Here is a 57,671-nt window from a genome sequence, read left to right on the forward strand (position 1 = left end):
GGACCCATACTGAAAGGAATTACATACATTGTTCTTCCTTTCATACAGCCGTCGAATAGTCCGGTTAAAGTTTTTTTCATTGTAACCGGGTCTTCCCAGTTGTTTGTTGGTCCGGCATCTTTTTTATTTTTTGTACAGATGAAGGTTCTGTCCTCAACTCTTGCAACATCTGAAGGATCGGACTGAGCGCAGTAACTGTCAGGTCTTATTTTTTCATTTAACTTTTTGAACGTACCACTTTCGACTAATAAACCGGCAAGATTATCATATTCTTCCTGTGAACCATCACACCAGTGGACGGCATCAGGTTTACACATTGCAGCCATTTCGTTAACCCAGTTTATAAGTTTTTTGTTTGTGGTCATAAATATTCCTTTCAGATAGAACAATATTTAGAAATAAAATAGCTACTGCGCAGTTATGAACTGCGTAATAGTTAAACTCCCTTAGTTATGTTATTAGCAGAAGATTATTTGTGATATGATTTCTTAATACGCGGGCAAAAATAAAAAATTTAGACAAGCCAGACAATGATGATCTGTACTGAATTTATTTGTCAGGCGCAACATTATGGTGCGGATTATTACTTATTAAGAGATGAGATCTTTTGCGATTAATTCTCGTTTCGAAGATGTCTTCTTTTTACTCGAATTAAATATGTCATCTCTTAGTACATTTTTTTGTAAGTTTGTCCAACATTTTTTATTAAGATGATTACTTCAGTATTACAGAAAACAGGCGAGAAGACATTAAGATTCCTTGAGGAATTCGGGCAGATATCAAATCTGTTTTTCGGAATCATAAAAAGTTTCAGGATGATTCCCCGCAGCCGTTCAATTATTTTTTACCAGATGGAACACATTGGTGTAAACTCACTTCCCCTCGTACTTATCATTGCAGTGTTTACCGGTGCTGTTGCCGCATGGCAGGCTGCTTACCAGCTTGAAGGAATTGCGCCGCTTTCTTTTCTCGGAGGTGCAACAAGCCGCGCAATAATAACTGAACTTGGTCCAGTGCTGACAGGAATTGTAATTGCAGGAAGGGTCGGCGCATCAATAGCTGCGGAGCTCGGAACAATGAAAGTAACAGAACAGATTGACGCGCTTGAAACAATGGCAATAAGTCCGGTGCGTTACCTGGCAATGCCAAGATTTTTAGCATCGATTTTAATGATGCCTGTGCTGGTAATCTTTGCAAATACTATTGCGGTTATGGGTGCGTATGTTGTATCGAATATGTCACTCGGTGTTTCGTTTGATGTATTCTTTCAATCAGTAAAAAAGTTTTTCGTTTTCTCTGATCTGATAGCCGGACTTGTAAAAACAATTTTCTTTGGAGGTGTTACATCTTTGTTAGGCTGTCATATAGGTTTTAAAACACAGGGCGGCGCGGAAGGCGTTGGACTTTCTACAATTCGTTCGTTTGTTATGTCTGCTGCACTGATTTTAATTCTTGATTATCTGTTGTGGACTTTGTTGTTTTGATTTGACTATTGAGTTGCATATCCAGGTAAATCGAATCATGTCATGCTGAACCTGCCCAACCGGCAGGCGGGCTTGTTTCAGCATCTGAGTGTGAAAAAATTTCTGAATAGAGACTCTGAAACAAGTTCAGAGTGACAATTGATTGAGTAGGCTACATTCCCAAAACATGCGACTACCATTGTTTTCCTTTTATTCATCCTTACCCTTGATTATCAAAACAGAAATTTCCTTTTCAATATTTTCAAGTAGTTCATCATCAAGTGCCTGCCAGCAGTACAGACTTGAAATAAGCAGATCGTAGTTCTTAAGATTAAAAGATCTCATTTCGTTTACATTGTGAATGTTTACGTGCTTATCTTTTTCAAAAAATATTTCTGATTTGAAATCAGCATAACTGTTAGACAAAACAGTGATCTTTGAACTATCAACAAAACTATTAAGATATTTTTTTATGAACAGGTCGCGCTTTCCATTCAGGATTATCAAAACATTTTCTGCTTTGGAAAAATTGTTATCTATAAAAACACCAACATCACATTCAGTATTCTCAAGCAACATCCTGATCTTTCCGCCGAGTTTATCTTCTGTGAAAGGAGATTTTGCACTGCCGAGTAAAAGGAAATCGAAATTTTCTTTATTTGCTGTTCGTATAATTTCGCGCTGCACTTCGTCGGTAGCTTTGTAGCGGGTTTGAATTTTAAGACCCATTTCCTCGGCGGATTTTTTTATCGGTGCAAAACTCTGACTCTGGAAAATTGCCGCTTCATTCGGCTGTATACCCGAATCAGGAGTAAGATGCATAGCAGTAATTTCAGCATCTGTAAAGGAATCATCTTTTATTTGCCGAGCAACTTTTAAAAGTGTGCTTCCCATCTTAGGCAATCCAAATGAGAGCAGAAGCCGGAACACAGCAGTTGCCGGTTTCGCTTCCGGTGCCACACGTTTTTTGAAAATAAATTCAATCAGATCAAGTGTAGGACCTGTCATAAATGTTGTAAACAAAGCTACGATCACCAGCATCACAAAAATTTCAGATGAAAAAACTCCGAGATCATAACCAATATTTAAAACGATCAGTTGGATCAATCCTCTCGTATTTAATAATGTCCCGAGTGTAAGTGATTCTTTCCATGTAAGCCCCACGAATCGTCCTGCTGCGGTTGATCCGCCGATTTTTCCGACAATGGCAATGATGATTAACACTGCTGTTAACATCCAGACGTGTGGATTATCAAGTAACCCAATTTGTGTTCTTAATCCTGTAAACACAAAAAACAGCGGAAGTAAAACAACAAGACTTATATCTTCAATTTTTTCAGTGATCAGTCTTTTAAAGTTTGTATTTGACGGCATAATACTCCCCGCCATAAATGCGCCGAACAGAGCATGTATACCAAGCACTTCAGTAATAAATGATGAGATGAAAATTATCAGCATAATAAATGCAACAACTGTTTTATTTAATACTTCTTCAGAAATATATATTGAACCGAGCCGGGCAAAAAACGGACGCACGACAAATAGCATAAAGCTGATAAAACCAATTGAAAGTATAATTGTGAAAATCGCACCACCCACAGTGCCGGCTTGAACAATAGCTACGGCAGCAGCCAGCAAACACCATGCTGTCAGATCATCAATAGCGGCGGTGGTGAGTATCATCGATCCGAATGAAGATTTTAACATATCACGCTCCTGTGCTATTCTTGCAAGAACAGGAAATGCGGCAATGCTCATTGATACTCCCATAAACAATCCGAAATGAATAAATGGAACTGACTTTAGGGAGAATTCATCATAGAGCAGGTAAGCCATAATCAAACCTAACGAAAATGATGTGAGGATACTTGTATGGCTGATTATAAGTGCTTTGTGTGCACGTTTTTTAATTACATCCATATCAAGCTCCATCCCTATTATGAACATAAAAAATATCAGTCCAAGCTGACTGAGTATATGAAGATTAGGTAGTGAACTTATCGGAAAAATAAATTTTGAAACTTCGGGCAGGTAAAGACCAAGTACAGATGAACCCAAAACTATTCCTGCTAATATTTCACCAATGACAGTCGGGATATTCAGTTTGCTGAAAATACTGCCGAATAACCTTGCTGCAAAAATGATAACAATAACCTGTAGAATTAAAATTGCCAGCGGGTGATGAAGATTTTTAAGGAAAACTTGCAGGTAGTTTTCAATAAAGTTTTGTGAAGTTTGATTGTCGGTTACTTCAGTTGAGATATTATCAACAGCGGTTGAACCTGATTCACTGATGGTGTGCGAGTAATAACCCAGCTCAAACAATCCCCAGATGATTATTCCGAAGACGATTACAACAAGCAGATAAAATAGTGTATTCCGGTTCATTGATGTCAAAGATGTTATAAAATTTTAAGCTGGATTAAGATCTATATTTTTTATTAACCGGGCATTGAATTCGCTCAGAACAAATTAAAGTGAGTTCAATTAAGGTACAATAGAATCAAACACAATCCTGAAAAGAATTTAGTATTTCAAAAAATAAATTGACAGGGTTTGGTATATTTTCTTTAGGCACTTAACGATAATTTCTTTTCCTTTTAACTCTCGAATAATTTCCGTAAAATGGGTCGTAACTTTTAATAAAAAAGTGGGTAAAAAGGATGGAAAAAATCAAATATTTGAACCAGGAAAGAAGGGGAAAAGTAGAACTGGCAGAAAACTTGGGCTTTGGAGTTTTTTTTACTGACAACATATTTGAGATGGATTATACCCCTGATAAAGGCTGGCATAACGCAGTAATAAAACCACTTCATAATCTTTCCATGAATCCCGCAACGATGTTTATACATTATGGTCAGGCTGTTTTTGAAGGATTAAAAGCATTCAGACAGGATAACGGTGATGTAGTAATATTCAGACCCGATAAACACATTGAACGATTAAATAATTCTTCAAAAAGAGTTTGTATCCCTCCGGTTGACCAGGCATTTATTCTTGAAGCAATGACTGAACTTGTATCAATTGAAAGAGATTGGATACCAGCAAAGTTCGGTGAAGCACTATACATACGTCCGTTTGTATTCGGAACTGATCCGGTGCTTGGTGTTAAACCATCAACAGCGTACAAACTGATAATAATGTTATCACCTGTTGGTGCTTATTACCCTGAAGGATTTAAACCTGTTAAGATATTAGCACAGGATGATTATGTAAGAGCAGTACGCAAAGGATTAGGTGATTGCAAAACTCCCGCTAACTATGCCGCAAGTATGTTGGCCGCAGATGAAGCACGTAAAAAAGGATTCACTCAGGTATTGTGGCTTGACGGTGTTGAGCAAAAATATGTTGAAGAAGTTGGTACAATGAATATCTTCATAAGATTTAAGAATGAAGTTGTAACACCTAAACTAACCGGAAGTATTCTGCCGGGAGTTACCAGAAGATCAGTTATTCAAATCCTGCAGGATTGGAAAATGAATGTAACCGAACGACTTGTTTCAATTGATGAAGTTGTTGAAAGTTATAAGAACGGAAACTTACTTGAAGTATTCGGAACAGGTACAGCCGCAATAATCACATCGGTTGGACGGCTGACATATAAGAACACAGAAATGGTTATGAACAATGGTGAAGCAGGTGAGTTAGCAAAAAAACTTTTTGATGAGTTAACTTCACTTCATTATGGAAAGAAAGAAGACAGGTTTAACTGGTTAGTACACGTTGAAAAAAAGGTAGTCGAAGCTTAGAATGTTCAGGATTCGTTCTGTACTGATTTTTATTTTACTGCTAATCACATTAGCATTCGGAACTGAAAATAAACGCCCCATAAACATTATCTTACTTATAGGTGATGGAATGGGGCTTAATTATGTTGCCGCTTCATATAACACACTTCTTAATGATCCTTACAAAAGATTTGAGGTTGTTGGTTTATCAAATACCTGTGCTGCTGATAAACTGATCACTGATTCCGCAGCGGGGGCAACAGCAATTGCAACCGGATATAAAACAAAAAATAAATTCATTAGTCTTGACGATCATAAAAAACAGATTGAGACTATTTTACACGCCGCCAAAGATAAAAACTACAAAACCGGAATCGTTGTTACCAGCAGTGTTACAAATGCCACTCCGGCAGCATTTTATGCTCACGTTGATGACAGGTACTTAGAAAATGAAATTGCAAAACAGTTAACTGAATTTGATATTGATGTTGTAATCGGCGGAGGCGAAAGATTTTTTCTTCCAAGAATTGACGGTGGAAAACGCGATGATCATCTTAATCTTATAAATAAGATCAAAGAAAACGGGTATAAATATTTTAATGATATTGAATTATTCAAGAATACCAATCCCGGAAATAAATATTATGCTTTGTTAGGTGATGAAAGCTTGTCAAAAGCAAGTGAGCGAAATTATTCTCTCGGTGATCTTACTAAGATTGCAATCAATTCTTTAAAGAATGATGACAGCGGATTCTTTCTGATGATCGAAGGTTCGCAGATAGATTGGGAAGGTCACGATAACAAGCCGGAAGGTGTGATTGATGAGCTAAAAGATTTTAACGCTGCAATACACGCCGCACTTGATTTTGCTGAAGAAGACGGCAACACATTAGTAATAGTAACAGCAGATCATGAAACCGGTGGACTTACAATAACGGGCGGTTCTAAAGAAGAACATAAGGTACAACTTGATTTTATATCTAAGGACCACACAGGCGGATTTGTTCCTGTTTTTGCATTCGGTCCTTCAGCCACACTCTTTAGCGGGGTTTATGAGAATAATGAAATTGGTAGGAAGATAATCAGGCTGGTTAACCCTTCGCATCAGTTTTAAAAAAAAATTATCCAATCTCTTGACAAGTGCTCAAGTGTTCACTATATTTGAAGTGAACAAATGAGCACTAAAATGAAAACAGACTTAACAGAAAAACAACAACAGATCCTTGATTTTATAGAACAGTTCAGGGATTTGAACGGTTACCCGCCAACCTTACGTGAAATCGGTAAACACTTTCAGATCGCTTCAACCTTCGGTGTTAAGCGCCACCTTGATGCTCTTGCAAAAAAAGGTGCACTTACAGTCGAGAGTAACGCCAGCCGGGGAATAGCACTTGTAAGGAATTCGAACAAAACAGAGACCAACTATTCGGAGAATGAAAACTTTCACCGCATTCCTATTGTTGGTCGTGTTGCCGCAGGTTATCCCGTACTTGCAATCGAAAACATTGAGGGAAGTGTAAACATCGATACTTCATTTCTAAAGCGCGCTGAAAATTGTTTCGCGCTTCGAGTAAAAGGTGATAGTATGATTAACGCCGGGATTCATGAAGGTGATATAATTATAATTTCCCCGCAGAACAATGCTAACAATGGTGAAATAGTTGTTGCTCTTGTTGATGATGATGCAACAGTCAAACGATATGAAAAAACTAAAGACAACCGTATAATCCTTATTCCTGAAAACGAAAATTATTCAAACATAATAGTTACAGAAGAGAACAATTTCACTTTGCTCGGTAAAGTTGTTGGTGTTCTTCGCTGGTTAAATTAAAGGAGATTTTATGAAGACAGAAATTTTTTCACACGCAATTCACAACAGAAATCAGATAAGATTTTTATATGGACTAAACGAAGTGTTAATGGAACCATACTATATATCAAGAGAAAAATCCGGTAAAAAATTTATTTACGGAAGGATCAGTGGCTCCAATGAAGTTAAAAGATTTAATTACGAAAGTATTGTTAACATTAAAGTATTAAGCAGAGTTAAGTTTTCTCCTATTATTCCGATTATAAGTTAAAATACGAGGTGAATTATGATAGACACGATGAAAAGAAAAAGTATTGATTTGCTCGTTGAACAATTCTGGAAACAGGGTTATCTAACCTTAAGCCGTAAGTTTGGGACATATCTTCCTGAGCCTACCAAAATAGGCAATTTTGATATTGACATAGTTGCAAAACAAAAAAAGAATTATGCGATTGGAATAACACTTTCGCCGGAAGATTTTGCCGGAACTGGTCTAATAGATAAAATTAATTTTTTGGCTACCAGGCACACCAGGTTTTCAAATAAAAAAGTTACACTTTTTGTAGGCGTACCTGCAGAGTTTATTAGGAATGCTAAAGCTGTTCTTGAATTATTAAATCCGGAAATACGAAAAAACATTAAATTGATTGAAATTATCGATCGGGATTCAATGAATAATCAGGATACTTCCCGAAGTAAAGTTTTATTCTCGTGATTTTGCAGAAGTTATTCCATAGCGGGATATGGAATAACTTCAGTCTCCTTCATTTTTACCTTTTCTATTCTCACCTAAAACTCTAAGTTTAGTCAGTAAATATAGAGGTCTGGTTTCCTTGACATTCAAAACACTTAGGGTTAATTTTGCACGCTATTTCATATATTAGGACAAACTTTGGGTAAAAAAAATACTCAATCCGATGAGAAGTTGCAGGAAGCCCTAAAAAACTCAGGGGAAATTCCAACTCATATTGCAATTATCATGGATGGCAACGGAAGATGGGCCCGGAAAAGAGGATTACCCAGAACTGCCGGACACAAGCGAGGTGTTGATACAGTTAGAGATATTGTTGAAGCTTGCGCACAGGTAGGAGTAAAATATCTGACTCTCTATACTTTCTCAACTGAGAACTGGAAAAGACCACTTGATGAAGTCTCTGTACTGATGCGGTTATTGTTAAGAAGTTTGAAAAAAAGAGCTAATGAACTAAATAAAAATGATATAAAACTTACCACAATAGGTGATATAGAATCACTTCCACTCGATGTACAAAAACAATTGAACGAAGATATCGAACGTACCAGTAATAACAAGCGAATGGTGCTTAACCTTGCTTTAAGTTACAGCGGCAGGTGGGAACTTGTTAAAGCAGTAAAACAATTGGCTGAAGATATTGAGTCAGGGAAGAAGAGTCCCGGTGAAATAAATGAAAATTGTATTTCATCATATCTGACCACAGCATCAATGCCGGATCCCGATCTTGTTATTAGAACAAGCGGCGAGTTTAGAGTCAGCAATTTTTTGCTCTGGCAAATTGCTTACTCTGAATTTTATATTTCTGATGCATACTGGCCTGAGTTCGAGAGGAAACATTTATATGAAGCCATAAAGAATTTTCAGAACAGGGAAAGAAGATTCGGAAGAGTTAGTGAACAATTAATAAAGAATGAAAAAGGCGTAAAGAATGCTCTTAATGCTCCAAAAGAAATCGCTTAAATATTTAATCGTTTTAATGATAGTGTCTGCTTTGCCTGTGATCGCACAGGTTTCAAAAGCAAGTTATAAAGTTTTAGGTGTTTCAGTTGAAGGAAATAAATCTGCTGATGCTAATATCATTATTGCAAACAGCGGACTGAAAGTTGGCGACGAAGTTCAGATCCCCGGCGATCAGACGCTCAATGCAATCCGACAGTTATGGGCACTTAATATTTTTTCGGATGTGCAGATCATAATTGACAGACAAATAGCAGATGGTGTATTCCTTTTAATAAAAGTAAAGGAATATCCGCGCATTGAAAAAGTTGTTGTTGAAGGTAATGATGAAATTGATACGGAGGATATCGAAGCAAAGAGCACATTCATCAGGGGACAGATACTTAAACCGCAGGAAGTATCAAAGCTTGTCCAGAATGTTCAGTTACTTTATGAAGAAGACGGATACCTGAATACAAAAATCACTTCAAAATACTTCGTCTATTTTACAGCGGACACAGTTGATGAAGATATACACGTAACATGGCGTAATGAAAAAGATCTTGCTGAAGAATACACTGTTGAGTATGAACCCGGAGATCAGACTTATTCAAACCTGATCGACAGGATAAAAGACAGAATCCTCTTGAAACTTGATATTGAAGAAAATGAAAAAGTTGTCGTGCGTGAAATAGTTTTTGAAGGCAACGAAGCTTTTGATGATGGTGATCTCAGCGGTGAGATGAGCGAAACAGAAGAAGCCAAATGGTGGAAGTTCTGGTCCAGCGCAAAGTTTGATAAAAAGAAATTTGAAGAAGATAAAGAACTGATAATTAAGTATTACAAAAAGAACGGTTACCGGGATGCTGAGATACTTTCTGATTCTTTAATCTATTATAATAATAATGAAGACCTTAAAATTGTAATGGATGTTCATGAAGGTCCGCAGTACAAAGTGAGGAACATAGAGTGGGAAGGCAACACAATTTATTCTGATGAAGTTTTAACTGAGAGACTTGATTTTGCTAAAGGTGATGTTTTCAATTACGAAAAATTTGAACAGAATCTCCGCGGCAATGAAAAACAAAATGATATTTACGCTCTTTATCTTGACAACGGATATCTCACATTCAATTTACAGCCGACTGAAAAGAAAGTCGGACCGGATTCAATCGATATTTCAATACGGCTTGAGGAAAAAAATCAGTTTAAGATAGGAAGAGTTGATGTCGCCGGTAACGATAAAACAAAAGGAAAAGTTATCCGCAGAGAATTATACACAGTACCTGGTGACTACTTTAATCGCGGACTGTTATTCCGTAGTGTTCAACAGCTTGCCAACCTGCAGTTCTTTAACGTCGAAAAACTTTATGGACCACAGGGTATTGATACAAAACTTTCAAGCGACAGTACTGTTGATATTACATTCCGTGTTGAAGAAAAATCAAGTGACTATCTGAATGCTTCTGTTGGTTACAGCGGAAGTTTTGGTTTCAGCGGCGCAGTTGGAGTTACGCTAACTAACTTTTCAATTGCAGAACCTTTTTCTCTCGGCGGTGGACAAATATTAAGTTTCAACTGGCAATTTGGAGTTGGAAACTATTACAGAACATTTACTCTTGGGTTTACTGAGCCATGGTTATTTGATACTCCGACATTGGTCGGTGCTGAAGTTTTCGATACAAGGCAAAGATATATTTACGATTTGCGTCAATCCGGTGGAACTGTTCGTGTCGGTCGAAGGTTAAAATGGCCGGATGATTTCTTTTATGTGCAGGGTTTTTTCAGGTACCAGTATAACAATGTTATTGAAGGACAGAATTTTTATGCGGAGGGACAAACTCAGCAATTTACTTTAGGCGCGACCATCAGCAGAAAAAATATTGACAACCCTATTTTCCCGTCAATCGGTTCATCTTTTTCACTTGATGCAGAAATTTCCGGCGGACCATTTTTACCCGGGGATGTTGACTACTATAAACTCGGATTTAAAACAGAGTGGTATAAGAGATTATTCAACTCAAACAAACTGGTTTTATATGCAGGTGCTGACATAGGGTACCTGAATGAAATTGTTTCAGGCACACAAATACAGCCATTCGAGTTCTACTATATGGGTGGTAACGGCTTAGTGATTGCAACAACACCATTGCGTGGTTATGATGATAGAGAGGTTGGACCAAAAAACATTAATGATGATGTAATCGGCGGAAGGTTGATGACAAAATACACCGCCGAACTCAGATTTGCAGTTGCATTGGATCCGATTCCATTATACCTGCTTGCTTTTGCTGAAGCAGGAAACGTGTTCAGAACTCTTGATGAAGCTGATCTTTTTGAATTAAGAAGATCGGTAGGATTTGGAGCAAGAATATTAATTAATCCAATAGGTCTGATAGGCTTTGACCTTGGTTATGGATTTGATAGAAAACTTACAAATGGAAAAGATCCGGCCTGGTTATTCCATTTTCAGTTCGGAAGAGGATTTTAATTATTTAACATAAACAATCAGTAAAGGAAAATTATTGTGAAAAAGTTCTTATTCATAATTATTACAATCTTGATTACAACTTTAGCAGGTTTTGCACAGACACCGCAAAAAATAGGTTATGTTGATTCACAGGTAATACTCACACAGCTTCCCGAAGCAATTAAAGCACAAGGTGATCTTGATGCATTAACTAACATGTGGTCCGCACAGGTTGATAGTATGACTCTGCTGTATCAGCAGTCTTTAGCTGACTATCAGAAGCAGGCAAATACAATGACTGAAGAAAAGAAAGTCGCCGCACAGCAGTCACTGATAAAAATGGAACAGGATATACTTGAATTCAGGAGACAAAAATTTGGACAGGGTACCGGTGAAATTTATCAGAAACAGGAACAGATTTTTACTCCGGTAAAAAATAAAATTTACGCTGCTATTCAGCAGGTTGCAAAAGATGAAGGCATGCAATTCGTATTTGATAAAAGCGGTGATATAATTTTATTATACGCAGACGCTGCTTTTGATGTGACTTATAAAGTCCTTGATAAACTGAAAAGAGGGAATTAATTTTTTAATAGATCGGTATTATTTTATTTGATAATACCGGTCTCTTTTGTGTCATTGAATTAATTTAGAATGCGGAGTTTATTATGTTGAGAGAAACAGGATCACTCAATAAATGGAAAATGATCGGCTTAATTTCAGGGATACTGCTTTTAGTTTTATCTGTCGAAATTAATGCCCAGCTTAAGATTGGTTATGTGGATTCAGATACGATCATGGATAACCTTCCCGACGCGCAGGATGCAAGACAAAAGCTCGATCAATTGATACAGGAATGGCAGGCAGAACTTGGTAAACTGGAATCAGATTGGAAAACCAAGTATGATGATTATGAAAAAAGAAAACTCATCCTTACTGATCAAACCCGTGCCGACCTTGAATCAGAATTAATTAAGCTTGAGCAGCAGATCGCCGACTATCGTGAAAAAAAATTCGGTACAAACGGTGAATTATTTCAGAAGCAGGATGAATTGATGAAACCTGTTCAGAATAAAGTTTTCACCGCAATAAAAGAAGTTGCAGAAGAAGAAGGACTTGATTTTGTTTTTGACAGAAGCGGTGATATAATGATCCTGTATGCAAAAACAGATTATGATATTTCAGCAAAAGTACTTGAAAAGCTTAAATGATTAATCTTAAGCTTGAAGATGCCGCAGCCTTTGTCGGTGGAAAAATCAGCGGCAACAAAAATTTAAATATCACAAATGTTGCCCGGATAGATGAAGCAAATTCCGGCGATCTTACTTTTCTTTACCTTCCCGCTTACGAAAAATATTTTCAAACGACAAAAGCTTCAGCAATTCTTGTTAAACCTGGATTCAAACTAAAACGTGATGACATAAGTTTGATCGAGGTTGAAGATCCAAACAAAGCATTCTATAAGATCATCATTAGGTATTTTACTCCTGAATTCCGGATTGATGGGATTGATCCGACTGCATTTGTTCACCCAACTGCCAGGCTTGGAAAAAGTACCGGTCTTGGCAAAAACGTTATCATATCTGAAGGATGCGAGATTGGTGATAACGTTAATATCTTCCATAACACAGTCATACTGCCAAATGTTAAAATTGGTGATGATAGCCTGTTGTTCCAGAATATCAGTATTCGTGAAAATTGTATTCTCGGTAAGAGAGTAATCATTCATGCCGGCACCGTCATTGGTTCAGATGGATTCGGATTCTATCCGGACGAAAAAGGTGTGTACCATAAAATTCCACAGATTGGAAATGTTGTAATTGAAGATGATGTTGAACTCGGGTCGAATGTTTCAGTTGACAGAGCAGCATTGGGTTCAACCATAATTCGTAAAGGAGTTAAGATTGATAACCTTGTTCAGGTTGCGCACAATGTTGAGATTGGTGAAAATACAGTTATATCATCTCAGTCAGGAATTTCCGGAAGTACAAAAGTAGGGAATGATTGTCAGATCGGCGGACAGGTTGGTATAGTAGGTCATGTTGAGATTGCGGATCACGTACTGTTAGCAGCACAATCAGGAGTTTCCAAAGGTATATCAAAACCTGGCGCTTACTTTGGTGCGCCCGCAAAAGAAATAAAACTGGCTATGAAACTTGAAGCTCATATCAGGAATCTTCCTAACTACTCACAAACAATTACTGAACTGCAGAAAGAAATCAAATCTCTTAAGGATGAAATAAATCAACTGAAAAAAGGTTGAAGCATTTTAGTTGCTGTCATCAAAGTTTCACTTTATTGTATTTCAAAACCCATCTTGCTATTTTGACACACATTTTTTAAATGAATTCGATACATTTTTTAAGGATGCCTAATGCTTGAACTGCAAAGAACGATTGCTAAACCCGTTTCAATGTCCGGTATAGGACTTCATACCGGGACCTCCTGCACGATGACCTTTAAACCGGCTCCCGATAATTATGGAATTAAGTTTGTCCGTGTTGATCTTGGTGGTTCACCGGAAATCCCTGCTACCGCTGATAATGTTGTTGATGTATCGAGAGGAACAACATTAGGTATTGGTGATGCAAAAGTTCATACAGTTGAACATGTGCTTGCATCAATCGTCGGATTACAAATAGATAATATTGTAATTGAACTGGATGGAATTGAACCGCCGATAGGTGACGGCAGCGCGCTGCCTTATGTTAAAGTTTTGAATGAAGCAGGATTTGTTCAGCAGGAAGCGCCGAAAGATTATCTTATAATAGACGAAACGGTAATGTATCACGATGAAGCCAAACAAATTGACATTGTTGCATTACCGCTTGACAGTTACCGCGTAACTGTAATGGTTGATTATCAGAATCCTGCATTAGGCAGCCAGCATACAGGTATGTTCGATCTTGAAAAAGAATTTGTAAATGAATTTGCACCCGCTCGTACATTCTGTTTTTTAAGTGAAGTTGAACAACTTGCTGACAGTGGTTTAATAAAAGGCGGCGATCTTGATAATGCAGTAGTGATAGTCGATAGAAATTCGACTGATGATGAACTTGAAAAACTCAGAGGCAAACTGGGTGTTAAAGAAAAAATAACCATAGGATCTAACGGGATATTAAACAGTAAAGAATTAAGGTTCAGGAATGAGCCTGTTCGACATAAGCTGCTTGATCTACTCGGTGATCTTGCATTGATCGGGGCACCAATTAAAGCACAGGTGCTTGCTGCGCGTCCAGGTCACAGGGCAAATGTTGAATTTGCCAAACAGATTAGAAAACTCTATCAACAGAAAAAGTTAGTTAAGAAATATCAGTTCGTTAAAAAAGAAGGAATAGTTTTCGATACCAGTGCAATACAGAGAATACTTCCTCACAGGTATCCTTTTCTTCTAGTTGATAAGATCATTCACCTTGAACTTGATAAAAAAGTGATAGGTATTAAATCAGTAACAATGAATGAACCATTTTTCCAGGGGCATTTTCCTAATCAGCCAATCATGCCGGGTGTATTAATAATTGAAGCAATGGCGCAAACAGGCGGTATACTTCTTTTGAACGCTTTCCCTAATCCGGAAGAAAAACTCGTTATGTTTATGCAGATCAACAACGCAAAATTCCGTAAACCGGTAGTGCCGGGAGATCAGCTTTATATCGAAATAGAGATGACCAGTAAGAAAAGTAAAGTAGTAATGATGAGCGGAAAAGTATTTGTTGATGATGTGCTTGTAACCGAAGCAGATTTTATGGCTGGAGTGACTGACAGGGAACCCAAAGCAGTAAAGTAAAATGAATAACATCCATCCAACTGCTATCGTAAGCAGTAAAGCGAGGCTTGCCGATAATATTACTATCTCTCCTTACGCAATTATAGAAGATGATGTAGAAATCGGGAATGATACATTTATAGGTCCTTATGCAGTTTTATATAACGGCGCCAGGATCGGAAACCATGTGACAATAAAACAGTCCGCATCAATTTCACATCAACCCCAGGATTTCGGATATAAAGGCGAACCAACTCTTTTTTATGTTGGCGACAATACTTTAATCCATGAATTTGTAACACTTCACAGAGGTACTAAGTTAACAGGATTTTCACGTGTCGGAAAAAACTGTATGCTGATGGCATACTCTCACATCGGGCACGATTGCCTTGTTGGTGATAACGTTGTACTTGCAAATGCTGTGCAGGTTGGCGGAGCTTGTGTGCTTGAAGACTATGTAACAATCGGCGGCTTAACGCCGGTGCATCAAAAATGCAGAGTTGGCGCACATTCAATGACTGGTGGAGGTTTCAGAATTACTCAGGATGTTCCGCCGTTTATATTAGCCGGAACTCACCCGTTAAAATTTTCAGGACTAAATGTTATTGGTCTCAGGCGCAGAGGATTTTCTAATGATGATATTTCTGTATTGAAGAAAGCGTACTCATATCTTTACGACAACTCGTTGAACGTATCACAGGCGCGTGAAAAAATACAAAGTGAATTAAGCGCGAATAAATATGTTAAGCAGATGCTTGAGTTTCTATCAGGTGTAAAAAGAGGAATCATCGGTAAATGAGATGGCAGTTTCAATTCACCGGTGTTAACACCGGAAAATATAATATGGATTATGATCTTCAATCCGCAAGAAAAATTATTGAAGATGAAACCATCGTCAGGTTTTACAGATGGGAACCTTATTGTATTTCACTCGGCGCAAACCAGGATGAATCATCTGTGGATTATTCAGCAGCGGGTAAAGATAATATTGATATAGTGAAAAGACCCACCGGAGGCAGGGCGATTCTGCATGCAGATGAGATAACTTATTCTGTTTCTACATTTATTAATTCTGAAACTTCTGCGCGTGAAATTTATCACTCTATAAATCAGGCATTGATTGAAGGGCTTAAAATATTTGACAGCAGACTATCATCAGTTGAAATGGAAACTGCACAGCCTGACTTTCAACAATTTTATAAACAGGATGTAAGTACATTATGCTTTGCTGTTCCGGCAAAGAGCGAACTTAAGTTTAAAGGGAAAAAACTTGCGGGCAGTGCACAAAGAAAACTTGGCAAAAGTTTGCTTCAGCATGGTTCTCTGCTGTGCGGACCTGAACATAAAAAGATAGTCAGGTATCTGCATTTGGAAAATGAAAGTTTAAAAAAAATGGAAGAAGAACTTGATCATCATACTACTGATCTGAAAGAAATTTTAGGTGAAGTAATTGATTATGATGAACTTGTTAACTGCCTCGTGGAGGGATTTGTCAGGCATTATCAGATAGAAGATTTTCAGACTGATGAAGCAATACAGAAACTTCAAAGGCTTAACATTACCTGAGTAACTGATTTTTATAAAAACACACAGGCTTGAAAATGAGTACTGAAAAAGAAATTCGTCGCATTACAACAAAATCACTTTCGCTTATGAAAAAGAAAGGGATAAAAATAACTGCGTTGACTGCATACGACTTTATCACTGCAAACCTTCTTGACCAGGCTGGAATTGATTTGATACTTGTAGGTGATTCACTTGGCAACGTATTCCAGGGAAATGATACAACCCTTCCCGTTACTATGGATGAAATGATTTATCACACAAAAGCTGTAACTAAAGGTGTAACGCGTGCTATGATTGTTGTTGACATGCCGTTTATGTCCTACCAGTTGAGTGTGGATGAAGGATTCAGGAATGCAGGAAGGATCATGAAAGAAACTTCAGCGGGTGCGGTAAAACTTGAAGGTGGTGAACGGGTTGCTGAAACAATAAAAAAAATTACGGCTGCAGGGATACCTGTAATGGGGCATCTTGGATTGACGCCTCAAAGCATACATCAGTTTGGAAGTTATAGAGAACGTGGAAAAGATAAAACTGAAGCTGATGAAATTTTGATGGATGCTAAATTAATAGAAGAAGCCGGAGCTTATGCAATTGTGCTTGAGAAAATTCCTGCCGAACTTGCAAAAAAAGTTACAGCATCAGTTTCTATTCCTACAATAGGTATCGGCGCCGGAAAGTTTTGTGACGGACAAATACTTGTTACACCCGATATGCTTGGATTAAACATCGACTTTCATCCAAGATTTGTACGACATTATGCAAAACTCGCGGATGAAATAAATACCGGGGTTAAAAAATATATTGATGATGTTCGAAAACTGAATTTCCCGACAGAGGAGGAGAGTTACTGATAATCTCATTGTATTTTTCCACTCAAATTAAAAACTTGTTGTTATGAAAAAATATTTATTAGTAATAACAATAATTCTGTTATCCCTGATTCCAATCGATTTATTATCACAGGTAAATTCCGAACTTCTTCTCGAAGGTACTACCGTATTTGCGATTGAAGCTGAGCCAGATTTTCTTTGGGTTGCCACATATGGTCATGGCATTTTCAAATATTCAAAGAAAGATCAGAAGTGGAGTAATTTTTCAACATCAAGTAATAACCTGGAAAATGATTTATTCTACTCACTCGCGGTAGGAAAAGATTTTGTGTGGGCTGGTTCTGTTGAAGGACTTTTTATCTATGATAAAAAGCGGAACAAATGGACTAAAAGAAAATTTGCACAGGGCGGAGAAATGGGAAACTGGATCCGTTCACTCTATTATGATGCATCGCAAAATGTTTTATGGATTGGAAGGTTCAGTAATCTTACAAGACTTGAAGTTTCAAAAAATAAATACACAGACTACAATCTTACACAAGGCTCAGATCTTAAATCAAATAATTTCAAAAGCATTAAAGCAGATGGCGATAGTATTATCTGGTTTGGCACCGAATCAGGTGTACATAAGTTTTATAAGAAAAAAAATATTGATGATAAAAATAACTGGCAGTACATAAGCAATAAGAAGAATGGTTTTAATGGAGAAGGTGATGCTGTCTCTGTTTCCGATTTTTTGTTTGAAGGTGAAAACGTATGGTTTGCAACTGATGAATTCGTTACAGCACAGCAGCCTCAATTTAATATGGGAGGGGCGTACCGCTTTAATCGTAAACTTCGGTGGGATAGGATTTCCAAACAAAACGGACTTGCGGCAAACGGTATTTATTGCATTGAACGAACTGGCAATACTATCTGGCTTGGATTGTACTACTTTGACAAAAAAGAAAAGAAAGAATACGGTAAAGGTTTAGCAGCTATTAACAGGGTTACGGGAAGGTTAACACAAATTGATCTTAACAGTCTTGAAATAACTTCTTCAACATTTTATAACCTGCTGTTTGACGGAACTTTTATGTGGGCCGGGACTGACAAGGGTTTGCTTAAAATTGAAATTGATAATCCGCTTGCAAAGTGGGATTTGAAAAAAAATAAAAAAGATAAAGTTCAGACACATATAAAATAATTATTGATTTTAATACCTCAGCAGCCTGCCGGACACTCACTTCGCCCGCTTTATATGGATTTTATTTATCACTATCTTTCAGCAGTTAATTTTTTCAAACAGGATAAAAATGATCAGAATTTCATCTGCGAGATTGAATACTCTAAAAAATAATTTTAAAGGGAAAAAAATTGCCGTAATCGGCGATATGATGCTTGATTGTTATTTCTGGGGAGATGTAAAAAGAATTTCACCCGAAGCACCTGTTCCGGTAGTTGAAGTAGAGAATGAGTTTTTCAGATTTGGCGGCGCAGCTAATGTTGCGCTTAATCTCGTTAAGCTGAACTGCAGACCCATACCGGTTGGGGTAATCGGGTATGACACTTATGGTACAATCTTTACAGCTCTGATGAAAGAGAATAAACTTTCTTCGAACGGAATTATTATTGATGACACAAGACCAACCACAGCTAAAACCAGAGTGATTGCAGATAAGCAGCATGTCGTAAGGATTGATAAAGAGAATAAAACATATCTGGATGAAAAAATTCAAAACCGCGTGATGGATTTTATCAGAAAAAATATTAAAAAGTTCGATGGTATTATACTTCAGGATTATAATAAAGGTGTTCTTACCCCTGAAATAATTAACAATGTAATTGAACTCGCTAATAAAAATAATGTGCTTATAACAGTTGATCCTAAGTTCAATAATTTTTTCAATTATAAAAATGTTACAGTGTTCAAACCAAACAGGAAAGAAGCAGAAGATGTTCTTGGAATGAAAATTAGAACTGATAAAGATATTGCTAAAGCGGGGAAAGAACTCCGCGAGAAGTTAAATGCAAAATACATTCTGCTTACATTAGGTGCGGATGGTATCGCTGTTTTTGAAAAAGGAACTGAAGTAAAACGCATGCCGACAAAAGCCAGGAAAGTCGCCGATGTGTCCGGTGCAGGAGATACTGTAATTTCAACTCTTACTGTTACACTTGCAGCAGGCGCAAATATTCTGGAAGCATCTTATCTGGCAAATTATGCAGGAGGGATTGTTTGTGAGGAAGTGGGTATCATTCCCATTGAATTAGATAAATTATTTACAACCGTTGCCCGGGAATCAAAATGAGTAATATACTTTCCCGTTCAGAAATTGTTGAAGAACGTAAAAAACTAAAAGCAGAAAATAAAAAACTTGTATTTACGAACGGCTGTTTCGACCTTATTCATGCGGGTCATGTTGACTATCTTAATAAATCGAGGGCTTTAGGCGATGCGCTGGTTGTCGCACTCAACTCTGACGCTTCAGTGAAAAGAATAAAAGGCAATAAACGTCCAATACTCAATCAGGAAGAGAGATCGTTCATTGTATCCAATTTAAAATGCGTTGATTACGTAACTTTTTTTGATGAAGATACACCAGCTCAGATAATTGCTGAACTTGTACCGGATATTCTTGTAAAAGGCGCGGACTGGGATCTGAATAAAATTGTTGGTAGAGAAATCGTTGAGTCAAATGGCGGCGAAGTTAAAACAATAAAGTTTGTTAATGATCAGTCGACATCAAAAATTATTGAATCCATCTTAAAAAAGTATAAAGCTTAAAGAAACAATTCTTTGCAAACTCAGGATAAAAAAGTAAAAAGAAAAAGAACGCTGCTACAGAAAAGCGTTAATGCATTCCTGTATTTCTGGCTGGGCGTGCTGATACTTCTGATTATTGCTTTTGGAATTTCACAAACTTCTACATTCAGGGAATATTTACGCGAACTTGTTATTGAAGAAGTAAATGCATCGCTGAACGGAAAATTAAACATTGAAAAAATTGACGGAACATTATTCACTTCCATAATTCTGCAGAATACTTCTTTAGTAATGGAAAGCGATACAATTTTTTTCGCCGGAAAAATTGAAGTAAGAACAAGCCCGCTAAGAATATTTTTAAAAACCATCTATGCCCGTAAGATTGAAATTGCTAACGCAAAAATAAATCTCATCTCAGATCAGAACGGGGTACTAAATATTTCAAAGCTTGTAAATCCATCTGAGGATGAAGAAAAATCCAAATCCGAATTTCCTTTTAATCTTGAAGCAGCCGATGTAAGCCTTAAAAATATTGACTTCAAAATGTGCAGCTTTAATAACAGAAACAGCACTGCTTATTACAGCGAACTTAATATGAATGATTTGAGAGTTAAAGATCTCGATCTTTCTTTAACTGCTTATGCAAATATGCGTGACGATGAGTATGAAATAGCTATTAACCATATTGAAATGAATCCGAACATAACCGGATTTAATCTCAGGAATTTCAGCGGCAGGTTCGCCATAATCAGGGATCATATTGAAATTCAAAATCTAACATTGAATACAAATTCATCCGATGTAATTATTTCTGCGGAATTAACAGGATTTAATCTATTTGATTCTACAGCAATTAAGAACCTCGGAAACTCCGATATAAAAATAAAACTCCAGGCAAATCCATTCAGTTTTGGTGACCTTTCTTCATTCGTTCCTGCGACAAATATTTTGAATGGTGATTTAAACTGTGTGGTTGATGTAACCGGTTCTGTTGATGAGCTTTCAATTAACTCACTGCAGACAGAGTTTAACAAAACCCGGATATCATTAAATGGCTCATTAAAAAATTTATCTGTCCCGGAAAGAATGTTTATCCTCGCAGATTTTAACAATACTGAAATTTATCAGCCGGACCTGAATATTCTTTTGCCGACATTAAATCTTCCAGTCTATGAGGACTACGGCGTAATAAAATTCGACACACTACACTTTGAAGGTGAGCCTTTAAATTTCAAATCCAACTTTGCGTTAAGAACCGACAAAGGATCATTTGCCGCAAGTACTTCGCTTAACCTGATTTCCAAACCGGAAATTTATGATCTGCAGTTCAGGAGCCGTGATTTTGATTTATCACCGATTGCGGGATTAAATACAATTCTCAATACAACAGGAAGTGTGAAAGGAAAAGGGTTCGATGTAAACCAGATTGCTGCTGAAGTTCTCATTGAAGGTAACGGTTCTTCAATTGAACAGAACCATTTGAACATCGTTTCAATAGAAGCCGCTGCATCAGAGAAAAAAATAAATTATAAACTTTTGCTTAACTCTGACTCAACCCAGGTAGATCTAACAGGCTTGTTCGATTTTACAATTAGTGATGATGCAAAGTATAATCTCGATGGAAACCTGAGGCATTTTAATCTTGCTGAAATATTGCAGGACAGTTCCAACCAGACAGATATAAATATTAATCTTGTTGCTGAAGGTCAGGGTTTTAATCCTGATAGTATGAACCTTTTCGTCATATCAACTTTATATCAATCTACAATTGATGATATCCCTATTGGCACCACCCAGGCGATAGTTGATATAATCCGGCAGGATGATGGTGGAGACCGAATAATTAATATTGTCTCTGATCTCGCAGATATAACAATAACTGGTGATTTTTCAGTAACTGAAACAGCCGAACTTTTAACTGATGAAATCGGGTTAATAACTTCAGTTGTGCGTGAAAAATATAACTCACTTATTCCCGCCGAACTACAGAAGGAAAATAAAAGTTCAGATGAAGACGCGGGTGAAACCATTCATTACTTTGAAGAGCACAGTGAATCATCCACAACACTCAAGTACGTTATTGAGTTTAAAGATTTTACTTTGCTGACATTATTTTTAAGAGACAAAGATCTTGAACTTGATGGTGACATCAGCGGTGAGTTTACAAAAACACCGGAAGATCTTTTCTTCAAACTGAATACAAAACTTGAATATATAAAATACTGGTCGGATGAAAGTGTTCTGTTTATATCGGGTGCTGATGTAAGTTTTACAATCGCAAATAATTTTACATCTACAACTTTCGATGATATCAACACAGGGCTTTCAGTTAGTATTGGAAGGGTCTATTCCGGGGAAGACTTTTCTGATATTCATCTTGATCTGAAAATAAAAAATGAAGTCGCGTCAATTGATTTTACTTCAAAGATGAATGACAATTTTATGGCAGGCATAGACGGAAAGATTGACCTTTCAACAAATGCTGTTAAACTGCGGGTTGATACACTTAATCTCGTCTACAACGACTACAAGATTAAAAATATCGGGGAGTTGTCAGTTGATTATTCAGGCAGCAGCATAAGGGTGAACAATTTTGTAATCGCACCGCAGCAGGGAAGCCTGGATGTTTCAGGATACATGAACTTTGAAGGGGCTCAGGATATTAATCTCAATATCCAGGAGCTTAGCGCTAATGAACTGTTTGTAGACTTACTTGAAATGAACCCGCTTGGTGCGCCGGAAGCATTCTTAAATTTATCCGCATCAGTTAAAGGAGATTATCTTAATCCTGTAATTGATATTGAATCTGCGATTGACAGTATTGAATTCAGAGATAAAAAATTTGGATCACTCATAAGTAATATTGATTATCAAAATAAATCTCTAAGACTTAACTCATACTTTATCGATGTGCTTAAGCAATTCGGAAATGCGAAGCTGGATATTACAGGAACAGTCCCGATCGATCTCAGTTTTAAAACTGAAAGCGAAAGAATATCGGAAACAGCCCCGATCACTTTTAAATTACTCGCTAAAGAATTTAACCTTGCAGCTGTAGGTGATTTACTTCCGGCGGTTGATAAACTAAACGGGTTGTTTGATGCTGAAGTCGACCTGAGCGGAACGATTAATAATCTAAAACCATCAGGGTTTATGACAATCTCAAACGCTTCATTTATTGCTGAAGCGAACAATCTTGCATATAACGCCGATACAAGAATTGTGATTGATCAGGATTCAATAAAAATAGAACACCTTATTGTTGAAAACCAGAGAGGTGTAAAAGACGGCGGCAGAATGAATGGTTCTGGTGTTATTAAGCTGGAAAATCTGAATATCGCTGGTACAGAACTTTATATGAAAGGTAAACTTAAAGTTCTCGGTAAGGAATCAAGATCAGTCAGTCCTTCTATTTATGGTGACCTGGCAATTTCAACAAAGGGATATATTGAACTTCGTTCGGATAAAAATGATACGTACCTTTATGCGCCGTTAAGAGTTGAAGTTGCAAATCTTATATTCCCGCCTACGCAGAGTGCATACACAAGCGGTGCAGAAAATTTTATATACAGAATAAAAGTTGACAGCAGTCTAATTGACAGTCAGAAAATAGATATTGAATCACTTATTGCCGAGGAAGAAAGAAAAGATTCCAGAAGGATAACTTCTGATTCATCAACCGGCAGGTTTGATTATTCAATAAATGTTGAAGTAGAAAAAGAAGCGAAGATTGTATTTGTGTTATCCAAAGAGTTGAATCAAAATCTTGAAGCACTTTTAGATGGTAACATAAATTACAATATGATAAATGGTAAGTCTGTTGTAACAGGAAGGTTAAAGCTTCTTGATGGTTCAACACTTCAATTCTTTAAATCATTTGATGCAACAGGAACAATTCGTTTTGACCAGGATATAGGAAATCCATACCTGGATATAAGTGCCGCTTACAGGGATTACTATTCATCATCAGATTCAACCGCTTCTGAAACTGAGGTAGCTGTAAAAATCAAACTCAGCGGTCCGCTGCGCGACCTTGATAAAAATTTCATCCAAGAAAAAAATAATGTAGCTGTTTATGTCGGAACTGATAATATTGAAGATGACATTCCGGACAGAACTAAATCACAGACAGATGCCATAATGTTCATTCTTTCAGGTAAATTTGCTGATGAGGCGACAGCACAGGATAAATCTTCAGCTGCAGGGCAGCTATCTGGTACAGCAACATCAATAGCAGGCTCTCTGCTTGGGGGAGTTCTCAATTCATATTTTGGAGATTATGTGCGGCGTGTGGAATTGCGTACTGTAGGCGCTCAAACCAAATTTAATTTATCAGGCAAGGTGGAGAATTTCAGGTATACAATAGGTGGAGCTACTGACGTGTTCCAGGATTTAAGCAGAGCAAATATCAAAATTGAATACCAGATACCATTCTTCAGAAACTTGCTGATGCGGCTCGAAAGGAAAGAAGCTTTAGCAGATACCTACATTTCAAATGAAATGATTAATGAACTTGGTCTTAAATACAGATTCGAGTTTTAATGAAAAAGAAATTAATATCGTTCTTCAAAAAATATCCCGGGCAGTCTTTCAGAAGTAAAGATGTTGCCAGGAAACTCGACATCACTTCCGAACATGAATACAGTTCATTAAAAGCCCTTCTCTTTAAACTATTTGAAGAAGATTTTTTATCCAAAAGCGGGAAGCGTTATAAGCTTAACACTACTCCTGTCAGCGGCAGAATAGTTGGGACTCTTGAGATGAACCAGGGCGGGTATGGTTTTGTAATACCCGAGAATAAAAAACTCGCCGATATTTTTATCGCCGCAAGAAATCTTGGAACGGCATTCAGTGGTGATGTTGTTAATGTGGCTTTATTTGCAAAGCAAAAAGGTAAAAATACTGAGGGTCAGATCATTGAAGTAATTAAGCGTGAGCGGGATCAATATGTAGGTATATTAAAAAAATCAAACTCATTTTATTTTATAAAACCTGATGACCCAAAAATTCATCGTGATATTTACATAGATGAAGAAAATTTAAATGGCGCTAAAGTCGGGGATAAAGTTATAGTAAGTGAACTGATTTGGAAAACATCAATGCTGAATCCGGAAGGTAGTGTCATTGAAGTACTCGGTAAGTCAGGAACCATTGATGCTGAGATAACTTCAATAGCGAAGGAGTTTAAGCTACCATATAAATTTTCCGATAAAGTATTGAATGATTCTGAAGTTATTAAATTCAGCATCGATGAGAACGAACTTAAAAACAGAATCGACTTTAGAGATAAAAATGTAATAACGATTGACCCGTATGATGCGAAGGACTTTGACGATGCCCTTTCGATTGAAACACTTGAATCAGGAAATTTTTCGGTTGGAATTCACATAGCTGATGTAAGCCACTATGTTCAAAAGAAAACCAAACTGGATGATGAGGCATTATATCGTGGAAACAGCGTTTACCTTGTCGGGCGTGTCATTCCTATGCTGCCGGAAAGACTTTCAAACATTATTTGTTCTTTAGTACCCGACGAAGAAAGATTAACTTATTCTGTTATAGCAGAATTAACTTCTCGCGGTAAACTTATTTCATATCAGATAAAAAAAACAATTATAAAAAGTAAACGAAGATTTACGTATGAGGAAGTTCAGCAGATAATTGATGATAAAGCAGGCGAGCTTTATGACGAAATTAACCAGCTGAATACTCTGGCACAAACTCTCCGCAAAAAAAGAATGCGTGAAGGAAGTATTGAATTTTCTACTGCGGAAATAAAATTTCAGCTTGATGAAAACGGATACCCGGTTGGAGTTACCAAAAAAGAAATCAAACAAAGCAACATGCTTGTTGAAGAATTCATGTTACTCGCAAACAAAATTGTTGCCGAAGAGATTGGAAAAAGAACAAGCGCAAAAGCACGTCCGTTTATTTATCGGATACATGATCTGCCGGATAAAGAGAAGCTTTTTGAGTTCTCCAAATTCGTAAAATCACTGGGTTATAGTTTTGATGCTAACAGTAAATCAAAATCCAACCAATTTCAGAAATTAATTCTTGAGGTTAAGGGCACTCCGGAGGAAAGTTTAATCAATGAACTGGCGATCAGATCAATGGCTAAAGCGATTTATTCGATAAATAATATTGGTCACTATGGATTGGGGTTCAGCTACTATACTCATTTTACATCTCCGATACGAAGATACTCAGATTTAATGGTACATAGATTACTGTATAATTATGTTGAAATAAATCAAAAGGCTTATTATTCTTTGGAGGAGCTAGATGAAATATCTGACCATATCTCCGATTGTGAACGAAGAGCTATTGAAGCAGAACGACTTTCGGTAAAACTTAAACAAATTGAATATTTACGCAATCATCTTGGTGAAGAGTTTGATGCGGTTATTTCAGGCATTACAAATTTTGGGATGTTCGTAAAAATAATCGATCTGCTTGCTGAAGGTCTTATCAGACTCCGCGACCTTGATGATTATTACGTGTATGATGAAAAAAAATATTCGCTCGTTGGAAAGGCTTCAAAAAAAGTATTCAGGCTTGGAGATAAATTAAAAGTGAAGCTTGTTCGGGTCGATACAGATAAATCAGAACTAGATTTTATAATTGCTGAATAATTAAGGTGCTGTTTATGAAAAAAATGTTTTTAATCCCTCTGATATTAGTGATTGTATTTCCGTTATCGATGCATGCGCAATTCGGAAAAAACAAAGTTCAGTACAAAGATTTTACATGGTACTACATCCAGACTGATCATTTTGATATTTACTTCTCGCAAGAAGGATCACACCTTGCTGAGTTTACTGCCAAAGAATCCGAAGATGCTCTCGAATCAATTCAAAATAGTTTTAAATATAAAATAAATAACCGTGTAGCAATCATTGTTTACAATTCACAAAATGATTTTCAGGAAACAAATGTAACTGATCAATACCTGAGCGAAGGTATACAGGGCTTTACTGAGCTTTTCAAGAACCGTGTAGTAATTCAATACACGGGTTCATATAAATTGTTCAGACATTTAATTCACCATGAACTTGTACACGCCGTTATCAATGATATGTTCTACGGTGGTTCATTGCAGAATCTGATTTCCAACAGAGGCGCTGTTGCTCTACCGCTATGGTTTAATGAAGGTATGGCAGAATACCAGGCTTTAGGATGGGATGTTGATACAGATATGTTTATCCGCGATGCTGCAATAAGTGAATACCTGCCTGATATACCTTATCTTGACGGGTACTTTGCTTACAGAGGCGGTCAATCTGTTTTCTATTATATCGCAAATAAGTATGGCAAAGAAAAGATTGGAGAGCTTATAAACAAAGTTAAGAATACAGGCAGCGTTGAAGAAGGTTTTAAGTCATCTATCGGTTTGAAGATTGAGGAATTAAATGAGAGATGGAAAAAAGATATTAAAAAAATATTCTGGCCTGATATTGCCAAAAGAAAAGACCCGGACGAATTTGCCAAGCGCTTAACAGATCCAAAAGAAGATGGCGGTTCATATAATATAAGTCCGGCCATTTCACCACAAGGCGATAAAATAGCTTTTATAACCAACCGCGACTACTATTTTAATGTGTACCTTATGAGCGCGATTGATGGAAAGATCATAAAAAAATTAATTGAAGGAAACCGCACACCTGATTTTGAGGAGTTGAACATTCTCACTCCAGCATTAAGCTGGTCACCGGACGGAACCAAAATTGCTTTGGGTGCAAAGCGAGGTGGTTATGATGTTGTATACATAATTGATGTTGAAACAGAGGAAAGAGATGAGTTGCCAATAAATCTTGACGGCATTAAAAGTGTTGCCTGGTCGCCTGATGGCAGCAAGCTTGCATTTATTGGTCAGAATGCAAAACAGTCCGATGTTTACCTTTATGATATTGAAACTAATGAAATGACTAATCTGACGAATGATCTTTTCAGTGATAGTGATCCGGCATGGTCATCAGATGGTAGAACGGTTTATTTTGCTTCTGACAGAGGTGAGTTCTTAACAACAAAAGAACTCCCTGATTCTTTCAAAATTTACGAACACAATATTGATCAACTGGACTTGTATTCCATTAATATAAATAACAATGTCGTTTCCAGAATTACAGATATGCCAGGCAGTGATGAAACTTCACCAGCGGCAGGACCGGATGGGAAGGAATTAATTTTTATATCAGATAAAAACGGAATTAATAATATTTATAAACTGAAACTCAGCGATGAGAGCGGGGCATCACTAAATTTGCTTGGTCAAACGCCGGTACCTTTAACAAATTCTTTGAATGGTTTGTACCAGCTATCATTGTCAAAGGATGGTCAGAAGTTGACGTTCTCAACTTTGTACCAGGCATCTTTTAGTATTTTTCTTTTAAGCGATCCTTTTGGGCAGGATCTGGAAATGAAGGAACTTGAACCAACTGTTTATATCTCTAATCTTCAAAAGAAAAAAGATGTTACCGACGATAGTGAAAATGAATTTTCACTTGTTGCAGATGACTCAACCGAAAGTACGCTATCATTTTTTACGGGTTCATACATTGATACTTCATCTGTTGTTACCGACACATCAAAATCCAGTTATGATAAGTACATTTTTGGTGATAAGTCAGTTGCAGGTGATACGTCAAGTGCTTCAAAATTTGATCTGACGGATAATCTTGATCAATCAGGTAATTACAAAGTCAATAAATATAAAATTACTTTTTCTCCCGATCTTGTGTATGCAAACGCCGGATATAGCACTTTGTACGGACTGCTTGGAACCACAGTTATTTCGTTCAGTGATGTATTAGGTAATCATCGTCTTGTAGGTGTTACAAGTCTGCAGATAGATTTAAAGAACAGTGATTACGGCATTGCATATTATTATTTACCCGAAAGAATTAATTACGGAGTTGAAGTTTTTCATACAGCAAGATTTGTTTTCCTGAGCAGGGGATTTAGTACAAATCTTTTCCGGTTCAGGAATTTTGGCGCTGTAGGCTCATTAAGTTATCCGCTAAACAGATTTTACAGAGTTGATGCCGGACTTAGCTGGCTGAATGTCTCAAGTGAAAACCTTGATGACCCCACTGAGGCTTCAGAAAAAGTTAGTTATGTAATACCAACATTAAGTTTTATTCACGACAATGTTCTCTGGGGTTACACCTCACCTGTTGACGGAACCAGATACAGATTTGATGTATTTGGTAATCCTGGAATAGGGAAGAAGGCATTAAGTTTCTATTCTATCTTGGGTGATTACAGAACTTATTTCAGATTTTTTGATGACTACTCTTTCGGCTTCAGGTTATCTGGCGGATACTCCGGCGGAAATAACCCGCAAAGATTTTTTATCGGTGGAATTGAAAACTGGATTAACCGGTCATTTGCTACAACTGAAATTCCAATTGAATCAGCGAGTGATTTTGCGTTCCTTACAGCCGCGTTGCCATTGCGCGGATTTGACTATGCGGAAAAAATCGGAACTAAATACGCATTGATGAATATGGAATTGCGTTTTCCATTGATCAGATATTTGTTAACAGGTGCTTTACCTATATTGTTTAGTAATATTCTTGGCGTAGCATTTATAGATGTTGGCACTGCATGGGATAAAACAGGACAATTACAATTCTTTTCGCGTAATGAAAAAAACAGTGTAATCTCTAAAGATTTATTAATGGGTACCGGTGTCGGCGCCCGTTTATACTTCCTTTATTTTCTACTCCGGTTTGATGTAGCGTGGGCATATAATGTTGATAATTTTTCACGGCCCAAATTTTATATATCTCTTGGTGCTGATTTTTAAAAATGATCCCCGAAGTTTCATCTTCGGGGTTGTCTCTATTTATTCTCTTTTGAAGAAGCGTCTGGTTTAGGTGTGACTGCTGGTGATTTGCTATCAGGTTTTTGTTTGTTGTCAGATTTTGTTGAATCACTTTTTGATGATGATTTGTAATCTGTCTGGTAGAATCCGCTTCCTTTAAAAATCGGACCAGCACCTGTACCGATTAATCTTTTTACCGAGCCTCCACATGATGGACACTCTTTGATGGGTTCAGCGGTCATTGGTTGAAATAACTCAAATGTATTACCACAATCATTACACTTATAATCATAAGTCGGCATTTTAAATCCTCAAAAAAAATTGAGCAAAACTTAATGAAAAAATTATTTTTTTTCTATAAGTTATCCCCGGTAATTCAACAATGATTTATGCTGATAAGAGCAAGAAGGAAACATTGAGAAATAAATTTTGGTTACTAAGCTGTGCCATCGTATTTAGTCTATTCTCCGGCTGTTTAAACTATATACAAGACGTTCAGATTTATCCGGACGGTTCAGGTAAGATGACAATTCACTACTGGATGAACGCACCTGATGAAGAAAATTTTCAAATCCTTGACAGAGTGGGAATATTTAATATGGACTCAATGCGTAATCAGTTTAGTTCTGAATTTAGTACAATTGAAAACGTTGAAGTTTATACTGATACCACCGATAGTACGGTTCACGGAATTGTCAAATTTAGTTTTATTCATATTGATTCATTAAATCAAACAAAAGCTTTTTCAGATGCTAATTTTGAATTCCGGGATGGGGCAGCAGGTCAGAAGATATTCTCACAATTTATTCCCCCAATAGCTACCGGTTTTGGAATTGATGGAAGTGAATTTACTGTTACTTACAAGTATACATTTTCAGGTGAGATCATCACTCATAATGCACTTTCAGAGGAAGGAAGAACTTTAGTCTGGAACTATTCATTACCCGAGATAGGACGCGGGAAGACCATATCGGTAACATTTCGCCCTTATAAGTTAAAAGAAACCCCGTATTGGATTTATATAATTTCAGGTGTTGTACTATTAATTGTTATAGTCTTTCTATTTCGCAAAAAAAAGGATTGAGCGATAGTTTTAGAGGATTTTCCTCAAAAGTTAAACATCTGTTTTATTGACTTACCAAACCCATTTGTTTATATTATCCGTCTGTTTTTAAGAAGGTTGGCTAAATTATCGTATGGCAACAAGTGATTTTATGATTTTTTCAGGAGGCTCAAACCTGCCTCTTGCAGAAAAAATTGCGCAGAACTTAGGCAAGCCACTTGGTGCTATTGAACTAAAAAGATTTAGCGATGGCGAAATTTGGGTTAAATACGGTGAGAATATAAGAGGCTCGGACGTATTTCTTATTCAATCAACCAATCCGCCTGCCGAAAATCTTCTTGAACTTTTAATAATGATTGATGCGGCCAAACGTGCCTCAGCAAGCAGAATTACTGCTGTAATACCATATTTTGGATATTCAAGACAGGACAGGAAAGATCAGCCGAGAGTGTCTATAACCGCCAAGTTAGTCGCCAATCTTATGACTATTGCGGGAGCTGATCGTGTAATGACAATGGATCTTCACGCAGCACAGATTCAAGGATTTTTTGATATTCCTTTCGATCACCTGTATGCTTCTAAAATGTTTACAGGATTGTTTTCTGATCTATCAAAGAATCTTGTGGTTGTTTCACCGGATGTTGGTGGAATCAAAATGGCAAGGTCTTACGCAAAGAGATTGCATTCAAATCTTGTTGTAATTGACAAAAGACGCCCAAAACAGAATCTTGCTGAAGTGGTTCATATTATAGGCAGTGTTGAAGGTAAAGATGTTCTTCTTGTTGATGATTTAATAGACACTGCTGGAACATTTGTTGGAGCGGTTGAAGCGTTAAAAGCAAAGGGAGCCTTAAATATATATGGTGCAATCACGCACCCTTTATTATCCGGACCAGCTATAGAGCGATTAAATAAATCACAACTAACTAAACTGTATGTTTCGGATTCGATTTTGATAAATGATAAAGTAAAATCAGATAAAATTTCAGTTGTTACTGCTTCAGACTTATTAGCAGATGCAATCGAAAGAACTTATAATAATAAATCAATCAGTTCACTTTTTGATATTGATAAAGGATAATTTAGACCGGAGATATAATGGAGAAAATAGTTCTAAAAGCAAATCAGCGAACAGAAATTAATAAAGCTTCCAGAAGCAGCCTTAGAAAAAACGGAAGAGTTCCTGGGATTTTTTATTCAAAACATAATAAACCGATTGCAATTGATTTTTCTGAGAAATCAATAAAGCCATTAGTATTCACTTCAAGCACAAATCTTATTGCTCTTGATGTAGATGGAACCGGTGAATTTGACTGCGTCATTAAAGATGTACAGTTTGATCCCGTAACAGAACGTATCGTACACGTTGATCTTCTCGGCTTAACCACAGATGAAACTTTTGAACTTGAAGTTCCCATTCTCTACATTGGTTCACCAATAGGAATTAAGGAAGGTGGAGTACTTCAACAGGTGCTTCATAAACTTCATATTGAATGTCTGCCAAAAGATATTCCACAGCATCTTGATATAAATATTGAAAATTTAAAACTCGGAGAGTCAATCCATATTTCGGATTTAAATTTTGAGAATATAAAAATTCTTAATCAGGAAGAAGCTGTTGTTGTTGCTGTCACACATCCTAAGGTTGAAAAAACACCGGCTGAAGGTGAAGGAGCAGAAGCTTCTGCTGAACCTGAAGTAATTGGTAAAGGTAAAGCCGAGACAGAAGAAGAATAGTCCTGGTGAGGGTTATTTTAGGGATAGGGAATCCTGAAAACCGTTATACATTTACAAAGCATAACCTGGGATTTCTTATACTCGACAATTTCGCTAAAGAATATTCATTAAATTTTAAGCCTTCTACTGCCAACTACTATTATTCTTCAGGCAGTATTGATAACGATGAATTCATACTTGTAAAGCCCGCGACCTATGTAAATAACAGCGGATTAGCCGCTGTTGAACTGCTTAAAGCTTACGATATAAATATTAAAGATTTACTTGTAGTTCAGGACGACCTGAATCTTGAATTTGGAAGTCTCCGTATAAGAGCTTCCGGTGGGGATGGGGGACATAACGGAATAAGTTCCATCATCTATCACCTTAATTCAAATCAATTTCCCCGCCTTCGTTTTGGTATAGGTAGTGAATTCGAAAAAGGAAACATGGCAGAATTTGTTTTATCAAATTTAAACGAACATGAATTCGAAACACTCAACCAGAAAAAATCAATAATAAATTCATTGCTTGTTGAATTTATTAAAGGCGGCACAATCAGAATGTTAAATTTTTATAGTACAATTATTAATTCAGATTCAAATAACCATTTACTTAATCAGTCAGGAGATTAGGAGATAGTATGGATTTAACTTTTCATATCATTCCGTTGTTCGGGTTGCTTGGCCTTCTCTATACGTTCTGGAAATCCGCATGGGTTTCAAAACAGGAAGTCGGCACAGACAAAATGAAGAAGATATCCTCTCACATTGCAGAAGGTGCAATGGCATTTTTAAAGGCAGAGTATAAAGTTCTGTCAATTTTTGTTATATGTGTTGCGATTCTTTTAGGTGTTTCGGCAAATCCGGAAAATTCATCACCTATGATTGCTGTATCATTTATCGTTGGAGCGCTTTGTTCCGCACTTGCCGGGTTTATCGGTATGCGCGTAGCCACAAAGGCAAATGTACGCACTACCAATGCAGCCCGCCACAGTTTAGGTAAAGCATTGGAAATTGCTTTTGCCGGTGGTTCGGTAATGGGAATGGGAGTTGTAGGTTTAGGTGTTCTTGGATTAGGTGGTCTGTTTGTGATTTATGGTGATATGTTTGGAATCGATAATGTCACAGACTTGAATAGAGTGATAACAATAATCACAGGGTTTTCTTTTGGTGCTTCTTCAATTGCTTTATTTGCCAGAGTAGGCGGAGGAATTTATACCAAAGCTGCGGACGTAGGCGCTGATCTTGTTGGAAAAGTTGAAGCAGGAATTCCTGAAGATCATCCTCTTAATCCTGCAACTATTGCTGATAACGTGGGTGATAATGTTGGTGATGTTGCCGGTATGGGTGCAGATCTTTTTGAATCTTATGTCGGATCTATAGTTGGAACTATGGTGCTTGGTGCTGCCTTTATGGCAGATGGATTCGTTGATAACTACAACGGACTTTCCGCTGTTCTGCTTCCATTAGTAATTGCCGGTGTCGGTATTATCATGTCTGTACTGGGAACCTTTTTTGTAAAAGTAAAAGAAGGTGGAAACCCTCAGAGGGCTTTGAACATCGGTGAATTTGGATCATCAGCATTAATGATAGTAGCTCTTTGGTTTATTATTAAATGGATTCTACCTGAATCATGGCAATTCACTGATCCATTATACAAGGATGAATCAGGAAATCAACTCGTCAGAGAAATTACATCAACTGGAATTTTTATAGCTACAACTTTAGGTCTTATTGCAGGTGTGTTAATCGGTGTGATTACCGAATACTATACCGGCACGCATAAGCGACCTGTTATCGATATTGCAAGACAATCTCTGACAGGTGCTGCAACAAATATTATTGCCGGTATTGGTAATGGAATGTTTTCTACAGCTATTCCGGTTTTAATTATTGCCGCTGCAATAATAGGGGCATTTTATTTTGGCGGCTTGTACGGAATAGCAATCGCCGCAGTCGGTATGCTATCAAATACAGGTATTCAGCTTGCAGTTGATGCTTATGGTCCAATATCAGATAATGCTGGTGGTATTGCCGAGATGTCTGAACTTCCCAAAGAAGTTCGCGGAAGAACTGATAAACTTGATGCAGTCGGGAATACAACCGCGGCTATTGGAAAAGGTTTTGCAATCGGATCTGCAGCACTCACCGCTCTTGCATTGTTTGGTGCGTTTATGACATCTGCCGGGATTCAATCAATTGATATTTCAAAAGCGGATGTTATGGCTGGATTATTTATTGGAGGAATGTTACCGCTTCTCTTTTCAGCATTAGCAATGAAAGCAGTAGGACGCGCAGCAATGTCGATGATCGAGGAAGTGAGACGTCAATTTAAAAGTATCCCGGCATTAACCGCGGCACTCAGTGTAATGAAAAAGAATGATGGTAAGGAGATGTCCGAATGGAGTTCAGAAGATAAACATATTTTTGAACAGGCTGACGGAGCTGCAGAATATGGAAAGTGCGTGGAGATTTCTACAAAAGCCGCAATTCGACAAATGGTCTTGCCAGGTCTGCTTGCAGTTGCAGCACCGGTATCTATTGGGTTTGTTGGTGGGGCAGAAATGCTCGGCGGACTTCTTGCAGGTGTAACTGTAACCGGAGTTTTAATGGCAATCTTCCAATCTAATGCCGGAGGTGCATGGGATAATGCAAAAAAAATGTTTGAGGAAGGTGTTGAAATTAACGGTCAAAAATATTTTAAAGGATCCGATCCGCATAAAGCAGCCGTTGTCGGTGATACTGTAGGGGATCCGTTTAAGGATACATCGGGTCCGTCGCTTAATATTCTCTTAAAATTAATGTCTGTTGTAGCCCTTGTTATTGCCCCGTTAATTAAATAATTTTGCAGAGCTTTAAATAACATATTTATCAATCCCTGCTCTTACTTAAGTAAGGGCTTTAATATCCATAGGGAGGTGACACGAATGAAAACTAACGTTTATGAAAGTGCTGTTCTTATTAATGCAGCACTTGATGATGAACAGATCGAATCAATAATTTCACGGATTAAAGAAACCATTGTAAATAATGGTGGTGAAATTAGAGAAGTAGAGAACTGGGGAAGAAAAAGATTAGCCTACATGGTGAAGAAAAGCAAAATCGGTTATTATGCAATATTCCGGTTTAATGCCCCATCTAACCTGCTCACCAAACTCGAGCGTTATTATACGCTTGATGAATACATTCTCAGATATCTGACAATCAAACTGGATGCAGATGCAATTGAACATCTTGAGATGCACAAACTCATTTCTTCAGTCCCTGAAGTTGTAACTGCTGTTGAAGATGAGCAAGAAACTGAAACGCCAGAAACTGTAAAAGGTGAAATAAATGAAAATGAGAATAATAATTAAATAGTCTAGATGGAGGATTAACCATGGCCGATCTAAAAATGCCTGAAATTAACTACGTAATTGTCGCCGGAAATTTAACTAAAGACCCGATTTTTCGTCAGACGACAAACAACACTCCTGTCGTTAACTTTTCTATTGCTTCTAATAGGAAATATAAAGACAGTTCTAACCAGTGGCAGGAGGATGTATGTTATGTTGGCATTGTTGCATGGAATAAACTTGCCGAAAGTTGTAAAGAGAGACTTAAAAAAGGATCTGCAGTTTTAGTGGATGGCGAACTTCAGAGCAGAAGCTGGAAATCAGAGGAAGGTCATAACAGGAGTATCGTTGAAATAAAAGCTCGCAGAATTCAGTTCTTGAATAAAAGGGGAAGAATAAACGAAAACGAGAACGGACACGATGCCGAGAATGAAGAAACTGTTGATGTGTTCACAGATGATGCTGTAGATTATACAGAAGATTCTTTCGATAAATTTCTCTCAAATGAAGAGTCTGACTTATTAAAATAATTGAAAGTTTAAAAATGAAGAAAGAAATAAAAGCAAAAAAAATATGCAGGTTTACCCAGAATAAAGTAAAATACATCGACTATAAAGATGTAAAACTTTTACAAAGGTATACTACTGAACAGGGAAAGATTATCCCGAAAAGAATAACCGGTACCAGTTCCAAATACCAGAGAGAACTGTCCATCGCAATTAAACGAGCAAGACATATGGCTTTGTTACCGTATGTTTCTGACACTATCCGATAGCCCAAACAGGAGAATAAATGAAAGTAATATTAAGACAAAACATAGAAACACTCGGACAAATTGGGGAGATAGTTGAAGTAAAAGACGGTTATGCCGAAAATTATCTTATACCCCGTAAACTCGCCTACGCGGCTCTAAAAGGAAATATAAGAGCTCTTGAAGAAGAGAAGAAAAATCTTTCCAAGAAAAGGGAACAGGAATTAAAGGCTGCGGAATTACTTGCGACTGAACTTGAAAAAGTTTCGGTCACCATTCCCGTCCAGGTAGGAGAAGAGGATAAGATATTCGGATCAGTCACAACTCAAATGTTAGCTGATGCACTTAAAGAAAAAGGTTATGAAATCGATAAAAGAAAAATTGAGATTGAAGAACAGATAAAATCTCTTGGCATATATACTATTACTGTTAAGTTGCACACAAGTGTTGCAGCTAAAGTTAAAGTGTGGGTTGTTAGAGAATAACTTACCGAATAGGTTTAAAACTGAAAAAGGAACGGCGATCGTTCCTTTTTTTTTGGCTATAGCAAACGGAAAAATTTATCTTGCTTTAACTTTGTTTTCCCGCACAAGCTGTGCAATCTGTGCAGTACCGTATTTAGATATAGTTTTAATTGCGCTTGTGGATAATTTTAAAGTAATAAACCGGTTCAGTTCCTGAACCCATATTCTCTTCTTTTGAAGGTTCGGAAGGAATCTTCTCTTTCTTCTGTTATTGGCGTGAGAAACATGGTTTCCTGCTATTGGGCCTGTTCCTGTTAATTGGCATCTACGTGACATTTCATTACTCCTGATTCAACGCTTAATAATTTTGAGCCATTAATATAGGACATTTTGTTCAAAATTCTTAAACATTTTTAAATATTTTTATGGACTTTTTCCTTAGATATTCCAGTAATGCTCAAATTGTTGAAAAACTGAGGAAAACGGAAAATTTAGTTTATAGGTTGCACTCTCAATTTTAATCTCACATATAATTTGACAAATAGAAATTCCCTGCTATCTTTAATCCCGAAGGTGTTAATCTTTTACTGCACGCAATGAACGATCCAAAAACTATACAACAAGTTTCTAATGAAAGGGAATAACTATGGAATTCTATGAACTTCATCCTGAAACACCGCAATTAAGATTTATCAATAAGGCTGTCAAAGTATTAAAAGAAGGAGGAGTAATTATCTATCCAACTGATACGGTATATGGCATTGGTTGTGATATTTTTAATAAAGAAGCATTAGAAAGAATATTTGAAATTAAAAATGACAGTACCAACAAGCTGTTCAGCTTTGTGTGTTCGGATCTAAAAGACATCTCCAGGTACGCAAAAGTTTCGGATTATGCTTATCGAACTATGAAACATCTTTTACCCGGACCTTATACATTCATATTACCGGCTGCAAAAGAAGTTCCTAAAAAATTATGGAGTAAAAGGAGAACCGTGGGTATCCGTGTCCCGAATCATTCAGTTACACTATCGCTTGTAGGTGAATTAGGAAACCCGATTATTTCAACAAGTGCAACAAACCGGAAAGGTGAAATTCTTTACAATCCGGATGAGATAAAAAATATTTTTTCATCGCAGGTTGACCTTATGCTGTCTTCAGGATATCTGCAGGGAGATCCATCAAGCGTTGTGGATCTAAGTGAAGATGCCCCTGAAGTAATTCGCGAAGGCGCAGGTGATGTAAGCCTTTTTGTTTAGTCTACGCTTCTCTTATCAAATGCATGGTTGAAGCCTGGACAGTCGGCATAACAACTATCTCATTTATGTTGACGTGTGGAGGTCTTGTTGCACAGTACATAACTGTGTCAGCAATATCCTCTGGGCTCAATGGTTTTGTTCCTTCATAAACTTTTTTTGCACGTTCTTCGTCGCCGGAAAAACGTACAAGGCTGAATTCTGTTTCCACCATTCCCGGATCAACTGAAGTTATTCTTATATTCTTATCAAGCAGATCAATCCGCATACCCTTAGTGAGTGCCTTAACGGCAAACTTTGTAGCGCAATAAACATTTCCCATTGGGTAAACTTCATGTCCGGCAATTGAGCCGATATTAATTATATGTCCGAATCCTCTTTCGACCATCAATGGGGAGATCATTCGCGTCATAAACAAAAGACCTTTAACATTTGTATCGATCATTTCTTCCCAATCCTGAATTTTGCCTTCATCAATTTTACTAAGTCCCCGAGCTAATCCAGCATTGTTTATAAGCACATCGATTTTTTTCCAATGGTCCGGTAAAGAATTTATTTTATTCTCGACATCTTTTTTATCCCTTACATCCAACTGAAGATTTAATACATCATTACCCGAAAGCTTTTTTAGATCATTACTGAACTTTTCCAGTAGTTCTATCCTTCTGGAGATCAAAATCAATTTTGCACCTGCTTTTGCAAATTCAAATGCGCATGCTTTACCAATTCCGGCAGAAGCTCCTGTGATAACAACTATTTTATTTTTCATTTCGTACACAATAAACCCTTTCAATTAAACTTGAAAATTCCGTAATCAACTTAATAAAGAAGCTTTTGAAGGGAAAGCGAAAGGACTAAAAACATCCTGGGATTTTTGAACTGCATTTATAACATCTGTCTTTCACAATTCTGTTGTGAAGCACTTTGTGCCAGTCACGTTCAATCAATTTTGTCTTACACGAAGGACAATAAGTAATCTGTCCTTCTGCATTATGAACATTACCGACATAACAAAATTTAACTCCCATTGATAGTGCAATTGATCTTGCCCGAATAAGTGTAGCTTCCGGTGTTCTTGATTTTTCCATCATTTTAAAGTCAGGATGGAATGCTGTAAAATGTAAAGGTATAGAATCACCGAGATTTTTTAATATCCAATCACATTCATTTTTTATTTCTTCATCAGAATCATTTTCATCCGGGATCAGCAGGGTAGTTATTTCAAACCATATATCGGTTTCATTCTTCAACCATAACAAAGTATCAAGCACATCATCTAGATGCGAAAAAGTAACCTTATGGTAAAACTTTTCTGTAAACGCTTTCAGATCGACATTGGCTGCATCAATATATTGATAGACATCTTTGCGTGCTTCCTTGTCAATATAACCTGCTGTAACCATAACAGATTTTATTTTTTCTTCTCTGGCAATTCTGCTGATATCGATTACATACTCACCGAATATTGTCGGATCATTATATGTAAACGCAATTGATGGCGCTGAATATTTTTTTGCGAGCCGGACAACATCTTCGGGAGAAACATCGAGAGCATTCAGATCATCAAGTTTTGCTTTACTGATCGACCAGTTCTGACAAAACTTGCAGCCAAGATTGCAGCCTGCTGTACCAAAACTTAGAATGTCTGTACCGGGATAAAAATGATTGAGCGGTTTTTTTTCAACAGGATCAATTGCAAAACCAGTTGGTCGTCCATAACCAAGAGTGATTAATTTTCCGTTTTGATTTTGACGAATATAGCAAAAGCCCGGCTGACCATCGCCCATTTTACAGTAACGAGGACAAAGCGTACAAAGTATTTTATCGTTCTCAACAGGCTTCCACCATAACGCTTCTTTTACATCAAACATTTTTTTCTCATCTAATGAAAACAATACTACAATATTGTTTTATTCTATTACTTCAATCCGTAACCAGTTCACTCTGCTTTTATCTGAATAAGGTGCGCCGGAAGCAAACACAACAACGTCATCTTTTTTAACGCAGCCGTTTTCTAAAATTATTTTTTTTGCTTTATCAATTGCCATATGCTCTTTATCAATCGAATCCATATAAACAGGAATCACACCCCATCGTAAACAAAGTTTGTTCATTGTGTCAAAGCTGTCAGAGAGTGCGATTATTTTTGCTTTCGGTCTGAACTTAGAGAAATTAATTGCAGTTCTTCCTTTATTAGTCAAAACAACAATCGCACGTGCGTTAACCTGCTTGCTTAACATTGATATGGCACGTCCGACTGAATCAAATAAATTTTCCTCAAGTGTTGACGGTACTTCTACTTTGTGTTCAATCATTTCAATTGAATGATCATCAGAATTCTTTAAAATGTCATTCATAATTTTTACTGATTGAACAGGGAACTTACCAACGGATGTTTCCGCGCTTAACATCACAACATCAGTCCCGTCCCACACAGCGTTAGCAACATCAGATGCTTCTGCTCTAGTCGGCACCGGGTTATTAACCATCGACTCAAGCATTTGTGTCGCGGTAATGACAAGCTTTCCGACAGCGTTACATCTCAGAATAATTTTTTTCTGGATGATAGGAACTTCCTGGGGAGCCATTTCAACTCCAAGATCACCTCGTGCAACCATTATACCATCCGCTGCATTCAATATTGATTCAAAATTTTCTACCGCTTCAGGTTTTTCAATCTTAGCAATTACTGGAATAGAAGAATTTTTTTTCTTCAGCCATTCTTTGAGTTTGATAACATCTTCTGCCTCACGGACAAATGACAGCGCGATAAAATCAACTCGGTGTTTCAAAGCGAATTCAAGGTCTCTGAAATCTTTTTCAGTAACTGATGCCGTAGAAAGTTTCATTCCCGGAAGGTTCATCCCTTTTTTAGGACGAAGGATTCCTCCTTCTTCTATCTCACAAATCACACTTTTGTCTTCTTTGCCGGTGATGCGAAGTTTTATTAATCCGTCATCTATTAAAATTTTATCACCTATTCTCGCATCATCAACAAGGCTTTTATAAGAAGTTGAGATCATTTCCTTTGTACCGATATGGTCGTCAGTTGTGATCTTTATTATGTCTCCTGTCGATATATAAATTTCCGGTTGTGAAAGTTCACCAAGTCGTATTTTAGGTCCCTGTAGATCAATAAGAACTGCGAGTGGTAAATTCTCCGCGACACAAGCTTCGTGAATATTATGGTAGAGCGTTTCGTAAAAATCATAATTGCCGTGAGAAAAATTCAGTCTCACACCATCCGTGCCTGCGTTTAATAATTGCTTGATTGTGCCTAGTGATGATGTTGCGGGACCAAGCGTGCACAACATTTTAGTCTTTGAGAAATTATCAGGGTAGTTTTTCATTTTCGCTTTTTGGTTTTAGCTGTGCTTCCGTTTGTAAATTTCATTGCTCTCGATTTAGAGTAAAGATCTTTTATTTTTTCTTCAACAAGATAAAAAACGCTTTTGGGTTCATACGAACCATTAGGCATTCGTTTTCCTGCTTTTACTCCTGTAAGCAGTTCAATGCCTTCTTCAACTCTTGTGATAGGATAGATGTGAAAATTTTTCTTCTTCACATCGTTAAGAATTTCTTCCTTCAACATAAGTTCCTGAACATTTTGCGCAGGAATAATTACACCGTGATTTTTCACACCGCCGTTTGATTTACATACATCATAAAATCCTTCAATCTTTTCATTAACCCCGCCGATCGGTTGAACATCACCTTTTTGATTTAATGAACCTGTAACCGCCAACGATTGTTTTAAAGGAAGTCCTGACAATGTAGATAACAGCGCGAAAATTTCCGCACATGATGCGCTATCACCATCAACCGTTCCATAGCTTTGTTCAAAGACTAAGTTAGCATTAAATGACAGTGGAAGATTTTGTCCGAACGTTTCTCTGAAGTAACCGGAAATTATAAGCACACCTTTGTTATAATGGCGTCCGCTCATTCCTGCTTCGCGTTCAACATTAATTATGGTTCCGCTTCCGAGTGAAACGGTTGCAGTAATACGCGTAGGTCTTCCGAAAGAATAAAAGTCGGCGCCATAAACAGCAAGTCCGTTTATCTGTCCTATCCTTTCACCATCAGTATCAAGCAGCAGAGTTTTTTCTTTTATCATTGAATCAATTTTTGACTCAAGCATTCCATGCCTGTCCTTAGCAATTTCAAAAGCTTTTTTAACGTGCGCACCGCTTACTATATCAAACCCGTCATCCTTTGCCCAGAAACTTGCTTCGCGTGCAACGTCTGCAATTTTTGAAAATCGTGTTGTCAGTTTATTCTTATGTCCTGCAAACACCGCGCTGATCTCCATCAGGTGAGCAATTGCAGTTTTGTCAAACTCAAGCAGACTTTCTTCTTCAATTAATTTTTTAATTACCCTAGCATATTCAACAAGCACTTTATCCGTGCGGGGAATTTCATAATCAAAATCTGCTTTAACTTTGAACATTTTTTTAAAATCATATTCACGATCTGCTAAAAGAGAATAGATGTATTGGCTGCCGAGAAGTATAACTTTTGTTTCTATGTTTATCGGTTCCGGTTTTAATATAGATGAAGAGAAAGAAAACATTGCGGGCGATTCCTGTATCTCCAACTTTCTGTATGTCAAAACTCTCTTTAATGTTTTCCATACAGCCGCTTCTTCAAAAAGATGAAGAACATTAAGAACAAGAAATCCGCCGTTAGCTTTGAGTAACGATCCGGCTTTGATTTTAGTAAAGTCAGAGTACCAGCCGCCGTGTCCGTCATTTACTTTTTCAATTGTTCCGAACAGGTTTGTAAACGTTGGTGATGTTTCAATAATAACAGGACAATTACTTGATTCGCTATTATCAAGAATTACATTTACATCATACTCTTTGAAGTAGTCGATTAAAAATCCTTCAGGACTTGTATCACCTTCAGGTTTTATACCTTTAAATATCTGAATGTTATCCAGAATATTTTCTTCAACATGATTTAAATAAAGTACAACTTTCGGATCAGGATAACGTTCACGAAGAGAGCTTAAAATTCCGCGAACAACAATTTCGGATGCACCGCGCTCAAGCTTAATTAATTGTTCCTGGAATTCCTGGCTTAGTTGAAGTCCTTTTTTAAAAAGTGACTGAAGTTCAGGCTGGTATGAGTTATACTTTTTAATAACCGATTGAGCATCATCTTTAGTAACTTTGCCTTCCTGTACAAGCTCTTCAAACTGATAAACAGGAACCGGCTTACCATCGATTAAAGGTATTACATCAGGACGGGCAACATCACCGACTTTGATTTGTCCAAGCGTGAAATTTTCTTTTCTGATTTTTTCATCAAAAGAATTCAACAATGCCTGTTCTTTTTCATGATATCCATTTATGATCTTTTGCCTTCTGGCGATGTAGTGATCGCTTTCAAATGTCTGGGGTATTCTTTGCTTTAATAAATTAATTGCGTTTGAAATATCTGTGCGGAATTGTTTTGCCTTGCCCACAGGGAATACGAGAAGTATTGGTTCATCAGGATCTTTGAAGTTATTTACATAAGCATAATCATTTAGCTGCGGACAATCAGAACTTATTTTTTCAAGAACTTTTTTGACCGTTGTCGCTTTACCTGTTCCTGAAAGTCCTGCAATAAAAATATTGTAACCCGGCGCACGCAGGTCAACTCCAAGCCTTATAGCTTTTAACGCGCGTTCCTGACCGAGTATTCCTTCGATCGGTTCAATGTCCCCGGTTGAGTAGAATTCAAAAATATCCGGGTCGCATTTCCATCTAAGTTCATCCGGCTTTAGTTCTCTATGAACGGATTTTTTTGGCTGGTTCATTTTTCCCCTTGTGGTTTTAGACGATTTGGTAGTTGTTCGCTTTTTCAATTTATCCTTTCATATTTCATATTAAAATCTAACCATAACATTAACGAATTTCAAAAAAGAATTATAAGCCGGTTTGATTTGTCTTTGTTATTTTGTGATACAAAAATCTTGTGGACTAATATGGATAAGCAAAAAGCCCGAAGTTACTTTCCGCATCTCGCAACCGGAATGATTTATATGAATCACGCCGCAACGGGACCAATGTCAACCCTCGTTAAAGAGAAACTGAACGGTTTTATTTTCGATAAAAGTGAAAACAATATTGATGACTATAAAGGTTATCTGAAGGAAGCAGAAAAAGTAAAACAGGGAATTGCCGCTATGATCAATTCCAACCCCGACAGAATAGCTTTTACAGACAGTACAACAAACGGATTAAACTATCTTGCACAGGGTTTATGTCTAAAGAAAGGCGACAGGATAATTCTAAACGATATAGAATTTCCGGCAAATGTTTATCCGTTTATGAATCTCCAAAATGAAGGAGTGGAAATTGATTTTGTAAAATCATCAAATGGAATTGTTACCGCAGAAGATGTAATTAACAGTATAAAACCTGGGACAAAACTTGTAGCCATAAGTATGGTTCAGTTCCTATCAGGTTTCAGAGTTGATCTTGAAAAGATAGGGAAGGTATGCAGAGAAAAGGGAATCATTTTTTCTGTCGATGCAATTCAGGGACTTGGTGCGTTAAGATTGGATATTGTGAAGGATAAAATCGATTTCATTTCATGCGGAACACAAAAGTGGATGCTTGGTTTACAGGGACTTGCATTTATTTATATTTCAAAAGAATTGCAGGAAAGAATTAATCCCAAATACGTAGGTTGGCTTGGTGTTCAGGATGCATGGAACTTACTCGATTATAAACTTGAATTAAAACCTTCATCAGAAGGATTACAGACAGGAACAGTTTCAGTGATTGGAGTTTACGCATTGAGCGCGGCATTGGATTTATTCAATCAGTTTGGATTTGATGAAATTGAAAAGGAAGTGATTACAAACACAAAATATTTTATAAAGCGGCTTGATGAGATAGGATTGAAGCCACAATTATTCAATCGGCCACACGAAAGTCTTTCAGGAATTGTAAGTATAAAATCAGATGAGTGTCAAAAATATTTTGAAGCATTAACCACCGAAAAAATTTTTACTGTTGTGAGAGAAGGTGTTTTAAGAATTTCTCCGCACTTCTATAACACAACAGATGATATTGACAGGGTAGTTGAGGTTTTAAGAGGCGTACAGAAAACTTAAACAAAATATAAATGAATAGTGCCCCAATTTCACTTATAGATTTAAATATCCAATCTGTCATTCTGAATTTATTTCAGAATCTTTTCTATAATGTAGATCCCGAAACAAGTTCGGGATGACTAATTGTGAAATTAGGACACTACAAATAATTGAGCATGTTTTTTTCTTAATAATAATTAAATTTGAGTGTCAGCTAATAAAAATGGAAAACATAAACAGGAGTTAACCAAATGAGAATAGCACTAAAAGTAACGATGGCAATCATCTGTATTATATTTATTTCAGGAGTGACGGAACTGACTGCACAAAACAAAAAAGTGAGAGTGAGTCCCAAAGCAAGCGTGATGCAGACTATCGGGTTTACAGATGTAACTGTATCATACAGCAGACCAGGTGTTAAAGGAAGAGAAGTATGGGGAAAGTTAGTCCCCTACGGTAAGGTATGGCGAGCCGGCGCTGATGAAGCGACTAAAATAACATTCAGTACCGAGGTAATGATTGAAGGTAAAAAACTTGCGGCGGGCACTTATAGTTTTTTTGCGATACCCGGTGAAAAAGAATGGACGCTCATCTTTAATAAAGTAGCTGACCAGTGGGGTGCATTTGAATACAACGAAGCCGAAGATGTATTAAGAGTAAAAGTTAAACCAGTTGCAAACGGATTCCAGGAGTGGCTGTCTTATGCATTTCTGAAAAAGAGTGACAACTCAGCCGTGCTTGAACTTGAATGGGATAAATTAAAAATACCTTTTGAGATAAAGGTGAATTTGGAGTGATATAATATATTTGAATGTCAGTCTTCATTTATCACAAAACGAAGACTGACATTCCTTAAGCCCAGATTGAACAATTACTTCCTTATTATCCCCAACAATTCCTTTGTCTTCTCTTCCATCAAATTAATACTTCCCTTACTTTCAACATTTAACCGGAGTATAGGTTCTGTGTTGGACATACGGAGATTAAATCGCCAGTCAGGATATTCAACACTGACTCCATCAGTCATATCTTTTTTACCATCGGAATATTTCCCTTCAATCTCTTTTATCTTACCCGCAGGATCAGCTATTGTTGAATTAATTTCTCCGGAACAGGGATAAGCCGCGATCATCTCTTCAACAAGCTGACCAAGAGTTTTGTTCTCTTCAGACATCAATTGCATAATTAGCAGGAAGGGAATCATACCGCTGTCAGAGTAAGCATTATCTCTGAAATAATGATGCGCGGACATTTCTCCACCGTAAATAGCATTCACTTCTCTCATCTTCTGTTTGATATAAGCATGTCCGCTTGGTGATTGAACAGCGACTCCGCCGCTTTTTTTGACTACCTCTAGAGTGTTCCAGGTAAGACGCGGATCGTGAACAATATTTTCACCGGGATTAGTTTTTAAAATCGATTTTGCAAGAAGCCCGACTATATAATAACCTTCAATAAAATTTCCTTTTTCATCAAAGAAAAAACATCGGTCATAGTCACCATCCCATGCAACACCAAGATCAGCATTATGTTTTTTCATTGCGTCAGTTGTTGATTGCCTGTTCTCAACAAGCAGGGGATTGGGAACTCCATTCGGGAAATTTGAATCAGGTTCGTGAAAAACTTTTATCATTTTGATGGGAAGATTTCCTTCAATTGCATCGAGCGCTGGTCCCACGCAACCGTTTCCGGCATTTACCACAACTTTAAATGGTTTTATCTTTTTGGGGTCATAAAACATTTTAAGGTTATCGATAAAATCTTTAAGAATATCTTTTGGAATTACTTTTCCTCTTTTACCGCTTAAAGGTCCAAGCTCATCATTTAAAATTTTCTTTTCGATATCGTTTAAACCTGAGTCATAGCCAACCGGAACTGAACCGCGTTTAACAAACTTCAACCCGTTGTATTCTGGCGGATTGTGACTTGCGGTGATCATTATTCCGCCATCAGCATTTAAGAAGGGAGTTCCGAAGTAAATCATTTCTGTACCGCAAAGTCCAAGATCAATAACATCGCAGCCGGCATCATTTAATCCTTTAGAAAGTGCTTCGGCTAATTCGGGGGATGTTTTTCTAACATCTCTGCCAATCAATATTGATGAAGCGTTCAGATAGGTTGCATAAGTTCTTCCGATCTTATAAGCAAGATCGACATTTAATTCTGATGGTACTTTGCCCCTTATATCATAGGCTTTGAAGCAATTAATCCTGTCCATTCTTTCTCCGGTAAATTCAATTGATGGTTAGTAATTTGATTTTTTGATGAGCCAATTTAAAGAATTCAGGCTGATTCATCAAAAATCATATCCGACTTATTTACTCGTATTATATATTATCCTGTAGCCGCAACCTTTAGGTTGCGAAAATGTAAAGGACTCGTTCGGTTCATTCCTCGATAAATCTCTCAGGGCAAATTTTTTCAATAGACTTTTTAATTATTAGTGTTTATGTTTCGCCATCAAAATATGAGGGAAAGAATTATCGCTACTAAAGATACTGTTAAATGGCACTTCGCTAAATGCAACAACTCTAAGTGTAACTCAATATTCCTGGTAAACCCGGAAGAAACACCAGGGGAGTTGGGATTTATTTGTCCCAGTTGCAGCGCGAAAACAACTACTTCGCACATTGTTCAATGTTCAAGCTGTAAAACAATACTCAATTTTGTAAGAGCAGCTCCCAACGAAGAAAAAGTTGTTTTCAACATCCCAAAGTGTTCACATTGTGTAGGTACCGTAGAAGATGAGTGGGAAGTAGAACCTCTCTATCAGCCGGATTCCTATATATAAATTGTTATTGCTTCCATTCATTCTTTAATACGAGCTAAACCTGTTCGTATTAAAGACGTTGAAAATTTATACTCTCTTCAACATTTCCTTAACTGCTCCTCATTGTATTTTACCCAAAATTTGTGACTTTGGAACAAACTTAACATTACTCAGGTTTAAGTTTCAATTTTATTATTGATAAAAAACTCAACCGGAGGAAAATATGAAATCGGTGATAACGTTAGTTTTAGCTGTCTGCTTTTCTTTTCAATTGATTGCAAATCATAAAGCAGATTTAAAACCCGCTAAGAAAAATTCAATTCAACTTGCACTCCTTTTAGATACAAGCAATAGTATGGATGGACTTATCGACCAGGCAAAAAGCCAGTTATGGAAAATTGTTAATGAACTAGCTACCTCTAAAAAGAACGGGCATTCAACCGATTTATATGTCGCTCTATATGAATATGGTAAAGACGCAATTCCATCAAACGAAGGTCACTTGAGAAATATCGTCCCATTTACTCAGGATCTTGATAAAATTTCAGAAGAACTATTCAAGCTTAAAACAAACGGCGGCGACGAGTATTGCGGAAGAGTTATTATGAATGCGGTAAATAATCTTCAGTGGAATAAATCGAATGATGACCTCAAAATAATTTTCATAGCGGGCAATGAACCGTTCACACAAGGTAATGTTGATTATAAAGAAGCCTGTAAAAAGGCAATCAAGAACGGAATAGTTGTGAACACGATCTTTTGCGGTGGTTACCAGGAAGGCATTCAAACTATGTGGAAGGATGGAGCCGATCTGACTGATGGAAAATATATGCACATCGATCACAATGCTGAAATGGTTTACATACAAGCTCCGCAGGATGATGAAATAATAAAACTCGGACAGGAACTGAATAAAACATATATCGCTTTCGGGAAGAAAGGTGATGAATACAAGAATCGGCAGGCTGAACAGGATGCAAACTCGATGGGAGTAAGTTCAGAAGTTATGGTAAATCGTTCGGTTACAAAGTCAGGTGTGCAGTATAATAATTCAGCATGGGATCTGGTTGATAAAAAGAAAGAAGGAACGTTGAAAGTTGAAGAGTTAAAAGACGAAGAACTCCCTGATGAAATGAAAAAGATGAGTGTAAAGGAACGCAAAGAATACATTGATAAAATGGAAAAAGAACGGGAACGTATTCAAAGCAAAATTAATCAGCTAAATGATGAACGAAGTAAATACGTCGCACAAAAAATGCTTGAGAATAAAAATGATAACACACTTGATGCGGTGATGATAAAGACAATACGTGAACAGGCAAAGCAGAAGAATTTTTCATTCAGTAAATAATATTCCCGATGATACGTAGGGCGCATAGTATGAGCCCCTACAATATCAGTTTTTGAAAAGATTATTAACCTCTTTATCAGGAATGATGAAATGAAAAAGAAAAATATTTATTCGCTGTTTTTTTTATTCGCTTTTGTATTCAGCAGCCAAAGTTTTGCGGATGGGTTTATTGTAATCCCAAGACCAAACCCGCTTCCAAATCCTTTCCCGCTTGAAGTGGTTTATCATAAAGTTAATGTTGATATAAACGGACAAACTGCTGTTACAAAGATTGACCAGTCATTTTATAACCCGAGCCATCACCAGCTTGAGGGTTTTTACATTTTTCCTGTTCCTAAAGGTGCTGTGATTAATAATTTCACAATGCTGATAAATGGCAAAGAGTCTAAAGCGGAATTACTCGATGCGAACAAAGCAAGAAATATCTATGAAGACATCGTCAGGCAAATGCGTGACCCGGCTCTATTAGAATATTCTGAACAAAATATTTTTAAGCTGAGAATATTTCCAATAGAACCGCGCAGTGAAAAGAAAATATCGATAAGCTATACACAGATAGTTGAGCAGGATAACAACTTGTATGAATATATCTATCCTCTTAACACAGAAAAGTTTTCAGCTAAGCCTTTAAAAAATGTTTCAGTAAAAGTTGATTTGAAATCAGATGAAAAACTAAAAAACATTTACTGCCCCACACACGAAGTGGATATAGTCAGCAGGAGCGATTACCGTTCAATCATAACTTATGAAGGAGAGAATGTAAAACCCGATATCGATTTCAAATTATACTTCAGCAAAAATTCTTCACAGGTTGGACTTTCGGTTCTTACTTACAAAAAAGGAAGAGGAGAAGGTTATTTCTTTTTAAGCGCTTCGCCGTCTGTTGAGGTTGATAAAAATCAGATTGAAGAAAAAGATTTAACTTTTATAGTGGATGTATCCGGAAGTATGGCTGGTGAAAAACTTGAACAGGCAAAAAAAGCTTTGTTGTACTGTGTAAGCAATCTTCACGAAGGCGACAGGTTTGAGATAATAAAATTTTCAACGGAAGCCAATTCACTTTTTAGTAAACTTGAAACAGCTAACAAAAGTAACAGGAATGAAGCGAAAGAATTCATTAATGATTTTCAGGCTATAGGCGGAACAAATATAGAAGAAGCATTTCAGCTTGCAGCAAAAACGAAAACAAATTCTAACAGACCACACTTCATAATATTTTTATCCGACGGCAAACCCACAATCGGTGAAACAGAAGATGAACGATTATTAATGAAGATCGTAAAATCAAATTCAGAACGCACCCGAATTTTTACGTTCGGAATCGGAAATGAAATCAACACTCATCTGCTCGACAGAATAACCGAAGAAACAAACGCCTACAGAACATATATTGGTGAGGATGAAGATATAGAAATCAAGGTCTCAAATTTTTATGATAAAATTCAGTCGCCCGTTCTCAGTGAATTAAAACTTACTTTTGATAAAAGTATTTCAGTATCGAAACTTTATCCTAAAAACCTGCCTGATCTTTTTAAAGGTTCAAACTTAATTGTATTTGGAAGATATAAGGGCAAAGGAAATGTTAGTGTGACTTTAAGCGGGTATGTGAATGGTAAGCAAAAAGAATTTAAAACCAAAGTTAGTTTTGAAGATGATGACGAATATGATTTCATCGCCCCAATCTGGGCTTCGAGAAGAATTGGATATCTGCTTGATCTAATAAGACTAAATGGTGAAAGCAAAGAACTTGTCGATGAAGTTACTTCGCTTGCACGTGAGTTTGGGATAATAACTCCATACACCAGCTATTTGATTCTTGAAGATGAAGACAGAAGAATACGACGCAATGAACTTGCAGGTGATCTACAAACGCTTCCTCCAAAACCTGAACTAAAGAAAGATATGGAATCCGATTACTACCGTATGAAAGAAAAAAGTGGACGTAACAGCGTAATTGTCAGTGAAGAATTCCAGGGATTGAACAGCGCAACAAACTACTCACAAACCCAGCAGGGTAATGACAGATTGAACTACAAAAACTCAGATGGTTCTGTACAAAATCTTTCACAGCAGGTAAGAAATATTTTGGGAAGAGCAGTTTACCAATCAGGTAATTACTGGGTTGATAGTGATCTACAGGTAAAAACTCCACAGCAAAAGAAAAGAATTCAGTTCAACTCTGAAGAATATTTTTCATTGATGAAGAAAGAACCTGAAACAACTCAATTTTTAGCACTTGGGAGGAATGTAAGGTTCAATCACAATAATATTCTTTACGAAATTTTTGAATAAAATTTTTGTGATCGGATGACGGTTTCTTTACTTTGTTAAGAAACCGTCTTACTCACTATGTGCCCGCCGGAAGTATCTCTTTTATAAAAACATGACAGGCGGTTTATGAGCAGGACAAACTGTTTTGTCCGTCATTCACTGGTAAATATTTTTCTGCCGAATATTTTTATCAATCAGGGATCGTTATGAAATTATTTGCCAGACTCAGTTTAATTCCGGGTATATTCTTATTACTAATTCTTACTAGCGGATGCGGTTCAACTCAAAATGTACAGACTACTTCCAGTCCTTCAAATGTTTACGAGGGTGTTTTACTTGACACGGTAAAAGCCCAACGGTTTGATACGGGTAAAATGTGGACGTTTGATTTTCCTCCTTTAGATTATTTTGAGCAAACATATAATTTCCGTCCAACACAAGAATGGCTGGATGATGTAAGAATGTCTGCAGTAAAATTTGGCACCTGGTGTTCCGGCTCGTTTGTTTCTGAAGATGGATTGATAATGACCAACAACCACTGCTCAGATTTTTTGTTGCAACAGTTACAAAAGCAAGGTGAAGATTTATTAGCCACTGGTTTTTATGCTGAGACACTGGAAGATGAAAGAAAACACCCGACACTTCATGTCGACCAGCTAATATCAATTCAGGATGTTACTGATGAAATACAATCTGCAATAAACAAAGGAACAACCGACGAAGAGAAAACCAAATTCAAAGCTGAAAAAATAAAAGCGCTACAGGAACAGAACTCAGCAAAAACAGGTCTGGTCTATAATGTGGTAACTTTATATAATGGCGGTAAGTATTCCTTATATGGATATAAAAGATATAAAGACATCAGACTGGTTTTAATACCCGAATCAGCGCTTGGTTTATATGGAGGTGATCCTGATAATTATACTTATCCGCGTTACAGTCTTGATTGTACTTTCTGGCGTGCGTATGATGAAGACGGAAAACCTGTGAAAGTGAAAAACTATTTTAAATGGAGCCCAAACGGCGCACAGGAAGATGAACCAATTTTTGTAATTGGTAACCCCGGCAACACTAATAAACTAAAATCAGTTGCACAGCTTGAGTATATGAGAGATTACACCTACCGTGTAAATGCATTCCTGATGCAGCAGTATCAAAAAAATTATGAAGAATTAATTGCAGAGTTCCCTGAAAAAAGATCACAATACATCGGTACACTTAACAATATTGCAAATAGTAATAAAAGGTTCACAGGTGTTTTACGCGGATTAAGAAACCCGATTTATATGGCAAGGAAAAAGGATTTTGAAAAAACACTAAGAGAAAAAGTGATGTCCGATCCTAAACTTGCAGCAAAATACTCAACCGTTTGGGAAAATCTTGCAATGAACAGGCAGGAACTTAGTCAGTATGCAAATGAATATTCTACTCTTTCAAGAAATTCAAATGTTTATTCAGCTTATTATAAAATAGCTGATGAACTGATTAAACTTGCAGGTGAATTAAAATTGCCTGAAGAACAGCGAGGCTCCAAATATAAAACTGATAGTCTTGCTGTTACAATCGAAAATATCTTCCCTGCTAATTTTGATGAAGCACTTCAAAGAAAAGTGTTACGTGCACAAGCAAACTTAATGATGATGCTACTTGGAAAAGATAATGAACATGTACAGAAGTTATTCGGCGGTAAAGAAGGTGATGATGCTGTAAAACATATTCTTTCACTAGCAAAAATTAAAACCAGAAATGAAGTTATCGCACTAGCAAACAAAGGCTCGGATGCGATCTTAAGTTCTGATGATCCCTTCATTTATTTTAACTTAAAGAATAATGAAAGATATACACAGCTTCAGGGGATTATTAAGGAAATAAATACAACCGAGACTGTTTTTGAAAATCAACTTGGTCAGGCATTGTTTGAAGTTTTCGGGACAACAATTCCGCCTGATGGTTCATTCTCATTAAGAATTGGTGATGGTGTTCTAAAATCTTATGACTACAATGGAACTGTTGCACCTGTTGTCACTACGTTTTATGGATTGTATGACAGATATTATTCTCATAAGAAAAAATATCCCTGGGATCTTCCTGAAAGATGGAAAAATCCCTCAGAAGATTTTGATATGTCAACACCATATAATTTTATAAGTACACATGATATTGTCGGCGGAAGTTCAGGAAGTGCTGTGATCAACAAAAACAAAGAAGTCGTAGGATTAGCTTTTGACGGTAACATTGAAGGCAACTCCGGATATTTTATTTACGACACAGTTGAAAACAGGATGATATCAGTTGCTTCACAGGGAATGCTTGAAGTAATACAGGATATGTTTAAAACAAAAAGAATTGCAGACGAACTAAAGCATTCAAAAATTTTAAAGTGAAACTTACCTCTTCACTTAGAGGCTATCTTTAAGAGTTTTTATTTTAAATAGATTTAATATAATGACTGTTTTCAGACAGCCTCTTTATTTTTTCACTGAAAGATGCCTATGGAATTCTTTAATAAGTGGGCAAAAAATAGTAACTTTAGACCGTTAATAATCACAAGGGTTCACCAATGAAAAATTACCAATCAAAATTTGTGTTAAGAATTGTATCACTGGTTACAATTGTACTCTTTGCCGTTTACCCGATAAATACATTCGGTCAAAACGATGGACAAAGCTGGCTTAATCTTGATACAGTTAAAGCCGGAAAATTTGATACGGGGAGAATGTGGACGTTTGAATTTCCTCCGCTGGATTATTTTGAGGATGAATACAATTTCCGTCCAACAGACGAATGGCTTGATAATGTAAGAATGGCAGCATTGCGATTTGCAAATTACTGTTCAGCATCATTTATTTCAGCAGACGGGTTAGTAATGACTAACCATCACTGCGGAAGAACGAGTATAACCCAGGTTAATAAAGAAGGTGAGGACCTTCATACAAATGGATTTATAGCTGCCACACTGGAAGAAGAAAGACCTGTGCCTGGTTTATATGTGGATCAGCTTGTACTCATCAAAGATGTAACAGAAGAAGTACATAATGCTATTGATAAGGGTGCTGATGATGCTGAAAGAGCAGCAAATGAGAAATCAATAATCACTGAAATTCAAAACAGGGAAAAAGATAAATCAGGATTAAAAATATCTGTTGTAAAACTTTTTAACGGCGGAAAATATTCACTGTACGGATATAAAACGTATAATGACGTAAGGCTTGTTTTCGCGCCTGAAACACAACTTGGATTTTTCGGCGGCGATCCCGACAACTTTACATATCCACGGTATAATATGGATTGCACTTTCTTCAGAGTATATGATGAGGAAGGAAAACCATTAAAGACAGAACACTATTTCAAATGGAGTCCTAACGGTGCCGCTCCTGGTGAAGCAGTATTTGTTGTAGGCAACCCGGGTTCAACTGCAAGATTAAATACTGTTGCACAGCTGGAATACCAACGTGACTATCAATATCCAGCAACACTAAATCTTCTTAATGATCTGGTCGCAATTTATTCACAGTTAATGGAAGAAAGTCCGGATAAGAAAGAGGAACTGCAGGACCAGGTATTTAGTTTTGCTAATTCACAAAAAGCTTATGGCGGTATCTTAAAGGGATTAAGAGACCCTGTCTTGATGCAGAAGAAAAGAGATTTTGAGAACCAGTTTAAAGAAGCAGTTTTCAACAATGAAGAACTGAACGAAAAATATGGAATGGTATGGGAGAATATTGAAAGTACACGCGGAGAGATGAGAGAAATTTCAAATGAATATGGGGCAATTAATCTGAATAAGTTCACATCTTCGGGTTATTTCTTTACTGCACAAAGTATAGTAGATCTTGCTGAACAGTTAATGCTTCCTGAAGAAGAAAGATCGGTTGCTTATAAAGACGGAGAATTGGAAACAACGATTGAAACGATGATCCCGGAGGATTTTGATCCTCACCTGAATCACCTGATGCTGGTAAAACAGATTGACAGAATGATTGGATTGCTTGGTATGGATCACCCTCTTGTTGAAAAGATGACTGAGGGACGAAGAGGTAAGGAAGCTGCCGATTTTATGTTAGCTAACTCTTCAATAACAAGTATTCAAGGGATTAAATCTCTCATTGATAAAGGACCTGAAGAAGTACTTAACTCAGAAGATCCGTTTATTTATTTTATAGTTAATACCAAGGATAGAAAAGTAGAGCTTCAGAGTTACGTTAAAGAAATAGCTGCGCGTGAAGGAACCTACACACAACTTCTCGGCAGAGCTTTATTTGAAGTTTACGGCACATCAATTCCACCTGATGCAACATTCACATTAAGAATTTCAGATGGTGTCGTAGTAGGTTTCCCGTACAACGGAACTTACGCTCCGCCGATTACAACTTTCCATGGAATGTATGACAGGTATTACGGATTCGGTAAAGAATTTCCGTGGAGTTTACCTGAAAGATGGCAAAACCCACCGGCAGAGTTTGATCTTGGAACTCCTTTTAACTTTGTTTCAACTAATGATATCATCGGTGGAAATTCTGGCAGCCCGGTAATTAATAAAGATGCACAGATTGTAGGACTCGCATTTGATGGTAATATAGAAAGTCTTCCGGGTAACTTTATTTTTACAACCGAAGAGAACAGAACAGTATCTGTTCATTCAGCAGGTATGTTTGAAGCAATTCAGGATCTGTATAAAAATAAAAGATTAAGTGAAGAACTTAAATCCGGAAATATTTATGTAGAGCCTCCTAAAGTAGAAGAGAAAAAAGAAACCAAGACAAAAACTACAAAGAAGAAAAAGTAGTTTTTATTTAATGATGTTAGAGCAAATCCCGCCTTGAGCGGGATTTGTTTTTAATTAGGCATTCTGAATATTTCCATGTCAGAATCTGAAAATGAAATCCAGGCAATAAGAAAAATTAAGACAAATATCCCGGCTGTAACCCCAAGGAATGTGAGTAGCGATTTAGATCCGTCTGTTTTTTTTACATTAAATATTTCAACATCACTTAAAGCTATTATACCGTTGAAAGGAACTTTCATTTGTTCTGAGAATACCTGGTAACCTGAACCACGTATGGAATCATCTTTTACTACATAATTTTTTGGTTCAAAAGAATAAACATTATGATTGGTTGTAAGAACCTGTAATGGATGACCGCTGTATTCATTTATAAACTCTTCTTTGCTTACTGCGGTATGTGTATAGCAGCCCGTGAAAAAGTACAACAGGCATGGAACCAGTATAGCCGATAAATATGCTTTCATATAATTCTCCACCCGGGATTAAATTAACTATACAAAAATTATTACTGGTCTTTATTCGACGAATGAATATAACTACTTAAACACTGCCGGTTGTCATGATTTTGTAAAAGCCCTGATCAAAAATATCTTTGAACAGATAGATACACTGAAGAATACTTTGGAAGTGTATTAAAAAATGTAATTCCAAATTCCAATCCCGCACCGATCTTAAAACCTTTCATATTATCATTACGCAGATCAAGTCCGCCGCCTATAGATACTGCAGCGCCGTAATCCCATTCATTGGTGCGTGATAAAGTCCTGTCATTAACGGTTATTAGTCCCAATCCTTCTTCAATAAAAAAATTATTTTCAAGTTCCTGAGTTAGAATTGCCTTCAGCGAAAATCCTTTTATGAATGAGAAATAAACTGTTCTTGTATCAGGAAGTAGTTTATCGATATCCTGCATATAAAA

The 57,671-nt window shown here is 37.0% G+C and carries 48 protein-coding genes (2 of these 48 only partly in view); 37 read left to right on the forward strand and 11 right to left on the reverse strand.

Annotated elements, in window-relative coordinates:
- A protein-coding gene (locus IPM56_01825; GenBank protein ID QQS36722.1) for a phosphoenolpyruvate carboxykinase (GTP) crosses the window boundary here: on the reverse strand, positions 1-365 show its 5' end (the start). 1,417 nt of this gene lie to the left of the window's left edge; the window shows 365 of its 1,782 coding nt (coding positions 1-365); its start codon is at positions 363-365; its stop codon lies beyond the left edge, outside the window.
- Between the two features lie 345 nt (positions 366-710).
- On the opposite strand from IPM56_01825, the gene IPM56_01830 reads away from it, so the two are divergent.
- Entirely contained in the window at positions 711-1,484 is a 774-nt protein-coding gene (locus IPM56_01830; protein ID QQS36723.1) for an ABC transporter permease, read from the forward strand.
- Between the two features lie 189 nt (positions 1,485-1,673).
- On the opposite strand, the gene IPM56_01835 is transcribed toward IPM56_01830, so the two are convergent.
- Positions 1,674-3,851, reverse strand: a complete 2,178-nt coding sequence (locus tag IPM56_01835) for a cation:proton antiporter (protein QQS36724.1) — start codon at positions 3,849-3,851, stop codon at positions 1,674-1,676.
- Between the two features lie 275 nt (positions 3,852-4,126).
- On the opposite strand from IPM56_01835, the gene IPM56_01840 reads away from it, so the two are divergent.
- From IPM56_01840 to IPM56_01935, 20 genes are all read left to right on the forward strand, one after another.
- The gene (locus IPM56_01840) at positions 4,127-5,212 is read left to right on the forward strand and encodes a branched-chain amino acid aminotransferase (GenBank protein ID QQS36725.1); all 1,086 of its coding nucleotides are present in this window, start codon (positions 4,127-4,129) and stop codon (positions 5,210-5,212) included.
- 1 nt (position 5,213) lies between these two features.
- A complete protein-coding gene (locus IPM56_01845) occupies positions 5,214-6,305 on the forward strand; it encodes an alkaline phosphatase (protein QQS36726.1) in 1,092 nt (363 codons plus the stop codon).
- 72 nt (positions 6,306-6,377) lie between these two features.
- Entirely contained in the window at positions 6,378-7,022 is a 645-nt protein-coding gene (gene lexA, locus IPM56_01850) for a transcriptional repressor LexA (GenBank protein ID QQS36727.1), read from the forward strand.
- A 10-nt stretch (positions 7,023-7,032) separates the two neighbouring features.
- Positions 7,033-7,272, forward strand: coding sequence for a hypothetical protein (locus tag IPM56_01855; protein ID QQS36728.1), 240 nt, complete (start codon positions 7,033-7,035; stop codon positions 7,270-7,272).
- 27 nt (positions 7,273-7,299) lie between these two features.
- Positions 7,300-7,716, forward strand: coding sequence for a hypothetical protein (locus tag IPM56_01860; protein QQS36729.1), 417 nt, complete (start codon positions 7,300-7,302; stop codon positions 7,714-7,716).
- A 177-nt stretch (positions 7,717-7,893) separates the two neighbouring features.
- Complete coding sequence (locus IPM56_01865; protein QQS36730.1) at positions 7,894-8,715, forward strand: isoprenyl transferase; 822 nt, start codon at positions 7,894-7,896, stop codon at positions 8,713-8,715.
- Complete coding sequence (gene bamA, locus IPM56_01870) at positions 8,684-11,182, forward strand: outer membrane protein assembly factor BamA (protein ID QQS36731.1); 2,499 nt, start codon at positions 8,684-8,686, stop codon at positions 11,180-11,182. The genes IPM56_01865 and bamA overlap by 32 nt, the downstream gene beginning before the upstream one ends.
- Positions 11,183-11,218: 36 nt before the next feature.
- Positions 11,219-11,746 carry an OmpH family outer membrane protein gene (locus IPM56_01875; protein ID QQS36732.1) on the forward strand — a complete coding sequence of 176 codons (528 nt, stop codon included), beginning with the start codon at positions 11,219-11,221 and terminating at the stop codon, positions 11,744-11,746.
- 119 nt (positions 11,747-11,865) lie between these two features.
- Complete coding sequence (locus IPM56_01880; GenBank protein ID QQS38200.1) at positions 11,866-12,372, forward strand: OmpH family outer membrane protein; 507 nt, start codon at positions 11,866-11,868, stop codon at positions 12,370-12,372.
- Positions 12,369-13,424 (forward strand): UDP-3-O-(3-hydroxymyristoyl)glucosamine N-acyltransferase, encoded by a 1,056-nt coding sequence (gene lpxD / locus IPM56_01885; GenBank protein QQS36733.1) that lies wholly within the window; start codon positions 12,369-12,371, stop codon positions 13,422-13,424. Before IPM56_01880 ends, lpxD begins: the two co-directional genes overlap by 4 nt.
- A gap of 111 nt (positions 13,425-13,535) precedes the next feature.
- Entirely contained in the window at positions 13,536-14,948 is a 1,413-nt protein-coding gene (locus IPM56_01890; GenBank protein ID QQS36734.1) for a bifunctional UDP-3-O-[3-hydroxymyristoyl] N-acetylglucosamine deacetylase/3-hydroxyacyl-ACP dehydratase, read from the forward strand.
- A 1-nt stretch (position 14,949) separates the two neighbouring features.
- A complete protein-coding gene (gene lpxA, locus IPM56_01895; GenBank protein QQS36735.1) occupies positions 14,950-15,726 on the forward strand; it encodes an acyl-ACP--UDP-N-acetylglucosamine O-acyltransferase in 777 nt (258 codons plus the stop codon).
- A complete protein-coding gene (locus IPM56_01900; protein QQS36736.1) occupies positions 15,723-16,493 on the forward strand; it encodes a hypothetical protein in 771 nt (256 codons plus the stop codon). The genes lpxA and IPM56_01900 overlap by 4 nt, the downstream gene beginning before the upstream one ends.
- 35 nt (positions 16,494-16,528) lie before the next feature.
- Positions 16,529-17,344 (forward strand): 3-methyl-2-oxobutanoate hydroxymethyltransferase, encoded by an 816-nt coding sequence (panB, locus tag IPM56_01905; protein ID QQS36737.1) that lies wholly within the window; start codon positions 16,529-16,531, stop codon positions 17,342-17,344.
- Between the two features lie 43 nt (positions 17,345-17,387).
- Positions 17,388-18,509: a hypothetical protein gene (locus IPM56_01910; GenBank protein ID QQS36738.1), complete on the forward strand. Its 1,122-nt coding sequence runs from the start codon at positions 17,388-17,390 to the stop codon at positions 18,507-18,509.
- 109 nt (positions 18,510-18,618) lie between these two features.
- Entirely contained in the window at positions 18,619-19,614 is a 996-nt protein-coding gene (rfaE1, locus tag IPM56_01915) for a D-glycero-beta-D-manno-heptose-7-phosphate kinase (protein QQS36739.1), read from the forward strand.
- Entirely contained in the window at positions 19,611-20,090 is a 480-nt protein-coding gene (gene rfaE2, locus IPM56_01920; protein ID QQS36740.1) for a D-glycero-beta-D-manno-heptose 1-phosphate adenylyltransferase, read from the forward strand. The genes rfaE1 and rfaE2 overlap by 4 nt, the downstream gene beginning before the upstream one ends.
- Before the next feature lie 12 nt (positions 20,091-20,102).
- Positions 20,103-24,611, forward strand: a complete 4,509-nt coding sequence (locus tag IPM56_01925) for a hypothetical protein (protein ID QQS36741.1) — start codon at positions 20,103-20,105, stop codon at positions 24,609-24,611.
- Entirely contained in the window at positions 24,611-26,704 is a 2,094-nt protein-coding gene (rnr, locus tag IPM56_01930; GenBank protein ID QQS36742.1) for a ribonuclease R, read from the forward strand. The genes IPM56_01925 and rnr overlap by 1 nt, the downstream gene beginning before the upstream one ends.
- Positions 26,705-26,718: 14 nt before the next feature.
- Positions 26,719-29,880 carry a PD40 domain-containing protein gene (locus tag IPM56_01935; GenBank protein QQS36743.1) on the forward strand — a complete coding sequence of 1,054 codons (3,162 nt, stop codon included), beginning with the start codon at positions 26,719-26,721 and terminating at the stop codon, positions 29,878-29,880.
- A 35-nt stretch (positions 29,881-29,915) separates the two neighbouring features.
- Here the strand turns inward: IPM56_01935 and IPM56_01940 are convergent, their stop codons facing one another.
- Positions 29,916-30,200, reverse strand: coding sequence for a zinc ribbon domain-containing protein (locus tag IPM56_01940; protein ID QQS36744.1), 285 nt, complete (start codon positions 30,198-30,200; stop codon positions 29,916-29,918).
- A gap of 113 nt (positions 30,201-30,313) precedes the next feature.
- On the opposite strand from IPM56_01940, the gene IPM56_01945 reads away from it, so the two are divergent.
- The 9 genes from IPM56_01945 to IPM56_01985 all read left to right on the forward strand — a co-directional run bounded on the left by IPM56_01945 (position 30,314) and on the right by IPM56_01985 (position 37,250).
- Entirely contained in the window at positions 30,314-30,982 is a 669-nt protein-coding gene (locus tag IPM56_01945; protein ID QQS36745.1) for a hypothetical protein, read from the forward strand.
- Positions 30,983-31,094: 112 nt separating this feature from the next.
- Complete coding sequence (locus IPM56_01950; protein QQS36746.1) at positions 31,095-32,042, forward strand: ribose-phosphate pyrophosphokinase; 948 nt, start codon at positions 31,095-31,097, stop codon at positions 32,040-32,042.
- A 17-nt stretch (positions 32,043-32,059) separates the two neighbouring features.
- Positions 32,060-32,698, forward strand: a complete 639-nt coding sequence (locus IPM56_01955; protein ID QQS36747.1) for a 50S ribosomal protein L25 — start codon at positions 32,060-32,062, stop codon at positions 32,696-32,698.
- Positions 32,699-32,703: 5 nt separating this feature from the next.
- Positions 32,704-33,312: an aminoacyl-tRNA hydrolase gene (locus IPM56_01960; protein ID QQS36748.1), complete on the forward strand. Its 609-nt coding sequence runs from the start codon at positions 32,704-32,706 to the stop codon at positions 33,310-33,312.
- Positions 33,313-33,320: 8 nt separating this feature from the next.
- Positions 33,321-35,522 (forward strand): sodium-translocating pyrophosphatase, encoded by a 2,202-nt coding sequence (locus IPM56_01965; GenBank protein ID QQS36749.1) that lies wholly within the window; start codon positions 33,321-33,323, stop codon positions 35,520-35,522.
- Between the two features lie 84 nt (positions 35,523-35,606).
- The gene (gene rpsF / locus IPM56_01970; GenBank protein ID QQS36750.1) at positions 35,607-36,035 is read left to right on the forward strand and encodes a 30S ribosomal protein S6; all 429 of its coding nucleotides are present in this window, start codon (positions 35,607-35,609) and stop codon (positions 36,033-36,035) included.
- A 23-nt stretch (positions 36,036-36,058) separates the two neighbouring features.
- Entirely contained in the window at positions 36,059-36,544 is a 486-nt protein-coding gene (locus tag IPM56_01975; protein QQS36751.1) for a single-stranded DNA-binding protein, read from the forward strand.
- A gap of 14 nt (positions 36,545-36,558) precedes the next feature.
- Positions 36,559-36,789 carry a 30S ribosomal protein S18 gene (locus tag IPM56_01980; GenBank protein ID QQS36752.1) on the forward strand — a complete coding sequence of 77 codons (231 nt, stop codon included), beginning with the start codon at positions 36,559-36,561 and terminating at the stop codon, positions 36,787-36,789.
- Positions 36,790-36,806: 17 nt separating this feature from the next.
- Complete coding sequence (locus IPM56_01985; GenBank protein QQS36753.1) at positions 36,807-37,250, forward strand: 50S ribosomal protein L9; 444 nt, start codon at positions 36,807-36,809, stop codon at positions 37,248-37,250.
- Positions 37,251-37,325: 75 nt separating this feature from the next.
- Here the strand turns inward: IPM56_01985 and rpmB are convergent, their stop codons facing one another.
- A complete protein-coding gene (rpmB, locus tag IPM56_01990) occupies positions 37,326-37,565 on the reverse strand; it encodes a 50S ribosomal protein L28 (protein QQS36754.1) in 240 nt (79 codons plus the stop codon).
- 310 nt (positions 37,566-37,875) lie between these two features.
- On the opposite strand from rpmB, the gene IPM56_01995 reads away from it, so the two are divergent.
- A complete protein-coding gene (locus IPM56_01995) occupies positions 37,876-38,487 on the forward strand; it encodes a threonylcarbamoyl-AMP synthase (GenBank protein QQS36755.1) in 612 nt (203 codons plus the stop codon).
- A gap of 1 nt (position 38,488) precedes the next feature.
- Here IPM56_01995 and IPM56_02000 read toward each other — a convergent pair whose 3' ends face one another.
- From IPM56_02000 to IPM56_02015, 4 genes are all read right to left on the reverse strand, one after another.
- Entirely contained in the window at positions 38,489-39,262 is a 774-nt protein-coding gene (locus IPM56_02000) for an SDR family oxidoreductase (GenBank protein QQS36756.1), read from the reverse strand.
- Positions 39,263-39,338: 76 nt separating this feature from the next.
- The gene (gene amrS / locus IPM56_02005) at positions 39,339-40,355 is read right to left on the reverse strand and encodes an AmmeMemoRadiSam system radical SAM enzyme (GenBank protein ID QQS36757.1); all 1,017 of its coding nucleotides are present in this window, start codon (positions 40,353-40,355) and stop codon (positions 39,339-39,341) included.
- 39 nt (positions 40,356-40,394) lie between these two features.
- A complete protein-coding gene (gene pyk / locus IPM56_02010) occupies positions 40,395-41,834 on the reverse strand; it encodes a pyruvate kinase (protein ID QQS36758.1) in 1,440 nt (479 codons plus the stop codon).
- Positions 41,831-44,290, reverse strand: coding sequence for an AAA family ATPase (locus IPM56_02015; protein QQS36759.1), 2,460 nt, complete (start codon positions 44,288-44,290; stop codon positions 41,831-41,833). The genes pyk and IPM56_02015 overlap by 4 nt, the downstream gene beginning before the upstream one ends.
- Before the next feature lie 168 nt (positions 44,291-44,458).
- Here IPM56_02015 and IPM56_02020 point away from each other — a divergent pair, with 168 nt between their 5' ends.
- Positions 44,459-45,595 carry an aminotransferase class V-fold PLP-dependent enzyme gene (locus tag IPM56_02020; protein ID QQS36760.1) on the forward strand — a complete coding sequence of 379 codons (1,137 nt, stop codon included), beginning with the start codon at positions 44,459-44,461 and terminating at the stop codon, positions 45,593-45,595.
- Positions 45,596-45,849: 254 nt separating this feature from the next.
- Positions 45,850-46,371, forward strand: a complete 522-nt coding sequence (locus IPM56_02025; protein ID QQS38201.1) for a DUF2911 domain-containing protein — start codon at positions 45,850-45,852, stop codon at positions 46,369-46,371.
- A 74-nt stretch (positions 46,372-46,445) separates the two neighbouring features.
- Here IPM56_02025 and IPM56_02030 read toward each other — a convergent pair whose 3' ends face one another.
- On the reverse strand, positions 46,446-47,792 hold the full coding sequence (locus IPM56_02030) for a phosphomannomutase (GenBank protein ID QQS36761.1): 1,347 nt from the start codon (positions 47,790-47,792) through the stop codon (positions 46,446-46,448).
- Positions 47,793-48,567: 775 nt separating this feature from the next.
- Here IPM56_02030 and IPM56_02035 point away from each other — a divergent pair.
- The 4 genes from IPM56_02035 (at position 48,568) to IPM56_02050 (ending at position 56,752) form a co-directional block, all read left to right on the forward strand.
- Positions 48,568-49,695, forward strand: a complete 1,128-nt coding sequence (locus IPM56_02035) for a VWA domain-containing protein (protein QQS36762.1) — start codon at positions 48,568-48,570, stop codon at positions 49,693-49,695.
- A gap of 90 nt (positions 49,696-49,785) precedes the next feature.
- Positions 49,786-51,987 (forward strand): VWA domain-containing protein, encoded by a 2,202-nt coding sequence (locus tag IPM56_02040; protein ID QQS36763.1) that lies wholly within the window; start codon positions 49,786-49,788, stop codon positions 51,985-51,987.
- Positions 51,988-52,172: 185 nt separating this feature from the next.
- The gene (locus IPM56_02045) at positions 52,173-54,350 is read left to right on the forward strand and encodes a S46 family peptidase (protein QQS36764.1); all 2,178 of its coding nucleotides are present in this window, start codon (positions 52,173-52,175) and stop codon (positions 54,348-54,350) included.
- A 176-nt stretch (positions 54,351-54,526) separates the two neighbouring features.
- Entirely contained in the window at positions 54,527-56,752 is a 2,226-nt protein-coding gene (locus IPM56_02050; GenBank protein QQS36765.1) for a S46 family peptidase, read from the forward strand.
- 50 nt (positions 56,753-56,802) lie between these two features.
- Here the strand turns inward: IPM56_02050 and IPM56_02055 are convergent, their stop codons facing one another.
- Together IPM56_02055 and IPM56_02060 are read right to left on the reverse strand one after the other, a co-directional pair.
- Positions 56,803-57,216: a hypothetical protein gene (locus IPM56_02055; GenBank protein QQS36766.1), complete on the reverse strand. Its 414-nt coding sequence runs from the start codon at positions 57,214-57,216 to the stop codon at positions 56,803-56,805.
- A 116-nt stretch (positions 57,217-57,332) separates the two neighbouring features.
- A protein-coding gene (locus tag IPM56_02060) for a hypothetical protein (GenBank protein ID QQS36767.1) crosses the window boundary here: on the reverse strand, positions 57,333-57,671 show its 3' portion. 204 nt of this gene lie beyond the right edge of the window; the window shows 339 of its 543 coding nt (coding positions 205-543); its start codon lies off the right edge, out of view; the stop codon is at positions 57,333-57,335.

The sequence above is a fragment of the Ignavibacteriales bacterium genome (assembly GCA_016700155.1).
GTDB lineage: Bacteria > Bacteroidota > Ignavibacteria > Ignavibacteriales > Ignavibacteriaceae.

Coding starts and splice junctions, on each gene's coding strand:
- IPM56_01830 (QQS36723.1), top strand. CDS start 711: ATGATTACTTCAGTATTACAGAAAACAGGCGAGAAGACATTAAGATTC.
- IPM56_01835 (QQS36724.1), bottom strand. CDS start 3,851: ATGAACCGGAATACACTATTTTATCTGCTTGTTGTAATCGTCTTCGGA.
- IPM56_01840 (QQS36725.1), top strand. CDS start 4,127: ATGGAAAAAATCAAATATTTGAACCAGGAAAGAAGGGGAAAAGTAGAA.
- IPM56_01845 (QQS36726.1), top strand. CDS start 5,214: ATGTTCAGGATTCGTTCTGTACTGATTTTTATTTTACTGCTAATCACA.
- lexA (QQS36727.1), top strand. CDS start 6,378: ATGAAAACAGACTTAACAGAAAAACAACAACAGATCCTTGATTTTATA.
- IPM56_01855 (QQS36728.1), top strand. CDS start 7,033: ATGAAGACAGAAATTTTTTCACACGCAATTCACAACAGAAATCAGATA.
- IPM56_01860 (QQS36729.1), top strand. CDS start 7,300: ATGAAAAGAAAAAGTATTGATTTGCTCGTTGAACAATTCTGGAAACAG.
- bamA (QQS36731.1), top strand. CDS start 8,684: ATGCTCTTAATGCTCCAAAAGAAATCGCTTAAATATTTAATCGTTTTA.
- IPM56_01880 (QQS38200.1), top strand. CDS start 11,866: ATGATCGGCTTAATTTCAGGGATACTGCTTTTAGTTTTATCTGTCGAA.
- lpxD (QQS36733.1), top strand. CDS start 12,369: ATGATTAATCTTAAGCTTGAAGATGCCGCAGCCTTTGTCGGTGGAAAA.
- IPM56_01890 (QQS36734.1), top strand. CDS start 13,536: ATGCTTGAACTGCAAAGAACGATTGCTAAACCCGTTTCAATGTCCGGT.
- lpxA (QQS36735.1), top strand. CDS start 14,950: ATGAATAACATCCATCCAACTGCTATCGTAAGCAGTAAAGCGAGGCTT.
- IPM56_01900 (QQS36736.1), top strand. CDS start 15,723: ATGAGATGGCAGTTTCAATTCACCGGTGTTAACACCGGAAAATATAAT.
- panB (QQS36737.1), top strand. CDS start 16,529: ATGAGTACTGAAAAAGAAATTCGTCGCATTACAACAAAATCACTTTCG.
- IPM56_01910 (QQS36738.1), top strand. CDS start 17,388: ATGAAAAAATATTTATTAGTAATAACAATAATTCTGTTATCCCTGATT.
- rfaE1 (QQS36739.1), top strand. CDS start 18,619: ATGATCAGAATTTCATCTGCGAGATTGAATACTCTAAAAAATAATTTT.
- rfaE2 (QQS36740.1), top strand. CDS start 19,611: ATGAGTAATATACTTTCCCGTTCAGAAATTGTTGAAGAACGTAAAAAA.
- rnr (QQS36742.1), top strand. CDS start 24,611: ATGAAAAAGAAATTAATATCGTTCTTCAAAAAATATCCCGGGCAGTCT.
- IPM56_01935 (QQS36743.1), top strand. CDS start 26,719: ATGAAAAAAATGTTTTTAATCCCTCTGATATTAGTGATTGTATTTCCG.
- IPM56_01940 (QQS36744.1), bottom strand. CDS start 30,200: ATGCCGACTTATGATTATAAGTGTAATGATTGTGGTAATACATTTGAG.
- IPM56_01950 (QQS36746.1), top strand. CDS start 31,095: ATGGCAACAAGTGATTTTATGATTTTTTCAGGAGGCTCAAACCTGCCT.
- IPM56_01955 (QQS36747.1), top strand. CDS start 32,060: ATGGAGAAAATAGTTCTAAAAGCAAATCAGCGAACAGAAATTAATAAA.
- IPM56_01965 (QQS36749.1), top strand. CDS start 33,321: ATGGATTTAACTTTTCATATCATTCCGTTGTTCGGGTTGCTTGGCCTT.
- rpsF (QQS36750.1), top strand. CDS start 35,607: ATGAAAACTAACGTTTATGAAAGTGCTGTTCTTATTAATGCAGCACTT.
- IPM56_01975 (QQS36751.1), top strand. CDS start 36,059: ATGGCCGATCTAAAAATGCCTGAAATTAACTACGTAATTGTCGCCGGA.
- IPM56_01980 (QQS36752.1), top strand. CDS start 36,559: ATGAAGAAAGAAATAAAAGCAAAAAAAATATGCAGGTTTACCCAGAAT.
- IPM56_01985 (QQS36753.1), top strand. CDS start 36,807: ATGAAAGTAATATTAAGACAAAACATAGAAACACTCGGACAAATTGGG.
- rpmB (QQS36754.1), bottom strand. CDS start 37,565: ATGTCACGTAGATGCCAATTAACAGGAACAGGCCCAATAGCAGGAAAC.
- IPM56_01995 (QQS36755.1), top strand. CDS start 37,876: ATGGAATTCTATGAACTTCATCCTGAAACACCGCAATTAAGATTTATC.
- amrS (QQS36757.1), bottom strand. CDS start 40,355: ATGTTTGATGTAAAAGAAGCGTTATGGTGGAAGCCTGTTGAGAACGAT.
- pyk (QQS36758.1), bottom strand. CDS start 41,834: ATGAAAAACTACCCTGATAATTTCTCAAAGACTAAAATGTTGTGCACG.
- IPM56_02015 (QQS36759.1), bottom strand. CDS start 44,290: ATGAACCAGCCAAAAAAATCCGTTCATAGAGAACTAAAGCCGGATGAA.
- IPM56_02020 (QQS36760.1), top strand. CDS start 44,459: ATGGATAAGCAAAAAGCCCGAAGTTACTTTCCGCATCTCGCAACCGGA.
- IPM56_02025 (QQS38201.1), top strand. CDS start 45,850: ATGGCAATCATCTGTATTATATTTATTTCAGGAGTGACGGAACTGACT.
- IPM56_02030 (QQS36761.1), bottom strand. CDS start 47,792: ATGGACAGGATTAATTGCTTCAAAGCCTATGATATAAGGGGCAAAGTA.
- IPM56_02035 (QQS36762.1), top strand. CDS start 48,568: ATGAAATCGGTGATAACGTTAGTTTTAGCTGTCTGCTTTTCTTTTCAA.
- IPM56_02040 (QQS36763.1), top strand. CDS start 49,786: ATGAAAAAGAAAAATATTTATTCGCTGTTTTTTTTATTCGCTTTTGTA.
- IPM56_02045 (QQS36764.1), top strand. CDS start 52,173: ATGAAATTATTTGCCAGACTCAGTTTAATTCCGGGTATATTCTTATTA.
- IPM56_02050 (QQS36765.1), top strand. CDS start 54,527: ATGAAAAATTACCAATCAAAATTTGTGTTAAGAATTGTATCACTGGTT.
- IPM56_02055 (QQS36766.1), bottom strand. CDS start 57,216: ATGAAAGCATATTTATCGGCTATACTGGTTCCATGCCTGTTGTACTTT.